The 55695-nt window shown below is 60.9% G+C and carries 55 protein-coding genes and 5 pseudogenes; 21 read left to right on the forward strand and 39 right to left on the reverse strand.

Annotation, left to right across the window (positions count from 1 at the left end):
* Window positions 1-205 precede the first annotated feature (205 nt).
* The gene (locus NKH22_RS29585; RefSeq protein ID WP_352912167.1) at window positions 206-898 is read left to right on the forward strand and encodes an SOS response-associated peptidase; all 693 of its coding nucleotides are present in this window, start codon (window positions 206-208) and stop codon (window positions 896-898) included.
* 202 nt (window positions 899-1100) lie between these two features.
* On the opposite strand, the pseudogene NKH22_RS29590 reads toward NKH22_RS29585, so the two are convergent.
* Both NKH22_RS29590 and NKH22_RS29595 read right to left on the reverse strand, forming a co-directional pair.
* A pseudogene (locus NKH22_RS29590) lies at window positions 1101-1786 on the reverse strand (plasmid partitioning protein RepB C-terminal domain-containing protein).
* Between the two features lie 149 nt (window positions 1787-1935).
* Window positions 1936-3540 (reverse strand): recombinase family protein, encoded by a 1605-nt coding sequence (locus NKH22_RS29595; RefSeq protein ID WP_352912168.1) that lies wholly within the window; start codon window positions 3538-3540, stop codon window positions 1936-1938.
* A 114-nt stretch (window positions 3541-3654) separates the two neighbouring features.
* Here NKH22_RS29595 and NKH22_RS29600 point away from each other — a divergent pair.
* Window positions 3655-3980: pseudogene (locus NKH22_RS29600) on the forward strand (type II toxin-antitoxin system HicB family antitoxin); the annotation flags it as partial.
* A gap of 184 nt (window positions 3981-4164) precedes the next feature.
* Window positions 4165-4482: a YMGG-like glycine zipper-containing protein gene (locus tag NKH22_RS29605; RefSeq protein ID WP_023690487.1), complete on the forward strand. Its 318-nt coding sequence runs from the start codon at window positions 4165-4167 to the stop codon at window positions 4480-4482.
* Window positions 4483-5399: 917 nt separating this feature from the next.
* Here the strand turns inward: NKH22_RS29605 and NKH22_RS29610 are convergent.
* The 5 genes from NKH22_RS29610 to NKH22_RS29630 all read right to left on the reverse strand — a co-directional run bounded on the left by NKH22_RS29610 (window position 5400) and on the right by NKH22_RS29630 (window position 11420).
* A complete protein-coding gene (locus NKH22_RS29610) occupies window positions 5400-6278 on the reverse strand; it encodes a YihY/virulence factor BrkB family protein (protein WP_286456777.1) in 879 nt (292 codons plus the stop codon).
* Window positions 6279-6403: 125 nt separating this feature from the next.
* Entirely contained in the window at window positions 6404-7588 is a 1185-nt protein-coding gene (locus NKH22_RS29615) for an acyltransferase family protein (protein ID WP_352912170.1), read from the reverse strand.
* Between the two features lie 233 nt (window positions 7589-7821).
* On the reverse strand, window positions 7822-9258 hold the full coding sequence (locus tag NKH22_RS29620) for a hypothetical protein (RefSeq protein ID WP_156941087.1): 1437 nt from the start codon (window positions 9256-9258) through the stop codon (window positions 7822-7824).
* Window positions 9224-10426 (reverse strand): MFS transporter, encoded by a 1203-nt coding sequence (locus NKH22_RS29625; RefSeq protein WP_023806978.1) that lies wholly within the window; start codon window positions 10424-10426, stop codon window positions 9224-9226. Before NKH22_RS29625 ends, NKH22_RS29620 begins: the two co-directional genes overlap by 35 nt.
* 106 nt (window positions 10427-10532) lie before the next feature.
* A complete protein-coding gene (locus NKH22_RS29630; protein ID WP_031203337.1) occupies window positions 10533-11420 on the reverse strand; it encodes a helix-turn-helix transcriptional regulator in 888 nt (295 codons plus the stop codon).
* A 278-nt stretch (window positions 11421-11698) separates the two neighbouring features.
* Here NKH22_RS29630 and NKH22_RS29635 point away from each other — a divergent pair, with 278 nt between their 5' ends.
* A complete protein-coding gene (locus tag NKH22_RS29635) occupies window positions 11699-12694 on the forward strand; it encodes a class I SAM-dependent methyltransferase (RefSeq protein WP_352498912.1) in 996 nt (331 codons plus the stop codon).
* An 11-nt stretch (window positions 12695-12705) separates the two neighbouring features.
* Window positions 12706-13665 carry a LysR family transcriptional regulator gene (locus NKH22_RS29640; RefSeq protein ID WP_084013102.1) on the forward strand — a complete coding sequence of 320 codons (960 nt, stop codon included), beginning with the start codon at window positions 12706-12708 and terminating at the stop codon, window positions 13663-13665.
* A 44-nt stretch (window positions 13666-13709) separates the two neighbouring features.
* Here NKH22_RS29640 and NKH22_RS29645 read toward each other — a convergent pair whose 3' ends face one another.
* The 28 genes from NKH22_RS29645 to NKH22_RS31595 all read right to left on the reverse strand — a co-directional run bounded on the left by NKH22_RS29645 (window position 13710) and on the right by NKH22_RS31595 (window position 36430).
* A complete protein-coding gene (locus tag NKH22_RS29645; RefSeq protein WP_023673788.1) occupies window positions 13710-13934 on the reverse strand; it encodes a DUF2274 domain-containing protein in 225 nt (74 codons plus the stop codon).
* Window positions 13922-15190, reverse strand: coding sequence for a TraB/TrbI/VirB10 family type IV secretion system protein (locus NKH22_RS29650; RefSeq protein ID WP_023673789.1), 1269 nt, complete (start codon window positions 15188-15190; stop codon window positions 13922-13924). The genes NKH22_RS29645 and NKH22_RS29650 overlap by 13 nt, the downstream gene beginning before the upstream one ends.
* Window positions 15187-16326, reverse strand: coding sequence for a P-type conjugative transfer protein TrbG (gene trbG / locus NKH22_RS29655; protein ID WP_023697519.1), 1140 nt, complete (start codon window positions 16324-16326; stop codon window positions 15187-15189). Before trbG ends, NKH22_RS29650 begins: the two co-directional genes overlap by 4 nt.
* The gene (trbF, locus tag NKH22_RS29660) at window positions 16323-17006 is read right to left on the reverse strand and encodes a conjugal transfer protein TrbF (RefSeq protein WP_023673791.1); all 684 of its coding nucleotides are present in this window, start codon (window positions 17004-17006) and stop codon (window positions 16323-16325) included. Before trbF ends, trbG begins: the two co-directional genes overlap by 4 nt.
* 2 nt (window positions 17007-17008) lie before the next feature.
* A complete protein-coding gene (gene trbL / locus NKH22_RS29665) occupies window positions 17009-18370 on the reverse strand; it encodes a P-type conjugative transfer protein TrbL (protein WP_023690476.1) in 1362 nt (453 codons plus the stop codon).
* A gap of 1 nt (window position 18371) precedes the next feature.
* Window positions 18372-18767 carry a putative entry exclusion protein TrbK-alt gene (gene trbK-alt / locus NKH22_RS29670; RefSeq protein ID WP_352912172.1) on the reverse strand — a complete coding sequence of 132 codons (396 nt, stop codon included), beginning with the start codon at window positions 18765-18767 and terminating at the stop codon, window positions 18372-18374.
* Between the two features lie 10 nt (window positions 18768-18777).
* Complete coding sequence (gene trbJ / locus NKH22_RS29675) at window positions 18778-19536, reverse strand: P-type conjugative transfer protein TrbJ (protein ID WP_352912174.1); 759 nt, start codon at window positions 19534-19536, stop codon at window positions 18778-18780.
* Window positions 19533-21986, reverse strand: coding sequence for a conjugal transfer protein TrbE (gene trbE, locus NKH22_RS29680; RefSeq protein ID WP_352912176.1), 2454 nt, complete (start codon window positions 21984-21986; stop codon window positions 19533-19535). The genes trbJ and trbE overlap by 4 nt, the downstream gene beginning before the upstream one ends.
* A gap of 14 nt (window positions 21987-22000) precedes the next feature.
* The gene (locus NKH22_RS29685; protein ID WP_023673515.1) at window positions 22001-22297 is read right to left on the reverse strand and encodes a VirB3 family type IV secretion system protein; all 297 of its coding nucleotides are present in this window, start codon (window positions 22295-22297) and stop codon (window positions 22001-22003) included.
* Window positions 22297-22629, reverse strand: coding sequence for a TrbC/VirB2 family type IV secretion system protein (locus NKH22_RS29690; RefSeq protein ID WP_023673516.1), 333 nt, complete (start codon window positions 22627-22629; stop codon window positions 22297-22299). Before NKH22_RS29690 ends, NKH22_RS29685 begins: the two co-directional genes overlap by 1 nt.
* Window positions 22626-23642 (reverse strand): P-type conjugative transfer ATPase TrbB, encoded by a 1017-nt coding sequence (gene trbB / locus NKH22_RS29695; RefSeq protein ID WP_023697514.1) that lies wholly within the window; start codon window positions 23640-23642, stop codon window positions 22626-22628. Before trbB ends, NKH22_RS29690 begins: the two co-directional genes overlap by 4 nt.
* Window positions 23643-23859: 217 nt before the next feature.
* Window positions 23860-24177, reverse strand: coding sequence for a helix-turn-helix domain-containing protein (locus NKH22_RS29700; protein ID WP_006338687.1), 318 nt, complete (start codon window positions 24175-24177; stop codon window positions 23860-23862).
* Window positions 24174-24521 (reverse strand): type II toxin-antitoxin system RelE/ParE family toxin, encoded by a 348-nt coding sequence (locus tag NKH22_RS29705; RefSeq protein ID WP_031203332.1) that lies wholly within the window; start codon window positions 24519-24521, stop codon window positions 24174-24176. Before NKH22_RS29705 ends, NKH22_RS29700 begins: the two co-directional genes overlap by 4 nt.
* Before the next feature lie 356 nt (window positions 24522-24877).
* Complete coding sequence (locus NKH22_RS29710) at window positions 24878-25333, reverse strand: ribbon-helix-helix domain-containing protein (RefSeq protein WP_023673519.1); 456 nt, start codon at window positions 25331-25333, stop codon at window positions 24878-24880.
* Between the two features lie 7 nt (window positions 25334-25340).
* The gene (locus NKH22_RS29715) at window positions 25341-27326 is read right to left on the reverse strand and encodes a conjugal transfer protein TraG (protein WP_023673520.1); all 1986 of its coding nucleotides are present in this window, start codon (window positions 27324-27326) and stop codon (window positions 25341-25343) included.
* A gap of 26 nt (window positions 27327-27352) precedes the next feature.
* Complete coding sequence (locus NKH22_RS29720; protein ID WP_023673521.1) at window positions 27353-29092, reverse strand: relaxase/mobilization nuclease domain-containing protein; 1740 nt, start codon at window positions 29090-29092, stop codon at window positions 27353-27355.
* A 243-nt stretch (window positions 29093-29335) separates the two neighbouring features.
* Complete coding sequence (locus tag NKH22_RS29725; RefSeq protein WP_352793890.1) at window positions 29336-30106, reverse strand: lytic transglycosylase domain-containing protein; 771 nt, start codon at window positions 30104-30106, stop codon at window positions 29336-29338.
* Between the two features lie 3 nt (window positions 30107-30109).
* Complete coding sequence (locus NKH22_RS29730) at window positions 30110-30445, reverse strand: DUF736 domain-containing protein (protein ID WP_352793892.1); 336 nt, start codon at window positions 30443-30445, stop codon at window positions 30110-30112.
* 70 nt (window positions 30446-30515) lie between these two features.
* The gene (locus tag NKH22_RS29735) at window positions 30516-31061 is read right to left on the reverse strand and encodes a S26 family signal peptidase (protein WP_352912178.1); all 546 of its coding nucleotides are present in this window, start codon (window positions 31059-31061) and stop codon (window positions 30516-30518) included.
* Window positions 31058-31579, reverse strand: coding sequence for a DUF2840 domain-containing protein (locus NKH22_RS29740; RefSeq protein WP_023673524.1), 522 nt, complete (start codon window positions 31577-31579; stop codon window positions 31058-31060). Before NKH22_RS29740 ends, NKH22_RS29735 begins: the two co-directional genes overlap by 4 nt.
* Window positions 31576-31818, reverse strand: a complete 243-nt coding sequence (locus NKH22_RS29745; RefSeq protein ID WP_156936056.1) for a hypothetical protein — start codon at window positions 31816-31818, stop codon at window positions 31576-31578. The genes NKH22_RS29740 and NKH22_RS29745 overlap by 4 nt, the downstream gene beginning before the upstream one ends.
* Entirely contained in the window at window positions 31815-32975 is a 1161-nt protein-coding gene (locus NKH22_RS29750) for a replication initiator protein A (protein WP_023690467.1), read from the reverse strand. Before NKH22_RS29750 ends, NKH22_RS29745 begins: the two co-directional genes overlap by 4 nt.
* A gap of 17 nt (window positions 32976-32992) precedes the next feature.
* Window positions 32993-33274 carry a helix-turn-helix transcriptional regulator gene (locus tag NKH22_RS29755; RefSeq protein ID WP_023690466.1) on the reverse strand — a complete coding sequence of 94 codons (282 nt, stop codon included), beginning with the start codon at window positions 33272-33274 and terminating at the stop codon, window positions 32993-32995.
* Window positions 33275-33414: 140 nt separating this feature from the next.
* Window positions 33415-33960 (reverse strand): DUF2285 domain-containing protein, encoded by a 546-nt coding sequence (locus NKH22_RS29760; RefSeq protein WP_352912180.1) that lies wholly within the window; start codon window positions 33958-33960, stop codon window positions 33415-33417.
* Window positions 33932-34288 carry a transcriptional regulator domain-containing protein gene (locus NKH22_RS29765; RefSeq protein WP_352912182.1) on the reverse strand — a complete coding sequence of 119 codons (357 nt, stop codon included), beginning with the start codon at window positions 34286-34288 and terminating at the stop codon, window positions 33932-33934. The genes NKH22_RS29760 and NKH22_RS29765 overlap by 29 nt, the downstream gene beginning before the upstream one ends.
* Window positions 34289-34315: 27 nt before the next feature.
* On the reverse strand, window positions 34316-34576 hold the full coding sequence (locus tag NKH22_RS29770) for a DNA -binding domain-containing protein (RefSeq protein WP_023715497.1): 261 nt from the start codon (window positions 34574-34576) through the stop codon (window positions 34316-34318).
* 176 nt (window positions 34577-34752) lie between these two features.
* The gene (locus NKH22_RS29775; RefSeq protein WP_023816712.1) at window positions 34753-35079 is read right to left on the reverse strand and encodes a DUF736 domain-containing protein; all 327 of its coding nucleotides are present in this window, start codon (window positions 35077-35079) and stop codon (window positions 34753-34755) included.
* Window positions 35080-35692: 613 nt separating this feature from the next.
* The gene (locus tag NKH22_RS31595; protein ID WP_502908616.1) at window positions 35693-36430 is read right to left on the reverse strand and encodes a hypothetical protein; all 738 of its coding nucleotides are present in this window, start codon (window positions 36428-36430) and stop codon (window positions 35693-35695) included.
* Between the two features lie 351 nt (window positions 36431-36781).
* On the opposite strand from NKH22_RS31595, the gene NKH22_RS29785 reads away from it, so the two are divergent.
* Window positions 36782-37060 carry a hypothetical protein gene (locus NKH22_RS29785; protein WP_023694917.1) on the forward strand — a complete coding sequence of 93 codons (279 nt, stop codon included), beginning with the start codon at window positions 36782-36784 and terminating at the stop codon, window positions 37058-37060.
* 53 nt (window positions 37061-37113) lie between these two features.
* On the opposite strand, the pseudogene NKH22_RS29790 reads toward NKH22_RS29785, so the two are convergent.
* Window positions 37114-37333: pseudogene (locus NKH22_RS29790) on the reverse strand (DUF768 domain-containing protein).
* A gap of 1444 nt (window positions 37334-38777) precedes the next feature.
* Between NKH22_RS29790 and NKH22_RS29795 the strand changes: the two are divergent.
* The 3 genes from NKH22_RS29795 to NKH22_RS29805 all read left to right on the forward strand — a co-directional run bounded on the left by NKH22_RS29795 (window position 38778) and on the right by NKH22_RS29805 (window position 39579).
* Entirely contained in the window at window positions 38778-38984 is a 207-nt protein-coding gene (locus NKH22_RS29795; protein ID WP_023690464.1) for a CsbD family protein, read from the forward strand.
* A gap of 70 nt (window positions 38985-39054) precedes the next feature.
* The gene (locus NKH22_RS29800; RefSeq protein ID WP_023697507.1) at window positions 39055-39234 is read left to right on the forward strand and encodes a hypothetical protein; all 180 of its coding nucleotides are present in this window, start codon (window positions 39055-39057) and stop codon (window positions 39232-39234) included.
* A gap of 54 nt (window positions 39235-39288) precedes the next feature.
* Window positions 39289-39579 carry a helix-turn-helix domain-containing protein gene (locus NKH22_RS29805; RefSeq protein ID WP_352912184.1) on the forward strand — a complete coding sequence of 97 codons (291 nt, stop codon included), beginning with the start codon at window positions 39289-39291 and terminating at the stop codon, window positions 39577-39579.
* 42 nt (window positions 39580-39621) lie between these two features.
* On the opposite strand, the gene NKH22_RS29810 is transcribed toward NKH22_RS29805, so the two are convergent.
* The gene (locus NKH22_RS29810) at window positions 39622-40029 is read right to left on the reverse strand and encodes a hypothetical protein (protein ID WP_156936055.1); all 408 of its coding nucleotides are present in this window, start codon (window positions 40027-40029) and stop codon (window positions 39622-39624) included.
* Between the two features lie 94 nt (window positions 40030-40123).
* Between NKH22_RS29810 and NKH22_RS29815 the strand changes: the two are divergent.
* Window positions 40124-41089, forward strand: a pseudogene (locus tag NKH22_RS29815) (IS630 family transposase).
* 6 nt (window positions 41090-41095) lie between these two features.
* Here NKH22_RS29815 and NKH22_RS29820 read toward each other — a convergent pair.
* Window positions 41096-42088, reverse strand: coding sequence for an IS481 family transposase (locus tag NKH22_RS29820; RefSeq protein ID WP_352912186.1), 993 nt, complete (start codon window positions 42086-42088; stop codon window positions 41096-41098).
* 227 nt (window positions 42089-42315) lie between these two features.
* Here NKH22_RS29820 and NKH22_RS29825 point away from each other — a divergent pair, with 227 nt between their 5' ends.
* Genes NKH22_RS29825 through NKH22_RS29875 form a run of 11 tightly spaced genes read left to right on the forward strand, consistent with a single transcriptional unit; the run spans window position 42316 to window position 54792 of the window.
* Window positions 42316-44544 (forward strand): methyl-accepting chemotaxis protein, encoded by a 2229-nt coding sequence (locus tag NKH22_RS29825; RefSeq protein WP_352628648.1) that lies wholly within the window; start codon window positions 42316-42318, stop codon window positions 44542-44544.
* Window positions 44537-46033 (forward strand): chemotaxis protein CheW, encoded by a 1497-nt coding sequence (locus NKH22_RS29830; RefSeq protein WP_084630992.1) that lies wholly within the window; start codon window positions 44537-44539, stop codon window positions 46031-46033. The genes NKH22_RS29825 and NKH22_RS29830 overlap by 8 nt, the downstream gene beginning before the upstream one ends.
* Window positions 46030-47115, forward strand: coding sequence for a chemotaxis-specific protein-glutamate methyltransferase CheB (gene cheB, locus NKH22_RS29835; RefSeq protein ID WP_023673733.1), 1086 nt, complete (start codon window positions 46030-46032; stop codon window positions 47113-47115). Before NKH22_RS29830 ends, cheB begins: the two co-directional genes overlap by 4 nt.
* Complete coding sequence (locus NKH22_RS29840; RefSeq protein WP_023673732.1) at window positions 47106-47729, forward strand: HEAT repeat domain-containing protein; 624 nt, start codon at window positions 47106-47108, stop codon at window positions 47727-47729. The genes cheB and NKH22_RS29840 overlap by 10 nt, the downstream gene beginning before the upstream one ends.
* Window positions 47726-48562 carry a CheR family methyltransferase gene (locus NKH22_RS29845; protein ID WP_023673731.1) on the forward strand — a complete coding sequence of 279 codons (837 nt, stop codon included), beginning with the start codon at window positions 47726-47728 and terminating at the stop codon, window positions 48560-48562. The genes NKH22_RS29840 and NKH22_RS29845 overlap by 4 nt, the downstream gene beginning before the upstream one ends.
* Entirely contained in the window at window positions 48559-48954 is a 396-nt protein-coding gene (locus NKH22_RS29850; protein ID WP_023673730.1) for a response regulator, read from the forward strand. Before NKH22_RS29845 ends, NKH22_RS29850 begins: the two co-directional genes overlap by 4 nt.
* On the forward strand, window positions 48947-51172 hold the full coding sequence (locus tag NKH22_RS29855) for a chemotaxis protein CheA (RefSeq protein WP_023673729.1): 2226 nt from the start codon (window positions 48947-48949) through the stop codon (window positions 51170-51172). Before NKH22_RS29850 ends, NKH22_RS29855 begins: the two co-directional genes overlap by 8 nt.
* Complete coding sequence (locus tag NKH22_RS29860; RefSeq protein ID WP_352912188.1) at window positions 51169-51423, forward strand: hypothetical protein; 255 nt, start codon at window positions 51169-51171, stop codon at window positions 51421-51423. The genes NKH22_RS29855 and NKH22_RS29860 overlap by 4 nt, the downstream gene beginning before the upstream one ends.
* 57 nt (window positions 51424-51480) lie before the next feature.
* On the forward strand, window positions 51481-51858 hold the full coding sequence (locus tag NKH22_RS29865; RefSeq protein WP_023707350.1) for a response regulator transcription factor: 378 nt from the start codon (window positions 51481-51483) through the stop codon (window positions 51856-51858).
* Entirely contained in the window at window positions 51855-52496 is a 642-nt protein-coding gene (locus NKH22_RS29870; protein WP_023673726.1) for a chemotaxis protein CheX, read from the forward strand. Before NKH22_RS29865 ends, NKH22_RS29870 begins: the two co-directional genes overlap by 4 nt.
* 4 nt (window positions 52497-52500) lie before the next feature.
* The gene (locus NKH22_RS29875) at window positions 52501-54792 is read left to right on the forward strand and encodes a PAS domain-containing hybrid sensor histidine kinase/response regulator (RefSeq protein WP_031204560.1); all 2292 of its coding nucleotides are present in this window, start codon (window positions 52501-52503) and stop codon (window positions 54790-54792) included.
* A 705-nt stretch (window positions 54793-55497) separates the two neighbouring features.
* Here NKH22_RS29875 and NKH22_RS29880 read toward each other — a convergent pair.
* Window positions 55498-55695: pseudogene (locus NKH22_RS29880) on the reverse strand (transposase); the annotation flags it as partial.

A 55695-nucleotide genomic window follows, 5' to 3' on the forward strand; every position in this document is an offset into this window, starting at 1 on the left:
CGCGAGCACAAGAAGCTCGCTCTGCGCCAAGCCGCATGACCAGCATCATGGCTGCCCCATTTTGCAGAACTTGACGCACACAACCGCAATCATCGGTCACCGCCGCCAAGATACGCGGCGTCTGGCGCCGCAGCGACGAGTATAGGAGAATTCCGACCTTGGCCCGCTCAGCGTGCCTGAACTCCTGCGCAACTGAGGCAGAGCGATGTGCGGACGTTACACCAAATATCTGTCGTGGTCGGAAATCCACCGGCTCTACCGCCTGACTGCGCCGGCGGAGACGGGCCGCAACGACGAGCCCCGGTACAACATCGCGCCGACTCAGGATGTCCCATTCGTCACTGCCGGTGAGGATGGCAACCATAAGCTCCGCGAAGGGCGCTGGTGGCTGGTCCCTTTCTGGGCAAAGGAAATGCCCAAGGCGGCTATGTTCAATGCGAGGATTGAGGGCATCGATACAGCGCCCGCCTTCCGCGACGCCTACAAGTCCAAGCGCTGCCTGATCCCTGCCGATGGCTTCTACGAGTGGACGATATCGCCAGCCGACGGCAAGAAAGACCCTTGGCACATCTACCAGCCAGGCCACGCGCCTTTCTCGTTCGCCGGGCTTTGGGCTTACAATTCCAATCTCGACATAACCAGCTGCACCATCATCACCGAGCCTGCCGGAGAACCGATGAAGCAGTTGCATGATCGGCAGCCTCTCATTCTCGACCCGGCCTACTATGACGCCTGGCTGGACCCGGCGACGCCCAAGGACAGCCTCAAGGACGTTCTCAGCCACGACATCGACGGTCAGCTGCAGTTCAACCGCGTTGGACGTGAGGTGAACACGAGCGCCGTCAACAAGTTGCCCAACGACCATCCCGGCCTGGTCGGGCCGATCAACCCGTTATGAGCGACGAACCGAGCCGGCTTGCCGAAGGGATGACAGCGATTCCGCGCGGCCGAGAGCCGATCGAAAATCGCTTTGCGAGCATTCTGGCTGCGGCAAGCTCGGCGGGTTTGGCTTTTCGAGGCCTGGACAGAAGTCACATTGGTTCTGTTGTTTGCATCCCGGCGACGGCGATCGGTTTCTATAGGAGTTGACGTCCGACCATCTAGCGCCCCTGTTCGAGGCATGGCATCGAGAAGCTGTGAAACTCTTCAAAATGCCCCGGAAAGGTCCGGGCGAGATACCGCACCACTCTGGAATTATCCATCAACCGGTCGAAAAAGCGGTTGGCTGCGACAAGCTCCAGGCCCACCTGGCCATGACGTTCCGCGGCGCTGAGACCGCAAGGCTTACCGCGCCGACATCGAGCACCATCGCGCCGCGCTGGTCTTCCGCTTGTGTGGTGATCGTTGAGAGATTAAAACCCTCGACCAGCAGGGCTTGCGGTGTCAGAGCGACGAGTAGTCTCGCGTAGGTGATCCTGACCCGGTCCATCGCCACCATCAGCCGGGCAATCTCCAATTGCCTGGCTGGCAGCACCTTCTGGAGCAACCCGAAGATTTTTGTTTTTACCGGCGCGTCCCGAAGCAGGTCGAGGACATCAGGGCAAATTCCGTTAACGGCTTTCCGGTTCTCGCCTGTCTCGGAAGCGGGTTTTCCGGGAGAGCAGAACATTTGCGGCTCGCGGGTCGCGCCACGCAACCTATGTGCCAGTAGGCTTGGCATTGTCCTGAAGCCCTCGGACACCAGCGTGGCGCAGAATTGCTTGTCGCGCATCATCAGGTGGAGCGCCGCTACTATCCGGTCTAGGCTCTGTTCAGACTTTGCCGCTTGCGTGACGAAATCGCGCATGCGTTTGCATTCCGTATCGTAGGTCGCCAAAAATTCGTGTGAACGAAGCCTCTTCTTGGACCCTAATGCGCCAGCAACAATATTGCTCGCATGTCTGTCGCCACCGTTTTCCAACGCACGGTAGGCGGCGTCCTTGGCTAAGCGCTTGACTACCAAGCCACGCCTCCGACAGGCTCTCGCTCTGCTAACCTGATAATCGGGTCGAGCGTGGGAAAAATATAGCTGTCCAGCGGTATCCCATTGATGGCATGCAGTTCCGATTTACCCGCGATCTCGTGGGCAGGCGCAATCAAATAGTCCCGAATGGTCAGGTCGCCCGGATTCATACGGATCAGGACGAAAATGTCGGGTAGTGGCCGTTTATCGGCCTTCGAAAACCAGCGTGGATAGCCGAAGCCGGAAACCCTGCATCGGGCCATTGTAATCGCCATCGTGATCTCCTCGTTTATCCGCAGGAGGTCCATCGCCATGTCATGGGCAGCAACCCCGCCCTGCCTATCAATCGCGCCCACAAGATCCCGGATAATCTGCAGCCTCATTGATTCCAGGTGCCGGTTCACGCCGATGAAGCGGTAGTTTTTGGATGGCTCGTATCCGATCAGTTCATAGGCTTTGACAATGGTTCCAAAACGCCGCTGGTAGCGTTGGGCCGGCGGGCATCCGGGATCCGCGTCGATCAGGGCCAACGACAAGGCGCCACGGCGAGCCAGTAGTGCCCTAAGAGCGGCCAGCATCTCGTTGTTGGTCATGTGGCGATAGATGGTCTTGAGCACGATCTGCGCCCGATCGAACAGTTTGCGGTCGACGATCGGCTCCAGGACGTTTTCCACCCGCACCCACTGTTCCGGGGGATTGCGGACTTGATGGCTTCTCAGCCGGGCCGAATGCTTGTTCCAGACGCTGTTGCCAATGTAATTTTCGTTGGTCAGCACCGAGTGCACGGATTCCCGCGTCCATGGTCGCCCCAAATCGCTGAGCACGCCGCGTTTGTTGAGCAGTCTTGCCATCTCCAGCTCTGTCTTGCGTGTTCTGACAAAGTGACTGAAGATCCACTTCACTGTCGCAATCTCGTCAGGCGGGCCGAGCACCAGAACTATTCGATCCGTCTGCTGGCTCTTGTATTCGTGGGATGAAAGGATGCATTTTGAGCGGCCGTGTTGATCGACAAGCAGGCGCCGCAGGCCAAAGCCGGCCTTCCCGCCCTGCCGGAAGCCCAGCCGGATCAACCTTGCCTGGCCGATGAAGACTTTTTGCGAGAGCATTCTGCTCTGCTCGGCAGCCATGCTCCGTTTGATTGCTTTGAGGACGTCTGACCCGATGCTGCCGTCGTTTGCGAATTGCTCGGCGCAAAATTCGATACGCACGCCGGCCATCTGGCATCGGTATTCGTAGGCTGCGCTTTCATCAATGTTCTGAAAACGCCCCCACCGGCTTACATCATAGACCACAACCGTCTCAAAATCGGCTCGCCCACTTTCGACATCGGCCAACAGCTTCTGAAGACCGGGGCGCCCTCCAAGGTTTAAACCGCTGCGACCGAGGTCCTCGTAAGTGGCGACAATGTCGTAAGCCATGATATCGGCATAGTCGCGAATGGCATCCGCTTGGTTGTCGATCGAGTAGGTCTGGTGTTCCGTCGACATGCGCACGTACTGCGCGGCGCGAACTCTAGGCACAGTCTGGTGCCCGCCATCTAACTTTGGCACTTTCCCCACACTCTCGACCGTTGCCCAGGCAATGTCTGCCTGGGGCATGCCCAACCTACTAGGCAGCTTCCTACGGTCCCATTAGGAATACCTCGACAGTTTGTGTCGAATGGCTCGATAGTCTGATCGAGCCTCGAAGCCGCTCCTTGGGGGAACCGACCCGTGCGTCACTATATCGGATTGATCCACAAGCAAGCGGACAGCGACTTCGGCGTATCCTTTCCCGATTTTCCGGGCGTGGTCACCGCCGGCACCAGCCTCGACGACGCCCGCGCCATGGCCGAAGAGGCCCTGGCCTTCCATCTCGAAGGCCTTGTCGAGGATGGCGAAGCCATTCCCGAGCCATCATCCCTGGAAGATGTCATGTCGAACAATGACAATCTCAGCCGGGTCGCCGTCCTGGTAGCGCTCAAAGCCGAACCACAAAGGTGGTGCGCGTCAACGTCACCATTCCCGAAGATGTCCTCGACCAGATAGATCGATATGCGATTCAAACCGAGGCGCTACCGACCTGTTCGCGAAAGCCGTTTCCGCTTTGGCAACCATTGTCTTCAAGGCCCGAGAAACCACGTCTCATTTCGTGAGCGGGCGTGCCGCCGTTTGGCCGCAATGCGCCAGCAACTGGCAACCATTCGCCCCGATCCGCGTTTGGGGCTCCAAAGGAGTTCCAAGATGATCATCAGACAAACCATTGCCGCCGTGCTCATGACTGCAGCACTTGCAGGCTGCGCGACCCAGACCGAACAGCAGCAGAGGGCAACCACAGGCGCACTCATTGGCGGCGGTGTCGGCGCCCTCGCCGGCCAGGCACTGGGCGGCAACACCGAAAGCACGGTCGTGGGTGCCGCCGGCGGCGCCTTGCTCGGCGCCGTCATCGGCCAGTCGACCACGCCGCAGCGCCGCGGCGAACAGCTTTGCCGTTACCAGGACCGCCGCGGCCGGATCTACACGGCGCCTTGCGATGATCGCTATTACAACAACGACTATTGATCCAGCCTCCCTGGAAGTGCGGCTCTCTGACGTTTGCTGCCGCTCTTCCAGGGACCCGGGATCCGTTCGGCGTTTCACAATATGAGAACGCCCGCTCAGTCCATTACACCCTCTGGCTGATGAGCTTGCGCTTGGTGCTTGCAAGGATCCCATTTCGCGGAAGCGACGTGAAGCGCTGGTTTCATGGCGCCAACAATGACATCGCATTGCCGCAGCTGAAAGTGCCGACAGCGACCATCGGCTGCGGCTGAAGAGCGGGGGTGACGGTCACGGTGCCAAACATCAAGGTCGCCAAGCGCGCCTTGGCCAAGCCGAATGGCTTGCGCTGCATGCATAAAATGTGGGATAATTTGTTTGGTGTAGATTCTCGCTCACACCATCCAAAGGCCTCCTTCGGAGGCCTTTTTCATGTCATGGTGGCTGGCAACTGAGTGCCACAACGATTAGGTGGCACTCCCTGCCTAGGCGAAGAGTTGCACTGCCGCCAAGGTCCTTCGACCGCTTTCACGTCGTAAGCTTGGAGAACAATCCCGATGCTCAACAGCATTGCGGGCTGGCTCGATGCTGCAACTGCAATTGCCATTGTTCGGCTCCTGATTGACCTCATGAACCTATACCGCTCCGCTGCCGCCAAGAAGGCGCCGGACGGCAGGCGCGCGAGATCAAAGCCGATACGCAAGCGCCGTCCGCGTCGCCGCTGAACCGCGTCTTCCCAACCAACTCAAACTGTGACCGCGATGGTTTGACCCACCAGCGACCCGTGCACTCATCATATGGCGTCGACCGTATCCAGCTCGCGTGCCCTGCTCGGTGATGCGGTCGGCGCCGACGGGTGATGATCGGGTGGCGTCGCGAAGGCAGCCAGCCGGCGCGCCGCGCGCCTAGTCGATTTCATCGTTAGTGGCGTATGTTGCAAGTCAAGCACTGTGAAGCACAGCGTCCAGATCGGACCTGCTGCCGTGTCGAATGGAATAGGCGCGAGTGATTTCCGCACCAAAAAGAAAAATTTCCGCCGAGTAGTAAGCCCACAGCAGGATGACAAGCAGCCCACCGGCGGCCCCATATGAGGCCGCGACCGCGCTGGAGCCTATATACCAACCGATAAGCGATTTCCCGAGCGTGAACAGGGCAGCGGTTACAACCGCGCCAATCCAGACATCCCGCCATTCCAGGGTTCGATCAGGCAAGATCTTGAAGATAGCGGCGAAAATAGCTGCTAGGAGGACAAAAGAAACGACCGCGTTGATAACGGCCAGGACAAGTGTCCCGAACGGCAGCTGTGCGTTGATGAGGTTGCCTAGGGCCGAAATCGCCGCGCTCGCGACTAGAGAGACGAGCAACATGAAGCCAAGTGCGGTGACCAGTCCCAGACTTACCGCACGTGCGCGCACCAGGCGCGACAACGAACTGCCCTGCGCTTCGACCTTCCATATCATGTTCAAGGACTGCTGTATTTCGCCGAAGACCCCGGAAGCGCTCACAAGCAAGGTGATGATGCCAATCACCGCCGCCCAGGTGCCGCCGGATGGCTTTTCGGATGCGCTCTTCAGTGCGGTTTGCAGGATATTTGCGCTTTCTGTACCCATCATCCCTGTGATTTGGGCGGACAATGCCGCTTGGGCTGCCTCGTGACCGAATGCGAGACCCGCAATTGCAACCACGATGAGCAGAATTGGCGCCAACGATGTTGTGGCATAAAAAGCGATTGCCGCGCCATGGCTGAGAGCATTGTCGTTGACGAACCCAACGACGGCTTCTCGCACCATTGCCCATGCATTTGTGATCCCGCGATGCATTTTTCGCCCCAGTCGAATTGGCGTTCACTAGCAATGCACCAGCACATGTGATGTTCCGGTTGCGGGCTACTAACGCCCTCAGGGGGAGCAGGCAACGTCAGTGGTTATGCGCCGCGCTTGGCGCCCTACTCCGCCGGGGTCTTCTCGAGCACCGGCGCAATTTTCCGGCCAAAGCGCTGGACAACGAAGCGGCCCGCCTTCTGGCCGGGGACCTCGATCAGAGTGTAGGTGATCCAGGACAGCAACGTCACCGTCGGCAGCACAACGGCAACGACGATGGCGAAGCGCAGCGGCGCCGACAGTTCGTGGCCGAACTCACTGATGACGAACGCCGCGACGGGCTGCAGCACCAGCAGATGGCTCAGGTAGATGCTGAAGGAAAGCTCGCCCATCAGGTGGAAGAACCGGTTGCTGAGCGTCACGGCGATCGCTCGCGCCAACATTCCCGCCCTTCCAGGCAGCATGCGGTAGAGAACCAGCGCAAAGAAGCCCGCCACAAGCGCTTCACGCACCAGAAGCTTGCCCAGCCCCTGGTCGCCGCCAAAGGGCAGCGCCGCCAAAAGCATGGCCAATGCCAGATAGAGGAACGGCCTCGGTCGGCTCTGATGCACGACTCCGGCCAGCAGCATCCCGCACAGGAATATCTGTATCTTCAGCGGCAGAAAGGACGGCATCGGAAAATGGATCGACAACAGCCGCATCGCAAACACGATGACGCAGCCGGCCGCCGCGACCACAAGGGCGCTCCTGATCCAGTCCAGCCTGCGCACCAGCAGCATGACGGCCGGGAACACGGCATAGAACTGCATCTCCAGCCCCAGGCTCCAGTCAGGCAGCGGCGTGCGATAGGCGAGGTTCGGCACCAGCCCAAACAGGAACGTGAGATGAGCGACGATGTTTTTCAGGCTGCCGTCGAGGTAGCGTTCCGGCGCCTGGTGCGATCTGGAGAGGAAATCGTCGATGATGATCCTGCAATCGTAGAGATAGGGGCCAAGCGCCAGCGCCAGGAAAAGCATGACATAGAACAGCGGCGCGATCCTGAAATAGCGGCGCGTCCAGAATTTGAGCCAGGTTGCCGATCTTTGCCAAGGCTCCTTTTCCTGGCGCAGCTGATAGTGGAACGCCATCAGGAAGCCGGACAGCATGATGAACAGGTCGACGCCGAGATCCGGCTCGCCGACGATCGGAATTTGCCAGCCGGTCAAAAGCATGCAGTGCCCGACCAGCACCCAGATCGCCGCAAGCGCGCGAAGCCCGTCCAGGCATTCGATGCGCGAAGACTTGATGATGCTGGTTTCGTAGCTAGCCATGTTGCACTGCAGCATGGCGCCTGAGGAGCGATTGTCAACCCGGTGAGAGATGACGAATTACGGCTACGATGGCGGATGCCGAATTGTGCCGATCTCCTCGCCAGACAATAGGCTGAACGGACAGGCACCTTTTCAGGAAACCGTCAGCGCGTCCCGAACGACCGAAATCAGGCGCGAAGCAACCGTTCGCAAACCGGCACACGCATGCCAGTTGCGGAAGCGCATAAAACATTTCAGGAAAAGGCCCATTCCGCATCGGACGGCGTGACCAACCCCTGCCGCAGTCGGCTGTGAAGTTCATTCCACGACGGGTCTGTCACGAAGCCTTTCATGCTTCCACAAGCCTCGGCGAAGGAAATGTCGCCCAAACGGCCGATGAGATCACTCATCGCGCCGTTCCTGCCCTTCAGGAATACCTCGAGCGGATCATCATCACACTCAATTACCCGATGTCCCCAAGCACCCGGTACGTCGTCGCTTGCGAGAGCCTGCTGAAGATCTTCATCCACGCCTGTGGCCTCGAGCGCCCGGGAGACGACATAGCGCATCAGGGGGTAATAGATCGGCTGATAGCTGCCTCCAAGCGCGCGCACGCCGGGCAGGATCGACAAAACCAGAAACATCAGCAGGAGATTCGGGACAAGGCTGCGATTTGCCAGCCGCTCAAGGATATCGGGGGCTGTGAAGCACGCCACCTTCATACCGGTCGCGGGATCGATGAGTTCTCCGGCGACCAGACGCAGCGGAAGGCGTTTGCCATTTTCATAGAACCAGAAGAAATCGGTACCGCGCGCGAGCCAGCCACTCCAGGGGCCGGACGCGATCGCGTCGAGGCCGGCAAGGATATTGGAGGCGAACTTCGGGTCTTCCAGCAGTCTCATGTGTAGCCAGGAATTTTCGTCCGACAGATGGTCGGCCACCAGGTCGGCGATGTCCTCGTCGTCGATCTGCAGGAAGGAAAAGTGGCCTCCGAACATTTTTGGCCAAAGCGTAAGATTGGCTGCCTTGATGGCATGCGCGGGCCGCTCGAATTGCGTCTTCGGCAGAAGGGCACGAAGCAGCGTGAGCGCGTCGCCCCCAGTGTTTGGTTCCGTCGGTAACAACTCGAACTTATAGGGTCCCCGCCCGGCTAGCAGGCTGTACCCGATCATCCGGCTTCGGCTCAGGCCAAAGACGTTGACCGGCTTCCCGTCAACGGTGAGCCAGCCTGGCCCCTTGCGTGGCTTTTCGACGAGATTCACCGTCGAAACGGCGTAGGAAACGTAGGTCGAACACCCGTGCGCCGAGAGACCAAGGAGGCTGAAGATATGCGTGTAATAGGCTTCTGGCTCCATGAGGAGAAACAAATGAGGGCCTGTCTGCAACACGCGGCGCCTTTCGAAATCCCTGCAGATTTCTGAGGCGGTATCGGCAGACAACCCGTTTCGTGTCGCTGCCTTCCTGATGATGTCGAGTAGTTTGGTGAAGGCTCGGAGCCGGATTTCTGGCATGGGAACCGAAGCCGGCGCCGTAAACAGGCGAAACGCATAATCGCGGATCGGCCGGGAATGGTATGGGCTCATCCAGGGGTAGAGTGCCGTCAGCGACCCCAGGACTGCCTGTTTCGCATCTACGCCTGCTGTTAGCTCTTCCACCTCACGATTCACCTTTTTCTTGCGTCTGAACGACACTGACGCTCAAACACGAAACACTGATGAGGAGCGCTACGCCAAAGCTGAAGAAAATCGTCGAAGGAAATGCTCGATTTCCTACTGCGGCGGCGATGCCGAACACGAGTAATCCGAGCACCACGGCCACACTATGCATGATGCCTTTTGCCCGGCCCAACAGATAATCCGACACACGCGTCTGCAATGTGACTTCAACGCTGACGCGTCCAAGATTGTATATAAATCCGAGCGCGGCAAAAAGGATCACTGTCCAGGGCGTGGGCAGAAATGCCAGCGCCATGAGTACCAGCGCCGTTAAGCCCAAAAGCATGAGATGGAGCGCATGAGTGCTCATCGATCTTTCAATCCGGAATAGAGAGACCGCACCGATCAGTGAGCCCGCCGACCATGCAGCCTCGAGGTAGCCGAAATCCACGGCAGTACCCTTCTGCTCCTGGACGAAGCTAGATCCCACGACGCTGACAAGCACCGCGCTTGTATAGAGAAGCGCGTAGACGACAATGAGACGACGCAGGCTCAGATCGATTTGGGCTGCCGAGATTTTGGCGGTGCGGACATCGAGCGAAACCGGTTGCAGCCGCATCAAGGCTAGGCAACCCGCTGAAAACAGGAAGAAAGCAGCAAGAACGGTGAATGGTAGGGCTGGGGAGCGCTCATGCAGCAAAGCCCCTGCAAGCAGAGCTGCGCCGAGATTGCCGACCTGCATGACGAAGAAGACGGCGGAATTCGAGGCTACAAGATCGCGGCCGTCAGCTATCACGGGGATCATTGATTGAGAGCTCGTAAGGGCGACACGGTCGCAAAACGAAAAGAGGGCCGCTGACAGACAGATGATCAGAAACACGTCCATGTAGAGGAGCGCGCAAGCGGTAGCCAGCATAACGAGAAAGCGGCTGAGGTCTGCCGCAACGTTCAAGCACCGCCTGTCAAATCGATCCGCCGCTACGCCGGCCAAAGGGCTCGCGATGAATTCGACAACGCTGACGATCGCAAGGAACGTCGCGACGCCGGCGGTTCCGTATCCGCGCTCGACGACAATCCAGGCGGAGGCGATGTAGAAGCCGTTTCGGGCAACGGCCGCCGATAGCGTGCTGGCCAGGAATCCGAGGCACGGATTGGACCGGCCGGCCCGCCCTTTGGCATGATGATTTCGAACCAGGTTTGACATGAGCGGCGTATCCGAGCTGACCGCCGATGGATACCTTCTTCCGCCAAGCCTGCTTTACTGTGATGTTGGGGTTTTCCGATACTTGCTGAGAACAACAAGCGGCGACCTAGATTCGCCACTTACGACGAAATTCCGTCGGGCCCGCACCGAAAGCCCGCTTAAAGGCGGTCGCGAAATGGCTGGAGCTGCCGAAACCACATTCCATCGCGATTTCCGTCGCCGACAGATTGGTCGATCGCAGCATGTCCGCGGACTGCTCCAACCGTCGCTGCGCAATGAATGCGTGCGGCGTCATGCCTGTCGACTGCTTGAAGGCCCTCCAGAAATGGAACCGGCTAACCCCAATTTCTTTTGCCAGATCGGCCAGCGTAGGTCTGCCGTCCGACAACGTCTCGATCATGTCCACTGCCCGCTTGAGATCGAACGATGACAAACCGCCTTTTGCCGGCTCCTGATGGACGCCGTTCAACCTTAACATTTGGCCGAGCAATTGCGTGGCCTGGCACTCCACCATGGTTGCGCTGATGGGGTCAGGCTGCTTGAGCTCCAAAGCAATCCTCTGCAACGCCAACTCTGCAGTGCCGTCCCGAAACCCGATCGAAGGCGGCAGCACTGCCGGGCGATGGCGAGCCATTCCCGCAAACACCTCGTCGGCGAACCCTTTTTCAATCGAGACCAGGAGATAGGAAGCGGTCGCTTCCCCCTCGTCCCATCCATTCCAATCACTGCCGGCCGGCATGAAGATTATCGAACCGGCCCGGCGCGGCAAAAAGGCAATCCGGCGCCCATCCACAATGTCTTCTCCGCGGGACGCCGTGCCCTTCAGGTTCATCAAGAACACATGGTTTGGCTGGAGGAGCCTTGTCTCCTGACGCTCAAGCCCGGTTCTTTTGACTACGTCCGCCCGCACGCTCCCCCAACTCTCATACTTGTGGGCAAGGGATTGGTGCCGTGAGCGGCGATTCTCGGTCGGGTCGAGGGCAAGAGTATTCACGTATCCACAGCCTCCTTACTGGCGAGTGGCCAGTCGTCGCATGATGTGGCGAACCATTGGTTGCTGAACAACGCGCAAATAACTCTGGATTGGTAGAAGATGTGACTTTAGCGAAAAAATGGCAAACGAGCGAAAGCCGTCTGTATCCGGCAGGCCTACGAGTTGGCTCAGCCAATACTTGAGCCAGGCGAAATATTAGACCCCACTTATCTTAGTGGCATTTCCCCTATCGACGTATCGGCATCTCACCAACGGAACGGTGCTGGAGGCATACTGCGATGCGTGGACTCGACGACTTTCTGGCTGAGTGCGACGCTGGCCCACGGATCAACCGACTAGCCGGCTTTTTCGCCGCGACCGCCGCTGGCAAGAGCGGGATGCCAATCCGCAAGCCCGTCGCGGACGCCCGCCTTCTGCCGAGCGATGAACTGCTGCACGGCTTGGTCAGCCTGCATGCGGCACGACAAGGTTTTTTCGACCAGCACTATCACGGCAGCATTCCCTACAGATTAGAGGAAGAGTGCCGGATGGCCTACGCAGTGCTGAAATACGCACGGCATCGTGGTGGTCCGCTTTCGCTATATAGCCTTGGAACAGCGGAAGGCACGATGGCGAGGACACTGTCGGAACTGTCCGATGGGCAGGTACGCTCACTGTCGTGCAGCCCGAACGCGGAGAATTACAAATGCTTCATGGCTTATGGCCAACCACCGCACGCCGACTTTTTCATTGGTCCCTTCCATCATTTGACAAAGGACGTCCTGGGCTCGGATCCGCGACTGGCAAATTTCGCCCACGGTTTCGATATCATTCTGGAAGATACGACCTTTCAGATGTACTCGCCGAACAGAGTGGGACAGATCGAGTTCGTGACACAGCACCTCAAGCCGGACGGAATCTTCGTCTTCGTCGAGAAGTTCCGGGCAACCGAGGAGCCGGACTACAGGCGTCGCGAATACCAGAAGGATTTCGGCTTCAAGGCGCGCTATTTTCCCCCAGACGAAATCGAGAAAAAGCAAACCCTCGTTCTGAATACGATGTTCGGCAATGAGGTGACTTTGGCAAAGATGGCTGACGCCATACGCGCGCATTTCAGCTACTGCGCCCTGACCTGGAACAGCGGAAATTTCTGTAGTCTCGCGGCGAGCAATAGCGAGGAAAACCTGAACCGATACCTTTCCCAGATGGCCGCTCCGGCCATTCCGCACGAGTACGTCTACGAAACCAGCTTGTATCCGACCCTGCCGGTTAGCGTCGCCGCCGCGCAGGAATAGGCTCCTGTGCCTTGAGACAGGTCAACAACACGTTGCGTCGTTTGGACCATGTCTTCGCGGCTGTCGACCATGGCAGCCTCAGGCAGGCCGCAAGAGTTCTCAGGGTGAGGGAATCCTGTGTCAGCCGCAACATCGTTGCTCTCGAACAATTGCTGGACATGCAGTTGTTTGACCGCGACGTCCATGGCGTTCGGCTGACCGAAGCAGGCCGGGCCTGGACTAACCTCGTCCGGGCTCATTATGAAGGGTTGCAAGATGCCATGGCCGGAGGTGGTCCTGGCGACCAGGATGCCAAAACAGTCAAGATAGGGTTGTGCGGTCAGATAGGACGGGCGTTCGTGGCGCGGCTTGTCGATCGATTTCGCGGCTTGCATCCGGACGTGAGCATCGCCATCGAGGACGTTCCCCATGATCAGTGTCTGGCGGCAATACGTCGCCGGCGCCTTGACATCGTGTTCACGCACGGGCTCGAGAACGGCGCCTTATGCCGCAGCGAGCTATTTGGACACGAGCGCTTGTTCATTCTCCTGCCCTGTTACCATCCGCTTGCTGAAAGGTCTGCGGTCACATGGGCAGATCTTGCAGATACCTGCCTGCTGGTTTCGGTCGGATCGCCGCTGGATCCGGTTTTGTTGGAAAAGATTGCCGCAGGTGGTGGCCCCGCTATTCAAATATGTCGCGCGAGCGAAGCGACGGTCATCCTCAAGGTGCAACTCGGTCAAGGCGTTACTCTGGCGGGCGAAGGTTTTGCCAGGACAGTCGCCATCGACGCTACAGTATGGAAACCCATCGACGGTCAGCACAGCATCAGTTCGATTAAGGCGGTGTGGCTGGAATCGAACCCAAAGCGTGCGCTTCTGCGCCTGGTTGGGACCGCAAGAAACCTGGTGGCCGCAACGCGACCCGGGCCTACCCCTGTCAATGGAGGAAGTTCGGGACGCCGCGGCGCGATTTCTGAAGTCACGCCATGACTGGGAGGTGCGACTGACCCGGTTTGACTTCAGTCGTCCAGCCTCTAACCACCCTCCGAACGCTTTGCCCTGGCAAAGCCTCGATCCGTCGCAATGAACCGCTCCAGCATCGCAACGATGAGGCGCGGCGCATCGGCGGGCCGTTGCCCCGCTTCGCGGCCGAGGATCTCGGCATAAGCCGTCAGATCACGGTGCAGTGCCGCAGGGAGTTCCACCATGACCTTGACAGGCTTGTCGTCAGCGATTGGCCCCAGTTTCAGCTTGGCCATTTCAGCCCCCCATAAGGTTCGAGCACGAGATCGCGTGTGACGATCACCCGCACCGGGAATCCCGGTCGGATGGTGAGCGTCGGCGCTATGTTGAGCTGCCGCTGGACGATCTGCTGGCCTGTCTGGCTGATGCTGTCGGAAGCACCCTGGCGAAGAGCGCGCATGATGTCGCTCTCCTGGCCCGATGAGCCTGCTTGCGCGCCGATGCTCAGAACCGTGGAAAGCGCTGCAGCCTTGAACAACTCGCCCCAGTGATAGTCGACGCCGTCCTCGAGACCGGCATAGCCCTCAGCGTCCGCGCCAGGCTCACGTTCCAGAACGATGGAGCGGCCGTCAGGAAAAATCAGCCTGGTCCATACCAGCAACACGCGACGCTGGCCGAAGCCGACCCCATTGTCATACTGGCCGATGAGGCGCGTCCCCTGCGGAATGAGACGGATATGTCCGGTGGGGCTGTCATAGACATTCTCCGTCACCTGCGCGGTAATCTGACCGGGCAGGTCTGAGCGAATGCCAGTGATGAGGGCAGCTGCGATGACGGCGCCCGCCTGCAGGACGTTTTTCGACGCCGGCGCCGCAACACGATCCGACGAGACGGTGCGCTTGTCAGGCGGCTGGTCGAGGAACGCAAGTTGGCGGTCTTGCGCCGAGGGCGTCGCTGACTGCGGCGCGAGGCCAAGGTTGGCGAGATCGGTTTGTGGCATGGTGTCTGTCGTGGCTCGAGCGACAGTCGCGTCACTAGCGGGCCGCGTTTGCGTGGACGCGAACAGACGCGCGGTCCTCGCCGCCTCCAGTTCCTGCTCCCGGCGCTGTTCCTCTGGATCCGGTCCGACCGAGCCCGACGACGGCGCTCCGTTCGCCGGGCCGCCATTCTGCGCGTTGAGGATCGGGCGGCCGAGATCGCCGGGAAGCGGTGGGCCAAGCTTTGGAACGCCCGTATAGTCCTTTGGCAGACCGGCGAGCCCATCGGGCGTCGAACGATTATCGGTTGAATAGAGCTCCTGACCCTGGCCTTGCTGACGGTTCTGAAGCGCGTAAATCAGCGCACCGCCGACAGCGAGGCTAGCGGCGAGCCCCAATCCGGCCAACGCCTTGCGGGACAGACGCGTCACGCGCGACGGCTCGGCGCGCAGCCGCATGGCCGCGGCCGGCTCACCTGTCAACGGCCGGGCGTCATCCTCGACCGGTGCCTCCGGCCGGGCGTCATTCGCCGGCCCCCGGCCTTCTTTCTTCCCGGGATCCATTTTGTCGCTCATGATGACGACCCTCCCCTGCCTGTTCGGAGGTTCGTCGCTGGCGGGGTCTCACCAGGGCCATGCATCCATGAAAATCGACTGCTCCTTACCCCATCGGTGCGGGAGACGCGGACGCGCCTCTGGTTCTTGCCGGCGCCGAGGCGCAACTCGGCGGCGGCAAACATCCGGTCGACGATCATGTAGTTGCCGCGCACGCGATAGTTGACCAGCTCGGACGTGTCGCCTTCCGGCCCTACCACGAAGAGTGGCGGCATCTCACCCTGGCCGATGCCCCGCGGGAACTCGATGAACACCTGCTTGCCATCGTCGAAGGCGCGCAGCGGCCGCCACGGTGCGCGATCGCCCGTCACCTCGTAGCGGAAATTGACGCGAGAAAGATCGATGCCTGTCGAGACCGGCTGTGCAGCCTCAGCTTGCTGGTTCTGCCTGCGCAAGGCGATGAGTTGGTCCTGCGGGTATTGCCAGGAAACCGACGCCATATAGGTCGACGGCGTCGAGCGCAGTTCCATGTGATAGGTACGCCGATCGGTATTGATGACGAGATTGGTGAGAAGGTCGGCGCGCGTCGGCTTGACGAGTATGTGGACCTGCTTGGCCGCGCCCGTACCGCTCTCGGTATCGCCGATGATCCAGCGCACGGTGTCGCCGGCGGCGACGGGACCGGAACCGACGAGCTGCTCGCCGGGCTGGAGCGCGATGTCGGTGATCTGCCCCGGCGAGGCATAGACCTGATAGAGCGCGCCATCGACGAATGGATAGACCTGCATCGAGTTGATGAAGCCGTTGCGGACAGGCTGGACGCGCGCGGCCGCATTGGCCAAGTTCACGCGCGCGGTCGGATCGGTCGGTTCCGGGTCGGGCTTTGCGGCCTTGCCGACCGGCTTCAACTGGCCTGGAAGCGGCAGCGGCTTCGACAGCTCCACCACCTTGACGGGCGGTGGCGGATCGACGGCATGCACGGCCGGGACCGGATCGTCATAGGAAATCTCCGGCGGCTTCTGCCTGGTGGCGCAGCCCGCAAGCGCCGAAGTGCAAAGCAAAAGCGCTGGAAGGGCCATTTTGCGGAAGGCCGGCATTGCGTGGATGAGGAAAACCGGACGCCCCCAGGGGGCGGCTTTGCAGAGTACGGGCATCATTGTCCAAGCTCCTTCGACCAGTTGATGGCGTTGATGTAGATTCCAAGCGGGTTCTTCCTCAGCGCATCAGCGTCGCGCGGGGGCTGGACGACAATGGTGAGGATGGCGGACCAGCGCTCCGTGGAAGCCAGTGAGCCGTCCTGATAGCGGCGTTCGACCCAGGCGATTCGGAAGCTCACCGGCGATGCGCGGATGACCGACGACACATCGACGGCGACCTGCTGCTTGCCGACCTTGGTGAACGGGTCATTGGCGCGCGCATAGTCGTTGAGAGCCAGCGCCCCGCCCTGCGTCGCGAAGTCGTAGGCGCGCAGCCAGTTCTGCCGCACGATGACCGGATCGGCGGGGATCGACCTCACCTGTTCGATGAAGTGCGCCAGGTAGAAGGCAATCTGCGGATCGTTCGGCTGATAGTCGCCGACCGCAGGTCCCACAGCCTGCGCCTGGCCGAGACGATCGACCTGCACCACCCAAGGCATGATCGAGCCTTTGGCGGATTGCCAGATGAGCGCGGCCGAGAACCCCGCGGCGAGCGCCAGGCAACCGAAGGCCATGGTGCGCCAGTTGCGCGCCTGCACGCGAGCCGAACCGATGCGCTCGTCCCAGAGCTGAGCAGCGCGTTGGTAGGGGGTCTCGGGTTGTGGGGACTTGCCGTAGTGCGTGGACGGTCGTTTGAACATGCTCAGTCACTTTCAGAGAGGTTGATCGAGGAGCCGCCGCCATGGCTGTCGCCACTGCGAACGGCGTGGGCGGCGGCCTGGACGCCATGGGTCATCTGTTGCGAGCGCTTCATGCGCTTCGCCCAGGCTGGCTGACTTTCGGTTGCGGAGGACGCGACGGGTGCGGAGCCGGCTTCGGGCGCGTTCGCGCCGATTGTGCCAGCCGTGGATGACCCGCCCGTCGTCTCGAAGGCAGCGCGAGCGCCCGACTGGTAGCTGTGCTTCATGCTGCCTGCCGCATTATTGGCCGCACGCTTGAGCGGTGAGATGGCACCTTGGGCGCCGGCTCTGATGACACCGCCGAGCCCGGATGCGACGCCAGAAAAGCCAGACTCTCCGGCCGCGCTGAGGCCGTAGGCTGTGGACGCCCTGCCCGCCATGGCGGCACCGCCACGGGCCGCCGCTGCAGCACCGCCACTGACAGCCGCGCCTCCAGACACGACTGCGCCGCCGGCCGCAGTGCCGACTGCTGCCATGCCTCCGACGGCGAGCCCAGCGCCGACCGCAGCACCCGCGCCGAGTTGCGGGCCGCCGGAGACGAGGCCGTTGGCAATGCCAGGTCCAAATATGCCAAGGCCGAGCAGCGACAACGCGGCCAGCACGATCGCCATGGCATCGTCGATCGACGGCGTGTTGCCGCTGAACCCCGCGGTGAACTCGGAAAAGAGCGTTGAGCCGATGCCGATGATGACGGCGAGCACCAGCACCTTGATGCCGGACGAGATGACGTTGCCAAGCACCCGCTCGGCCATGAAGGCGGATTTGCCGAACAGACCGAAGGGAATGAGCACGAAACCGGCGAGCGTCGTCAGCTTGAACTCGATCAGGGTGACGAAGAGCTGGATCGCCAGGATGAAGAAGGCCAGCAGCACCAGCGCCCAGGCGAAGAACATGCAGGCGATCTGGATGAAGTTCTCGAAGAAGGACCAATAGCCCATCAGGTTCGAGATCGAGTCCAGCAACGGCCGGCCGGCGTCGAGCCCGGTCTGCGCCACCTTGCCCGGGCGCATGAGATCGTTGACGGTAAAGCCCGTACCCGAGGCCTTCAGGCCAAGCCCGGCGAAGCTTTCAAAGACGATGCGGGCGAGATTGTTCCAGTTGGAGATGAGATAGGCAAAGACGCCGACGAACAGCGTCTTCTTGACGAGGCGCGCCATGATGTCGTCGTCCGCCCCCCAGGACCAGAAGAGCGCAGCCAACGTCACATCGATGACGATCAGGGTTGTGGCAATGAAGCCGACCTCCCCGCCGAGCAGGCCGAAGCCGCTGTCGATGTAGCGCGTGAAGACTTCGAGGAAATGGTCGATGACCCCCATGCCACCCATGTCAGCGAGCCTCCGGCCGGGGCGGCTCGACCTGCATCGCGGGACCGGTCACATCCGTCCCCTCCCCTTCTTTCCGGTCGGCTGACGCCGGCACATTCGGAAACAGCGTCGTCGGCGCTACCGCAACAGGCGCGGCTGCTAGGTCACGTTGACGGAGAAACCGGCGCCGGCTGTCTGCCCAGGCTTTCAGGCAGCCGGGATCGCGAGGGCCGGCCTCGCCGATCCCGGTACAGCGGCGCAATTCGGCCGCGAGCGGGTCTTGTGACGCGATGGAACGGTCCCGCGTCGCAAGGGCGTCAGGCTCATCGTCCTTGCCGCTCATTTCGATCGCGGCCACTGTCAAAGCGACCGCGATGAAGACGACTGCGCCGATGCGAGCGAGGATCTTGCCATCCATCGCGCCGGCCTCAGTTCGTGCCATAGAACATCTGCGCACTGCCGGGCTGGTAGCCCGAGCCCTGCGTCAGGAAGCGGCGGCGCTGCTCCCGGCCCTGGTCGGCGGCGGTGGCCTGTTCGGCCGATTGCAACGCCTGCGCCCGACCGTTCGCGGCGACGACCGCGGTGAGATCGGCGAGCTGCTGCGCCTGAAGCGCGAGGAGTTGGTTGCCGGCCTGTGTTGCCTGAAGCGCTCCGGTCGCACCCTGGCTCTGGCCCACCAGCGCCGACATCTCACTGCGATTGGTGTCGATGTTGCCGACGACGCCCGCCTGCACACGCATGGCATCCTGAAGGCCACCAACGGTGTTTCCCCACCGCGAGCGCGCGTCGGCGACGAGTTGCTGATCCGAAGCCGACAGCGAGACGTTGCCGTATTTCTGCTGGAAGGCCTGATCGATCTGCTGGACGTCATAGGCAACGTTCTGCGCCTGACCGAGCAGTTGCTGCGTACGCTGCACGGACTGCTGGAGCTGTTGCAGCGAGGAGAACGGCAGGCTGGCGAGATTGCGGGCCTGGTTGATGAGCATCTGCGCCTGGTTTTGAAGCGAGGTGATCTGGTTGGTGATCTGCTCGAGCGAGCGCGCCGCCGTCAGGACGTTTTGCGAATAGTTCGAGGGATCGAAAACGATCAAGGCGTGTGCCGGCGTCGCCAGGATGGGCGAGAAGGCGGCGGGTGCGGAAAGCAGGGCGGCAGCGAACCGCAGGGCAAGTGAACGGCGCAGTTTCATGGGGACTTCTCCTTGTTGGTGAGGGCGGGGCTGGTTAGGGCGGGAACGAGTTCAGCGGCCCAGCCGACGCCACGGTGGTTGAGCCAGGCAGCGAGGAACCCGTTGCGGCCATGCTCGGCGGCGATGCGGGCGATCGCGGCTTGGTCGGTCTTCGCGGGTACGGCGCAAAGCGCGAGTGCCACATCCGACAGACCCAGCTCGAACAGCCGGTTGCCGCGACGGGACTGGCAGTAGTAGTCGCGCTTCGGCATTGCCCGCGCGATGATCTCGATCTGCCGATCGTTGAGGCCGAAGCGGCGATAGATCGCGGTGATCTGCGGCTCGATGGCGCGCTCGTTCGGCAGCAGAAGCCGGGTCTGGCAGCTCTCGATGATAGCGGGCGCGATTGCCGAACCATCGATGTCGCTGAGCGACTGCGTGGCGAAGATGACGCTGGCGTTCTTCTTGCGCAGCGTCTTCAGCCACTCGCGGAGCTGGCCGGCAAAACCGTCATCGTCCAGGGCAAGCCAGCCTTCGTCGATGATGAGAAGCGTTGGCGAGCCATCGAGCCGGTCCTCGATGCGATGGAAGAGATAGGACAGGACCGCGGGCGCAGCACCCGTTCCGATCAGCCCTTCGGTTTCGAATGCCTGAACCGACGCCGATCCGAGATGCTCGCGCTCGGCATCGAGCAACCGGCCGTAGGAACCCCCGACGCAATAGGGGCGCAATGCCTGCTTGAGATCGTTTGATTGCAGAAGCACGACCAGGCCGGTGACGGTGCGCTCCTCGACAGGCGCGGACGCCAGGGAGCTCAACGCCGTCCAGATATGCTCCTTGACCTCAGGCGTGATCGCCACGTTCTCCCGCGTCAGGATCGACACGATCCAGTCGGCGGCCCAGGCGCGCTCGGGGACATGATGAATGCGGGCGAACGGCTGAAGGCTGACGCTGTCGATCGCCCCATCACTGAGATCGCCGCCGAGATCATGCCAGTCGCCGCCCATGGCGAGTGCGGCCGCGCGGATCGAGCCGCCGAAATCGAAGGCGAATACCTGTGACCCTGCATAGCGGCGGAACTGCAGCGCCATCAGTGCCAGCAGCACGGACTTGCCCGCGCCGGTCGGGCCGACGATCAGCGTGTGGCCGACGTCGCCGACGTGAAGCGAAAGCCGGAACGGGGTCGAGCCTTCGGTCTTGCCGAAGAGCAGAGGGGGCGCTGCAAAATGCTCGTCCCGTTCCGGCCCCGCCCACACCGCGGAAAGCGGGATGATGTGGGCGAGATTGAGGGTGGAGATGGGAGGTTGACGGACGTTGGCGTAGACGTGACCCGGCAGGCTGCCGAGCCAGGCGTCGACGGCGTTGATGGTTTCGATGATCGCCGCGAAATCGCGGCCCTGGATGACCTTTTCGACCAGGCGCAGTTTTTCGTCGGCGATGCCGGGATCATCGTCCCACACCGTCACTGTCGCGGTGACATAGGCCATGCCAGCATAGTCGGCGCCGAGTTCCTGCAGCGCCATGTCGGCGTCGGCGGCCTTGTTTGCGGCGTCGGTGTCCACGAGGACGGACGCCTCGTTGGTCATCACCTCCTTGAGGATCGCCGCGACCGACTTGCGCTTGGCGAACCATTGACGCCGGATCTTTGTCAGCAGCCTGGTGGCATCGGTCTTGTCGAGCAGGATCGCGCGTGTCGACCAGCGATACGGAAAGGCCAGCCGGTTCAGTTCGTCGAGCAGACCCGGCGTGGTCGCGGTCGGGAACCCCGTGACCGTGAGAATGCGCAGATGCGACGCGCCAAGCCGGGGCTCGAGCCCGCCGGTCAGCGGCTGATCGGCCAGCATGGCATCGAGATACATCGGCGTTTCGGGCACGCGGACACGGTGGCGATTGGTCGAGACGCAGCCATGCAGATAGGTCAGCGTCTCGGCGTCATCGAGCCAGCGGCACTCCGGCATGAAGGCTTCGACAAGGCGCAGGACGCGGTCGCTGCGATCGGCGAACCCGGTCAGCACCGCATTGGGGTCGAGGCCCCTCTTCTCGCGGCCTTCGTAGAGCAAGCTTTCCGCTCGCGCAGTATCTTCGGCGGGCGCGAGATAGGTGAGCGTCAGAAAGTAGCTGGACTCGAAATGCGCGCCAGCCTCCTCGAAGCCCGCCTTGCGCTCCGCGTCGACCAGCGTCGAGGCCGCATCCGGAAAGCTGCTGTCGGGATAACGGGTCGAGGCATGGCGCTGCGCCTCGACGAAGATCGCCCAACCGGAGCCGAGACGGCGGAAGGCATTGTTGAGGCGGCCGGCGACGGCAACCAGTTCGGCCGGAACGGCGCTGTCGAGATCGGGACCGCGAAAACGCGCGGTGCGCTGGAAGCTGCCGTCCTTGTTGAGGACGATTCCAGCGCCGACCAATGCCGCCCAGGGCAGGAAGTCGGCGAGCCGGCTGCTGCGGTTGCGATATTCGGCAAGGTTCATCATAGGTGCGACCTCGCTTAGACCGTGAGATGCGCGGGTATGCGCAGGTGCCGGCGAACGACGTCGGCGAAAAGCGGATCGCGCTTGGCCGCCCAGACTGCGGCAACATGGCCGATCGCCCAGATGGCGATGCCGACGAGCCACAGACGCAGCCCCAGCCCCACGGCGCCCGCGAGCGTCCCGTTCATGATCGCAATGGCGCGCGGGGCGCCACCGAGCAGGATCGGCTCCGTCAGCGCGCGGTGTACAAGGACCGTATAGCCGGGCACTGTATAATCCGGCATTGGGCCGCCCTGTTCGACAGCGCCCGCCATCAGACCAGCGCTCCGCCGCCGAACGAGAAGAACGACAGGAAGAAGCTCGACGCCGCGAAAGCGATGGACAGGCCGAACACGATCTGGATGAGCCGGCGGAAGCCGCCAGACGTGTCGCCGAAGGCGAGCGTCAGGCCGGTTACGATGATAATGATCACCGCCATGATCTTGGCGACCGGACCTTCGATCGATTGGAGGATCTGTTGCAGCGGCTGTTCCCACGGCATTGACGAGCCGGAGGCATAAGCGGGCGCGGCCATCACCAGGATGAGCGTGGCACCGGAGACGGTCATGGCGAGACGATGGCGCGCGAGGCGCAGGCGTTGGATCATGGAATTTCTCCTTCAGGGCTTTGGATGAGCAAGGTCGGGCTGTCGTCGCCCTCGAGGACGGCTGGCGCGACCCGGTAATCGCCGTCCGGGCTCAGGCCATCGACACGGGCGAGTTCGGACAGTCGGCGGGCTGAGCCGCGGCCGGAAAGGACGGCAACCAGGTCGATCGTCTCGGCGATCAGCGCGCGTGGAACCGTGACCACGGCTTCCTGGATCAGCTGCTCCATCCTTCGGAGCGCACCTATGGCGCTGCCGGCGTGGATCGTGCCAAGGCCGCCGGGGTGGCCGGTGCCCCAGGCCTTGAGCAGTTCGAGCGCCTCGGCCCCGCGCACCTCTCCGACTGGAATGCGGTCGGGGCGCAGGCGCAGCGATGAGCGAACAAGATCGGAGAGCGACGCGACACCGTCTTTCGTTCGCATCGCCACGAGATTCGGCGCTGCGCATTGCAGTTCCCGCGTATCCTCGATGATCACGACGCGATCGACGGTCTTGGCCACCTCGGCCAACAGCGCGTTGATCAGCGTGGTCTTGCCCGTGGAGGTGCCGCCTGCAATGAGGATGTTCGCGCGGTTGGCAACGCCCTGGCGCAGCGCGTCCACCTGCTGCGCCGACATGATTCCGGTCGCGACATAATCTTCGAGGGTGAAGATGGCGACGGCGGGCTTGCGGATCGCGAAGGCGGGCGCCGCGACGACGGGAGGAAGAAGCCCTTCGAACCGCTCCCCCGTCTCGGGCAGCTCGGCCGAGACACGTGGGGCGCCGGCATGGACTTCGGCACCGACATGATGAGCGACGAGGCGAACGATGCGCTCGCCGTCCGCTGCTGACAAACGCTCTCCTGTGTCGGACAACCCCTCGGACAGGCGGTCGATCCACAAACGTCCATCGGGATTAAGCATCACTTCGACGATGCCGGCGTCGTCGAGATAGCGCGCGATCGCAGGTCCGAGCGCTGTGCGCAGCATGCGTGCGCCGCGCGCCAGACCTTCTGAATTGTGAGGCGAAGCTGCCATCCTGTCCCCGTTTCGATCCGGGGGAACATGGACGGCCCCTGGACGGGGATGATTAAGAGAGCCGCATCTCGAGTGGTTTCAACACCTATATCGAGGCGTAGTGGCGTAGCGTGCAAATACAGGAGATTGGCGGTGCCGACCTGTGATCAAGGCCGGCGATCTTCAGGCAAGGGCGGCGCTCGCCGTCAATTGTGCGCTCGTCGGTAAAGCCGTCAGATCACGCGGCTTCAGCACGAGTTGACCGTCGAGGCTTGTGGCGAACCACCACGTCGACCTTGTAGTCGAGCCGGTCCAGACAGCGAACCAGCCTGTCTATTGAAAACTTACCCGTTCGCCCTGTGGCGATCGCGGAGACGTCGGGCTGTTTCATTCCGAGCAGTTCAGCCGACTTCGCCTGGGTCAGGCGCCGGCGCTTGATAATGGCGCGGATCTCGCGGGCCAGCTTGGCCTTGAGCAATTCCTCTTCGGGATTGTCAAAGCCGAGGTCCGCAAACACGTTGCCGCTGCTCACTTCGGCGGTGATGTCTTCCGTCATGACTTTGTTCCTTTCCCATAGTTTTCACGATAGTGCGCCTCGGCCGCCTTCAATCGTACTGTGACGAGATCGATTTCATGCTTGGGTGTCTCCCTGCCCCTCTTCGACTTCTTCTGGAAGCAATGAAGGACGTAGATCACGCCAGCGAAGCGGACGGTGTAGACGGCGCGGTAGGTATCTCCGTCGAAGTCGTCGACCACCTCGAGGATGCTGCGGCCCCCAAACCCTTTCAGGGCTTTGACAGCCGGGTGCTCCTCACCATTCTGGGCGTCGTTGATTGCGACACCCATCAACCGGCGAACATCGACCGGAAACTCGCGCAGGTCATCCTTCGACGATCCCATCCATACCGTGAGCTTTTGGTTTTTCATTCGCCCTTTGCCTTATAGCATACAGACTATAATTTTCAACGAAAAGATCCTGACACCGCCTAGCCACTGAGATAACTGGTTCGGCTCAGACGGCTGCTTTTTCTAGAAGCTCATAAAGGCGTGGTCCCTCATGCAATCACGGATCTTGAATTGCGGATTTCGCGCCCAACATGGTTCCCGTATCAGCGACCCTGCCCTGCGGCTGTCTAGCTCTTGTCTGCCAAACCCCCCGACAGGTTGGCAACGCGAGTTCCATGACAACATATCGTTACAATACTTTGATATGCTTGACATATCGATGCTTGCAAAATCTCGGTCCGCCAGTCCGTTCAGCGCGCGGGCGTGCCGGGCTGGTGTGTGTCCAGACCGCCATCGATGTCCTCGGAGATCTCCTGCCGAAGCTTTGGACCTCTCGCCAGGCGCCGGCCGAGCGCGGTGACGAAGGCATCATAGCGCTCGCCAGCCTTGGAGTGGGCTGCCTGTGCCGCGGGCTCGGGCAAAGCCGGCGTTGTCGCCAGCCAGAAGCGGACGAAAACAGCGAGCGTCTCCACGGCAATCGCGACATCGCGCTCCTGGCGCGTCATACGGCGGTCCAGCTGGTCAAGCCGCTTGGTGATCGCCGCCTCCTGCCGCTCGGCGGCATCGGGTGAGAGGAACGACTCGATTGCCGCCTCCGCGACGAGCGACCGTGAAAAATCACGGCGCGCCGCATGTTCGGCCAGCCTGCTCATGACCTTCGGATCGAGATAGACGGACAGGCGTTGCTTGCGAGGTGGCTTTACCATGGGAGCCTCACATATCCACGCCGTCGCCGGGGTCGAGCGACGCCTGCCGCGCAACGCCCTGCATCAGGCGCGTCAGTCGACGGTTGCGGGCAACCTCGTCCTCCACGTCATCCAGGTGATCGATCTCGAATTCGTTCTCGGTCGAAGGCTTCACGACCTGCTCGACGCGACTGAGCTCGGGTTGCCGACGACGCTCGGAATCAGTTGTGTCGTCATCCGTGGCCAACGGCGCCGACATGGCTTCAGCAATCTGCGGACGAGAAGGCAGAGGCAGGTTCGTCCAGTCGTCCGGCCTCCCCTCCTCCGCCGCCGCCCTCAGCAGCGGCGGCGGCAGGATACGTTCCCGGAAGCGAGCATCCTCATGATAGCGCGCCTTTTTGGCGCGGATCGGCGGAGCACCCGCGACCATGACGATCTCGTCGGTCGCCGGCAGCTGCATGACTTCACCCGGCGTGAGCAGCGGGCGAGCCGTCTCCGAGCGGGAGACCATGAGATGACCGAGCCACGGAGACAGCCGGTGGCCGGCATAGTTCCTCATGGCCCTCATCTCGGTCGCTGTTCCCAGCGCGTCGGACACGCGCTTGGCGGTGCGCTCGTCATTGGTGGCAAAGCTTACCCGGACATGACAGTTGTCGAGGATCGAGTTGTTGGCGCCGTACGCCCTCTCGATCTGGTTGAGGGATTGAGCGATCAGGAAGCTTTTCAGCCCGTAGCCGGCCATGAAGGCGAGCGCCGATTCGAAAAAATCGAGGCGGCCAAGCGCCGGGAACTCGTCGAGCATCAGGAGCAGCCGGTGCCCTTTCGCCCTGACCTGCAGATCTTCAGTCAAGCGGCGGCCGATCTGATTGAGGATCAGGCGAATGAGCGGCTTGGTCCGATTGATGTCGGACGGCGGCACGACGAGGTAGAGTGTCGTCGGATGCTCGTCGTCGATAAGGTCGCTGATGCGCCAGTCGCAGCGGCGCGTGACCTCTGCCACGACAGGATCGCGATAGAGGCCAAGAAATGACATGGCGGTGGACAGCACGCCGGAGCGTTCGTTGTCTGATTTGTTCAAGAGCTCTCGCGCGGCGCTGGCGATGACCGGGTGCGGACCAGCCTGCCCCAGATGCGCGGTTTTCATCATCGCTGACAGCGTCGATTCGATCGGACGCTTCGGATCGGAAAGGAAACCGGCGACGCCGGCGAGTGTCTTGTCCGGCTCGGCGTAGAGGACATGCAAGATCGCGCCGACCAGCAGGGCGTGGCTGGTCTTCTCCCAATGGTTTCGCCTCTCGAGCGAGCCTTCGGGATCGACCAGGATGTCGGCGATGTTTTGAACGTCGCGGACTTCCCATTCGCCGCGACGCACCTCGAGCAGCGGGTTGTAGGATGAGGATTTGGGATTGGTGGGATCGAACAGCAGGACCCGCCCATGCATGGCGCGGAAGCCCGCGGTGAGTTGCCAGTTTTCGCCCTTGATATCGTGAACGACGGCGGAGCTCGGCCAGGTCAGCAGCGACGGGACGACCAGGCCGACACCCTTGCCCGAACGTGTGGGCGCAAAGCACAGCACATGCTCCGGTCCATCGTGGCGCAGATAGGCGCCGTCAAAGCGCCCAAGCACCACCCCATCGGAGCCGAGAAGGCCCGTTGCCTTGACCTCCTGCTTGTCGGCCCAGCGGGCGGAGCCGTAGGTCTCGACCTTCTTGGCCTCTCGAGCCCGCCAGACCGACATGCCGATGGCGACGGCGACGCAGGCGAAACCGCCGAAAGCCGCGATAAAGGCTCCCTCTACGAAGATCGACGGCGCGTAGGCATCGAAGCCATACCACCACCAGAAGAATGACGGCGGAAGGTAGAACGGAAAGCCCAGGACACGGAACCATGGCCTGCCCAGCTCGGGCTGGAATGCCAGACGCCAGGCCACCCACTCCGTCGCGCCCCAGGTCGTGAACAGTACGATCATCAAGACGGCGAGGATCTGGCCCCAGAGAATTTTGGTGGCGGACATGCTGCAGTCCTTTCTTCAAATTGAGACTAGATGCCGAGGCCTCGCTTGCGGCCAAAACTCCAGTCGATGCCGTCGTCATTGCGAGCGACGCCAGAGACGTGGCGGCCAAGATGTTTTTCGAGAGACGGCGTCCAGGGCACCAGTTGGAACCCGAGCCCGTCATCGATCATGGCGAAGCGGCCCGACGCGAGCATGAAGCGCTGCCGGTAGGAACCGGTGACATATTCGCCGCCGCGGGCGCGGTTGAAAGGCTGGCCGGTTTCGGCCGAGAGCTTTTGGCCGAGCGCTTCCAGTTCGCGGCGACGCAGCGTGTCGACCAGGCCGCGGGTGAAGGTTGTGCGTTGGCCGTGCCGCTCACCGAGGCCCTGTTGGACGAGGTGGTCGGTACGGCGCTCCATTGCCTGCCGTACCCCGGCGCCGAAACCGGATTCCGACAGCGCAATCGGTTCGCGGGCAGTATTCTGACGGTCAAGCCAGGTGGCGCCGGCGGCGGTAACCTGCCGCTCAATATCGAGATCGGAACGGACAGCGAGTGCTGCGCGCCCATGTCCCTGCGCGTCATGGAACTTGCGCAGTTCGACGATCGAACCCGGAGCGCTGTCGCCGGCGGCATCGAGATCGGACAGCTTGATGTGATGGGTGCGGCCGTCGATGCCATCGACCACGGCGTAAGCGCTGCCCTTCAACTCGTCATCGAGACCGCGGTCGACCAGCCGCCCGACGATCGACGTGTCCAGGCGCTCCGCCGCGAGCACATAACTCGCCGACCCGCGCTCGATGCCCTGTTCTGTCAGGGCGCGGTGCATCCGTTTGATGATGTCACCGCGCTCGCCAAGCTCGCGCAGCGTCGCCTCGGCCTTGTCGTCGATCATCCATTGGCCCGGGCCGACCTGTTCGGCAAGGCCAAGGGTTTCGAGCTTGCGCACCCGCCCGACCTTCAGCACGTGATACTCATCGGGCTGGGCGCTCGCCGGGGACCCAAGATCGACAACGCCTGTGTCGCGGCCGTCGCGAACAAGCTGCCGGTCAAGCTGGGTCCAGCGTTCGGCTTCGACCTGGCGCTGCAGATTGCGATGGATGTCGAGATCGGTGCGCGGGCCGAGCTCCTGGGTAACAAGATCGGCCGCGCGGGCGCGCATCCCCTCCTTGATGTAATCGCGCGAGATCACGAGATCCTTCCCGTCATCAGTCTGGCCGCGCAGGATGATGTGAAGGTGCGGGTTGTCGGTGTTCCAGTGATCGACGCCAGCCCATTCCAGTTTCGTGCCGAGGTCCTTTTCGATCTGCCCCATCAGATCGCGGGCAAAGGATTTGAGGTCCGCCATGTCGACGGCACCTTCCGGCGAGACGATGAAGCGGAAGTGGTGCCGATCATCGCCGCACCGCTCGGCAAAAGCACCGCCATCCACCTCCCCGGTCTGCGGCCCGAACAGCCTGGCCTTCTCCCCGTCACGGGTGACGCCCTCGCGGCGCAGATAGGTGAGATGGGCGGCAAGCGGCGCGGCGCGCGCGTGATGGCGCACCAGCCGTGTCTTGATGATCACGGCGCGCGAGCGGCCGGTGAGGAGACGATTGGCGCGCACGCTCGCCGAGCGGCCACGCCCGAAGGTCGAGCGATTGCCCGGGCTGATCCGGCCGGAGCGAGAGATGCGGGCGCCGGCCTTCTGGGCGGCGGCAAGCGCCTGCGCGATGAAGGGTCTGGCGCGCTGGGCACTGGGCGAGCGGATGCGGCCGGGCCGGATGCGGAAACCATCCTCGTCAGTCATCGTGAAGATCCGCACATCGTCTCAAGGCACCGAAATCACAGGTGAAACGGTGTTCCGGCGAGGCGCGCGAAACCTTCGCACCTCGCGGAAATCCTGCATAACCTATTGAAACAGCAAAACCGATCGACGCCGCACCTCGCGGCCTTTTATCTCGCCATCTTCCGGTTGTTCTGCCCACCTTCCGCCTCCACCCACGCCATGGTGCGCTGGAGCTTGCGGTTGCGCGAAGACGCCCATGTGCGCTCATGGCTGTATCCCTTCGCCCGCTCGCGCCACGAAGAGGCCTTCGGACAGCGGCACGATGGCGGACACATCGCGCACGGTGGGCGCAGAGCTCGCGTCATTTGGTGGTCGCTCGGTTGGCACCCGAGCGACAGCTTGTTTGCGATCCGGCTGACCGACGAACAGCGAGCCGCGCTTCCAGGGAATGGCCTCGACAGACGTAACGGCGAAAGGGCGCATACCCTCGCTTTCACCGATCAGGGGCGCAAATGCGGCGACATAGGCGCGGGTCTCGGCCGGTAACGGACGCCCAGTGAGGTAGGCTTGGTAGCGTGCAGGTCCCGCATTGTAGGCGGCCAGAAATCCCGGAGAGCCGAAGCGATCGTGCAGTTCGCGCAGGTACGCCGTTCCAGCCAGGATGTTGTCCCGGGGATCGAATGGATCGCGGCCAAGCGACCAGCGGGCGCGCAGATAGTTCCATGTTCCGGGCATGATCTGCATCAAGCCGCGGGCGCCTGCGCTGGAGACGGCGCGCACATCACCCGCACTCTCCTTGCGCATGATGGCGCGGATCAGCGCGCGCGGGACGCCGAAGCGGTGCGAGGCTTCTGCGATATGCGCGCCGAACGGATCGCGTTGGGAAGACCGGGCAACGGCCAGGTCCTGCGCCTCTGCCGCCGGCATGACGGTCGCGACGGACAGGCCGCAAAGGAGGAGCAGAGCCATGCGCCAGGCAGCGCGAAGCGGCCCGGGCGCACCGCGATGGCTCGTCGACGGACGGCGAGCGCGCATCGTTCAATCCTTCTCGCTGCGGTCGCGCGGCCGCGCCCAGTGCAGCGACCAGGACGTCTGGTCGTCTCCATTGCGAAAGAGGTTCGCGCGTATCGGCTGCGCGAAGGTCGGGTCGTCGAGCTGGATCGAGACATAGTCTCCGGCCTTTTCGCTGGAGCGTTTCCAGCCGGCGCCGATCTCGGGGCCGTCCTCGCTTGAGGCGTGAACGCGGTAGTCAGGCGCATTCTCCGTTTCGCTCGCCTCTGCCGCCACAATGGCGATATCTAGGTTGAGACTGAGCGTGTGGATGCGTCCGCTATAGCCAGTCTTCTGGCGTGTGAATTCCCCGATCTGTTGCATGTCAGACTCCTGTTTTCGAGTGGTGCGGTGATGAAGACTGGCGGCACGACGCGCGCCGCCGGTCGCGCGCTCACCGCGTGGGCGCGCGCCATTCGAAGCGGCCGTTGCCGTCCTCGTCGGTCCACAGCGGGACGGCGCGGCCGATGATCCGTCTGGTGGAGAGGAGGCCGAAGTAGCGGCCGTCGAAGCTGTCGCGGACATGCCGGTTCATCAGGAAGACTTCGCCGCTCGCGATGCGGCGGCAACCCTGCCAGACCGGCAGGTCACGGCCGGCCCGGTCACGCGTCAACGCCATCCCCGCCTCGATACCATCGACAGTGATGGTGAGGTTCAAGCGACAGACCCATTGCCCGGCAACGCCAAGGATGCGCTTCAGGAGTGGCACGCCCCTCGGCAGATAGCCGCGATCGGCGAGGAACGCCGCGAGCGGCTCGGGCGCGTCGACGGCCACAAGATCGGCGACCTCGAAGGGTCCGTCGAAGTCGATCGTGTAGAAGCCGATCGGTGCGCTGGCTGACGCATTCCAGATGAGCTTCGCGGGCATCGAAGTGAGGCCGGGATAACCGACGCCCATGGTTGCGATAACGCTGGCTAAGATGATCCCGGCGCGCGTCACGGCTCAGTCCTCTTGCGCAGCAGGAAGGCACGATGTTGGTCGAGTGTGTAGCTGCGCGGCGCATTGCCGGCGGTTATCCGGTTGTGGATGTGCCGCCAATGATCAGGCGACACCAACTCAGGCTCGATGCCGAGGCGCTGGATGGCGTCAATCGCCTGCAGCACGCGTTCGACCTTGGGCCAGCTCTCGACCTTCAGCAGGATGTCGCCGCCGGGTCGCACGAAGGGCAGTGTCTGATAGGCTTCGCCAGACGCGACCGCACGCACGATGTCGATGCGTGAGATGATCGTTCCGAAGTCGTTCGCCGCCCATCGCACGAAGGCGAAGACCACGCCGGGACGATAGGACAGGATCCGCCGGCGACGATCGACGATCTGTTCCTGGGCGGGCGTGCCGAACCGTATCCAGTTCTCGATCCTCTTCTCGACCCAGGTCAGTTCGACATGGACGAGATTATCGGCAGCGTGGTGCGTGGCCGGGAATGCGCCGCGCGTGCGGGGAGCCGCAATGCCAGTCATTTCGGTTCTCCTGATGTGGTGGGAATTTCGCGCGCGAGCCTCGCGCGCAGCGTTTCGGCGACGATGACGTCGTTCTCGAAAGCGGCGATGCGTGCGCGCTCCTGAGTCGTCATGTCGGTGGTGGGGCGCACGACGAAGGTCGCGAACTGATTTCCCTTGCAGGCCAATTCACCGGCGAGATGCAGCGTCAAAGTTGCCTTCCCGACACGGCTCTTTCGATTTAGGGGTGCGGCGCTCATCGGGCGGCTCCCGAGCGCGGATCAAGCGGCGGAGTCGGCCCTTCGGAAGCGCTGGTTGCCGTGATGCGACCGCCAGAAACCGTCGACGTGTTGGGGGTGTTGTTGGTGGTTACGCTGAGTGCGTGGCTGGCTCGCCGTACGAGCCTCTGCCCATCTTGCGCGCGCGCTTCAAAGTTAGAATCTGGGTTAGAGTCTAAGTTAAGGGCGCGATTTCGGCTTTGCTTTCCCAGGGTTAGGCGCCGTTTCGGTTCCTGATAGCACGAGCCTGCGGTTCCCGATGGCACGATAGGTCCGGTTCCCGATAGCACGAGGCCGTCCACAGGCCTTCCACAGGAGCCGATCCGCTCGAAGGCAAGCAGAACCCGGCCGCCAATCTCCACTTCCAGCGCAAGGGTGTAGCCGGGCAGCGGCTGGCGGCGGATGATGTCGCGCAGCTCGAAGGCAAAGCGCTTGTGGGGCGACAGGCTGCCGGATTTCTGGTGAAGGTGACGGAAGTCGAAGCGCCAGCCGTCGGGCTGGCGTCCGCCATGCTTGCGCACCAGCCGATAGAGCCAGCGCTCCAGCCCGCCAGTCAGGTCGAAATAAGCGCGGTCGATCGTCAGCACGAGCGCGTCATCGAGGACTGCCTGGTAGAACCAGTCGGGGACGATCAACTCGATCCCCGCGGGTTTGCCATGGCGATCGATGCGCTCCTGCCACTCATTGATCCATGAGAAGCGGTGACGCCGGCCTTCGGCGGGCTGACGAATCGTCGTCGAGACGGTGGTCGACTGCAGCCGGTCAAGCCCCGCCTTCAGGCGCTGATAGTCGCGCAGGCTCTTGCCGCGGCCGACGAAGGTGAGAATCTCATAGGGTGTGGCGGCCATCAGGCGCGAGGTGCGAAGGCCCGCGTCGCGCGCCTCGACGATCTGGCTTGCGGCCCAGATCAGGATGTCGGCGTCCCAGATGGTCGCCATGCCATGATCGGGCACGGCTTCGACCCGGATCGTGACGTTGCCGGCCGCAAAATCGATCGGGGTGATGCGATGCGTCTTGGAAAGGGAGAAGAACGGATAGGCCATGAGATCCTGCGCGTCTCGTGGGGCGAAGTCGCCAGGCAGCGCCCGGAACAGGTCGAGCTGCCCGCGCTCCGAAAGGGATTGGTTTCGAGCCACCATTGGAAATCCGCGCGCGGTCAGCGTGCGTATCGTCCGCCGTGCGTCGGCGGCGTCGGCGTGTGACGCTTGGCCGGCAGGACCGACCCCCGCGGATCGGATGTAGACGTGACAGCGCCGCGTTCGGCCCACGCCTGAAGATCGTCGACGGCATAGACGACACGGCCGCCGAGCTTGCGGTAGGAAGGACCAGTGCCATAGGTCCGGTGCTTTTCGAGCGTGCGGGCGGACAGGCTGAGGAAATCCGCGGCCTCCTTAGTGCGCAGGAAGCGCGGCGGCAAAACGGCGATATCGGGTCGCATGGGTCGAACCTCCGTGGGGTCTTGGGCAGCCGCTGGCGTTCAGCGGTGGGCGGAGACCACGGTGGCGGAGAGTAAGCTTCGTCAGGGATGGGGAAGTTGAGGGGGGCTAAAACTCCACCCCTTTTGCGCGGCCAGACCCGCTAGGATCGGCGGCGATGACGCAGGATTTGCAAATAGCCACCGCCGATCATGGCGGTGGCACCTTCGACCAGGCCGATCACCGCGTCGCGCAGTGCGGAAGTTTTCCAGGGATCGGCAGCGACGCGCTTAGACCCGTAAAGGGCGACGGCAATGTCGCGGTAGCTCGCGCCATTCGAATGGCCGTCAGCGGCCTGCATCATCAGACGAAAGCGGCGGCGCTGCTGCGGGGTCATCCGCGTGTCCGAAGGTTTGGGGCGCCCCTGCAACGAACGCCAGAAACGGGTGAGTGCTTCGATCCGTCCCAATGTTTCTGCGTCCAAGGGGATCAGCGCCGCCAGGTGGCCGTGCGGGTCACTGCCGGGCAGAAGGAGAAGTTGGGTCGCGACACCTGCACTGTGGACAGTGTGACGTCCTTCCGGGCTGTCATGGAGCACGCCCAGGGCGGTCAACGGCGCCGATCGCAAGGAAGACAGGAATTCCGGCGCCGGCACGAGAGAAACCACAGCTGGATCGACGTCAGGCGACCACAGAATGTCTTGCGCCAAGGCGGACAAATCCGGCCTGGCCGGGAAATCGTAACCCCCACAGCCGCTGTGTCTCAGGCTGGAAGGGTGCTTTTTCGGCTCTTGTAGTCAGGAGCGCTTGGTAGTGCCGTTGATAGGGTTCGTGACGCCGCAGACACTCCCAGGCGAGCCCCTCGATGGGCAACGTATCGAAATAATCATAGCTGTCATTGTCTCGCCAATGCGACGTATCCGGCCTCATCCAAAGAGCTCCTCGCAAACACCGCATAGCCCCCGCCTGCAAACTATTCGGGGTTGTAGCGATGGGGGTAAGCCCCCCGCCGGGCAGCGGGTGATGCCGTGCCGGCATCACCCGGGAACCGCAGGCGCTGTGGTGCTAGTTGCCGGGCCGACGCAAGAGATGACGGTAGCCTGCACGCGCCATCCAGCGCGCTCGCGCCAGATGGCTGTCATGGATGCGCCGGGCGCGTTGCGGCTCCTTCGTCAGATCAATGCCGAAGAGAATTTCGACCACCTCGCGCCAGTCCGCGCCGTCATCGGCGGCGTCAAGCAGGCGCATATAGAGCTTGACGTGTTCCCGATCGTATTCGGTGAGTTCGTCACTGGTCGGCGCGGTTTCGTCAAACGGCTCGATCATCGCTTGCCTCGTCTTCCCAGAGTGAAAGCCTGCATTTTACAGAACAATTCTGCCAACGGAGGCCGGTTGATCAGCATCAGGCGATGCGGGTTCGGCATCGCTCTCGGCTTGAGTGAACCGAACCGGACCGTCCGCGGAAGAGGCCCCGGCCTTCCGGCCGGGGCCTGCGCGGGTCCTCAGTCGCTCCGCCGCGCGTTCGGGCGGGACCAGATGAGCGAGAAACCCTCACCTTCCTCGTCGTCGAAGAGGTTGGCGTAGATCGGGGCGTTGAAGCTTGGATCGTCGAGCTTGAGGCCCAGGTAGTCGCGGCCCTCGTTGGAGGTCTTCGACCATGCGGCGCCGATCTCGGCGCGGCCGACCAGCACCCGGTGGCTAGGAGCGTTCTCGCCAGTGGCGCGAGTGTCTGGCACGATGCGCACGTTCTTGGCCTGGACGCTGAGGGTGACGATTTCACCGGTGAATTCGTTCGAGGCGGACTTCTTGAAGGTGCCGATGGTAGCCATTGTAAGTCTCCGTTTTCTGTTCCCGAGCCCGCACCATGCGGCCTCGATGGCGATCACTTGGCCCGAGGCGACCGACGACGCATCGCTTGCGACCGGAGCAACGCGGAGGACGGCGCAGGAACGACTTTCTTGTCTCGCGAGGAATGGCGGCGCTCGGGGTCCCCATGCGCTTGCGGCATGGGGTGGGAGCCGGCAGGGGAAGAAAGTCGAGATGCGCCGTTGCGGCCTGGGCGGTCGAGGCTTCAGCCGTCGTTCGGCCAGATCAGCCCATTGAAGAGGCCGTTTGGAGCGCTCTTGGGACAGATTGGGAACGGAGACGTTGGCGTGCAACGCGCCTCCGGCAGATCGCTACAGGCTTCACCGGCATCGCCCACGCATTCCAGGCACAGATTCCGCGCACCTGCAACGCCGCCGCCACCGCCTGCGCTGCCGTCCTGCCACCGACTGGTCGGTCTGCGATGGGCATCGACCAAAGAAAGTCCAAGTCCCAGACGGGGCCGCGCCGGCACGTGGCCGTTGCTCGATCCTGGCATGGAACCCGATTGCTCCAACCACCGATAATGAGGAGGCTAGGCCTTCGTCGGTCTGGTCCACCTGCGCCGCCCGCGGGGGTCTAGGCTCGAACCACGTCCCTGCCGGATTGGTCGGCTGACGTCATGCCCGCGACCCGCAGATATGCCGTGACGCCGACGGCGGTCGCGCCAATGACGGAGAAGACGACCTGCCAGGTTTCCGAAGGCATCATGTGCTTCGCGATGCCATGGGTGGCATGGTAGCCGGCAACCATCGCAGGCGCGACGAAGACAAGCGTGATCGCCAGCTTCGCCCACATGGAGCTGATAACGCCGAGGAGGATTTGGCCGACGCCGAGCGTCAACCCGGCTGCCAGGATGCCGACGAGGATCGCGCCAAGCCAGCCGGCGCCGGTGTTGAATGCCCACGTACCTGCGCTGACCCCTGCGAACAACGGAAGGGCGAAGATAGCAAGCGTGAAGAGCAACCAGCACAGGATGCCGATGGCCGCGATACAAACGAACATGCCGAGGATGATCATGGTGGTGTCTCCGAGAATAGCTCTGGCGATTGCGCCTTCCACCACCACCGCAACGCCGCGCAGAGCATAGCAACGAAAAGCACCGGCGAGATGCCAAAGCTCTGTTTCGCCAGCGGCAATGTTAGCCCCGTCCTGGGGCGAACGGTCGATTTCGCCGACGATGGCGGTGTCGTCGCCGTCATACTCGTTCGCCGGCACGACCGAGAGAGTGCCGTCGCCGGCACGAAAGATGACGATGGCGACCATGAGGGTGGCGGCGAGGCTGAAGGCGAAGGCATGCGCGTCGGCGAGGGACATCGATCCGGCTCCTGTTTGAAGCGGAGGACCCTCCCCCGCTGACAGGCGCCCGATGTGTTCGGCGGATGGCCGCAATCACCGCGAAGGCGAAGCCGGAGCGGCGGCACGCTTCGCGTAGTCCGACCCCTTGCGGGTTGATGGCGTCAGGCCGTCGGCTGGACCAAGGATCAGCGCAATGGATCGCGGGGGTGGGGTCATCTTCAAGTCAGGAGCAGCGGCGTCGTTAGCGCGACGCTTATGTTCCATGAGAGTCTGAGCAAGCCGCCGCGCGATGTGGCGGGCGTCGAGCGATAAACCGGACGGCCATGAACGCGCTGGGTCCCGTTGGAAGCCGCCACGCTGAAAATGAGGATGAAGCTGGGCGATGACGCTGTGCAGTTGCGGTGGCAGGCCCAATCCAGCTCTCTCGGCGTAACGAGCGGCCTTGCCGAGATCGTGCCCGATATGGCGGCGATTCCAGCGATCGTCGGTCGCTGTTCTGAGAAGATGCGACTTCAGGAGCAATTCAATGGCGATGGCGATGGCGTGAAGGGCCGCATTGCGCCTGCCCAGATCCGCCGCCCGGTCAGCGCCATCGAGGCACACTGCGGCATTGCGCAAGAAGGTGTCGGCCAGCGCGATGTCCGGTGAAGCTATCGGGAAAGGATAAGAGCGACGGCTTGAAGAATGCCGTGCCTCCCCTGCTAATTTATAGGGGGGGTAAGTTCCGAAGGCGCATCGACCAGCGTCCGATATAGGCTGTCAACTTCTTCGTCGATCTCTTCGCGCCTGATCCCGAGCGCCTTAGCGTCGGCGTACAATTTGTGTGTGTACTCACTTATCGAAACCGTGTCGGCCTTCGCCTTTTCGGGGAGATTGTTGCCGATCCCAGCGATCGAGGAAATTGATACCGCGTGTACTCATGGAGCCTTAAGCTCCATTAAGCGCTTAGGTTCCGGCTGTTCGGTGGCGAGGTCATAGACTAGGCTGTTCGCAGCCGCCGAAGTAGCTTTTGACCTTCAATCAGGCCGCACGTCGGCCCAATCACTATGAATTGGCTTCGCACCAAAAATCCATGTGTGAGATGTAAGGCAAGAACCCCATCGGAGTCCGTGAGTTCGACCTGGAGGATGATACCACCCCCGAACAGGCGTCATCGATCATACAGAAAGATGACGCACGACAGTCGCCAGTGATCGGGACCGACGAGACCGCGAAACAGATAGTCGCTCTGCTTCAGCGCGTCTCTCGCTGATTTCGTCAAGTTGCTCGCTTCGGGGGAGCTTCCAATCCTAGACGAGAAGACTGATCGCCAGCGAAAGCGACGGCATCTGCTTCATATTCGAATGCTCGGGAATACGTTTCACCGTTCCTCCCTATGATGCGAACAACCCACTCGCCCAACGAATGGCGGATCTCTAAGAAGAGGGAAGACGAAGGCGGCGGCCGGTACGTGACGCTGTGCAATGCCCTCGGGAGGCCTGTCCCGCCAAAATCGGCACCATCGGAGGAATGAACTTCACGCATGCACTGACTCCCGAGACCGCGAGTCAATTAGCGCGTGCTTAATTAGTTCCAGAACGTTTTAACGAATCGTTGACCGCGCCGTCCCATTATAGGACGGCGCGGTCAAACCCCAACCTTGGCTGCGCAGGCGGCTTCGGCATTGAGTTCCACCCCGAACTGTCGGAGCCGCCACCCACATTTCACAATTTACCAGCAATGGTTGAATCAACCGTTACTGCACGTGCTTTCAATGGCGCTTCCCTGATCGTTAGACTTTGACGGAACAAACAGGGGATTCACAGGTTCGGCGTTCGAGACTCGACCGATGGAAGCGATCTTCGATGACATCGCCAACGCCCTCAGAGCGCCCCGCCAAGACGTGTGGCGCCCTGTCCGGCGCCTTCGCCATCGATATGGTCGGCGAACTCAACTCCCCACGTACGCCGCGTCCTGGCTGCGTCAAGGAAGCTCTTGGAACAGATGGCCGAACGCGAAGACCCCCCGCCGCCAAGTTGAGGCGGCTTCTATGGAAATCCGCTCATCTGACGCCAGAGCAGCGCTGGCAGGTCCATCAACCGGCTACCCTCAGAAGCAGTGCGACACCGACTCCATAAGGGATGAACACAGCCGCCAACGCGACCCAGATGCCCGGATCGGCGAGCACGTGCATTTCCTTGCGAAGCTGTTCCAGACCAACGGCAAAAGGCCGGCTGTGTTCCCAAACCGGAAAAGGCCGGCGCACACATGCGGTCGACGGGCATTAGGTTCCATTGCTAGATCACAAGCAAGCGCGCTTACCTGCAGCGGAACCTGACAGCCATACGACCGTTATTCGAAAGGACAACGAAAGGAGATCGCCATCATGGACTGGAATCGCGTCGAAGGAAATTGGAAGCAATTCAAAGGTAAGGTCAAGGAGCAGTGGGGCAAGCTCACTGATGATGATCTCGACCGCATAGCCGGCAACCGCGATCAGCTCGAAGGTACGATCCAGGAACGCTACGGCATTGAGAAGGATCGCGTGCGGCGAGACGTCGACGACTGGTATGGTCGACAAGACTCGTATTAGGACGGTGCGCCGTTCGGATCGACCTTGTCGGCTTCCAGCCGCGTTGATCTCCACAATGGAGATTGTAGAAATGTCCATCCACAAAGAAGACTATCGAACGAACAAGGCTGACTACCTGATAGCGAAAAGGCCAGATCTGGTTGAGAAGACCAAGCCGAAAAAGAAGACGTTGCGGCGTGACGATCAGCGTTCCGCAAAGTTATTGGAAAACCCCGCCGCGTTACCCGAGAGGCCGGCATCACGCCGTTAGAAATCGCAGAAGGTCAAGAGGAACATTTAAGCGATATTGAATGTTCGACTGTTTATGGACAGCCGAACCGTACTCTCAGCAGATCAATCCAGAGCAGCACGAGCCCTACTGAACTGGTCGCGTGTGCGACTTGCCGCAAAGGCAGATCTTAGCGAAATGGCCATCAGCGATCTTGAGAACGGATTCAGGAGCCCGCGTCCCCACAACATCGCGGCGATCCGCAAAGCGTTTGAAGACGCCGGAATCGTCTTCACCGTCGAAGGCACTCCATCGCTCGCCCGCTCAGAAGGTGGCAGCGGCCTCGCCACCGACAATAGACAGTGGCGCCGGCGGCAGAGAAAATAATAAGGGCGAAAAGCCTACTCAGGAGCGTCTTAGGCTCGGAACTCATACCGGAAGGCTCGCAATGCGGAGCGCTGATTTACGGCTTTGAAGATTGCCGATCTCGTCGACCAAGGTCAGGCCGCTCAATCTGCGATCGAACTCTATGGGCTTGAAGCGCCGACCGCCGTGGCGCACTGCGCTTTGGAGGCACATTTCGACGGCCGACCAAATGACTTCCGCTTTTGGTGCGATGTCTTTCACCAACTGAGAAGACCAAACTGACGGAACTTTTGCCGCGGAATCGTGTTCGTTCGAGCATGACCAGAATAGCAGCCCTTGGCCCACGCATCCCCGGCAAACCACATTCGCCGGCAGACGGACAAGACCGTTTCGACCTTTGGCCCGATATGCGGCCAGCAGGTTGACCGCCGCGACTTCCGTCAAGTGATGTGGCACGAGCAACCAGATCACGAGCCGCTTGAATGGACGCTTAGAGCAGTTCAGATTTTGACTGAATCTGCGGGATTCCCGTGAGAGTGGTTTTGTGATTCAAGATGCTGGCTGGATCGGAGGCCAGCATCAGATGACGGCTCCCCTTTCGAACGATCTACGTGAGCGTGTTGTTGGCGCGATCGAGGCTGGCGAGAGCTGCCGCTCGGTGGCGGCTCGTTTTGGCGTGGCGGTTTCGTCGGCGGTGAAGTGGTCGCAGCGCTATCGGGCGAATGGGTCTGTGGCACCGGGTAAGATGGGCGGCCACCGCAAGCGTGTTCTGGAGCCGCACCGGGCGTTCATCGTGGAACGGATCAACCAGACGTCGCATCTGTCGCTGCATGGCTGAAGGACGAACTTGCGGCGCGCGGTGTGAAGGTCTCGCACGACACGGTATGGCATTTCCTGCGGCGCGAAGGATTGCGGTTCAAAAAAAACGCTATTCGCCCTTGAGCAAGCTCGCGCCGATGTTGCCCGCCGACGACAACGCTGGCGTTCCTGGCAGGCGGGTCTCGATCCGGAACGGCTGGTGTTCATCGACGAAACCTGGATCAAGACCAACATGGCACCGCTGCGCGGCTGGGGACCATGCGGCAAACGCCTGCGCGGCTTTGCTCCGCACGGCCACTGGCGCACGCTGACCTTCCTCGGCGCCCTGCGGCTCGACCGTCTTGCTGCCCCTTGCGTCTTCGATGGACCGATCAACGGCGAGAGCTTCCGGGCCTATGTCGAGCAGCAGCTCGTGCCAGTGCTCCAGCCCGGCGACATCGTCGTCATGGATAATCTTGGCTCCCACAAGTCGGCCGCCATCCGGCAGATGATCCGCGCCGCAGGCGCCAGGCTTTGGTATCTGCCGCCATACTCGCCCGACCTCAACCCAATCGAGCAAGCCTTCGCCAAGATCAAACACTGGATGCGAGCCGCCCAGAAGCGAACCATCGACGACACCTGGCGACACATCGGCCACCTCGTATCAACCATCCAACCCAATGAATGCAGAAACTACTTCGCAAACGCTGGATACGCTTCTGTCAAAATCTGAAACGCTCTAGGTGTTTAGTCCCAAGGTTTGATGGGTTGGATCGAGCCTGAATCGTTCGGGCTCTTTTGTCCAGATTCTGCAGATGTATTCAAAGGGCGTGAGGCCCTTGAGGGTCTTCAGTCGACGGCCGAAATTATAGGCTAAGACGAAATCGGCGAGATGCTGGCGCAGTTGGTCATGGCTCTCGTAGTAGAAGCGTTTGACGGTCGCATCCTTGATCGTGCGGTTCATGCGTTCGACCTGGCCGTTGGCCCATGGGTGCCTTGGCTTTGTCGTTCGGTGGTCGATATCGGCCTTGGCGCAAGTATGTTCGAAGGCGTGCGCCCATATGATTTCTCCCGCCGCCATGGCTTCCTTGATCAGCGGAACGGCCGAGCCGCCGGCACCTGGGGTCGTGAACTGAATGCCGTTGTCGGTAAGCACTGTGTGGATCTTGTAAGGGACAGCATCAAGAAGATGGCGCAGGAAATCGGCGGAGACCGCTGTCGTTGCCTTCTCGTGCAGCTCGACGAAAGCGAACTTCGAGGTCCGATCTATGGCCACGAACATATGCAGCTTGCCCTGCTCGGTTCGGACCTCGGCGACGTCGATATGGAAGTAGCCGATTGGATAGGCCTTGAACTTCTTCCTTGCCGGCTTGTCGCCCTCGACATCCGGCAACCTGCCTATCCCGTGACGCTGCAGGCAGCGATGCAAGGATGACCGCGACAGATGCGGGATCGTCGGTTGGAGAGCATAGAGGCAATCGTCCAGTGGCAGCAGCGTATAACGCCGAAAGGCGACGATGACCGCCTCTTCCTCAGTCGATAGCACTGTCGACTTCGGATCTCTGGGACCAGTCGGAAGATCGGCGGCCGACGTCCGGTTCCTCCACTTCCTAACCGTCTTCTGATTGATGCCGTAGCGCTTCGCCAGCGCCCTCAGGCTCTCTTGACTATGCTGTATCGCTCGACGGATCGCCTCTGTCGTCGTGGCGCTCCCATGAAGAACCTGGCCCATAGCGCATCCTTTGATTCGGACGAAAAGTATGCGCCATCAAAGCCTGGGATCAAACATCTAGGAGCGCGCGAAATGCCCCATGTCGAGGAAATGGCCGGCGAGACCGTGACGGCCACCCACCCACATTTCGCCTAGAAGCGGCGCCCTTGAACCTCATATTCAGCGGCTTCCAGGGTTGCAAGGCCGGGCGCCTTCGGTTCCAAAATGGGTGGCGTCCGGGTATGGGTATGGGTTCCGTTTCGATTAAATTCCCGAGTTGCCGCATCTGCGGCCAAAACAAACTGGTCGCGGTTTTTATCTCAGTTGCGCGGTGGGCCCTCGATGATCTCTCATTTTGGAAGAAAGCGAACCTACCGCAATGGCATCGTTCATCGAACAGCGGACCGCTTATATGCGGCCAGTGGCACCTGCCTTGCGATAGTGGCCGACCGCAATCCAGCAGGATTGCACGTGGCCAGGCTATCTGCGGTGGCGCGCTTACCGGCGATAAGATAGAAATCAGGCAAACGCCGCTACCGCGAAATAGGATTTCATCCAATATGTCGCTCGTTAAGACGTCAAGGATCGCGAAACGCACTGGACCAGACAAGGGTTTGCATCCCGAAAAAGCAGATTTGCCGGCCAGATCACGCCAAAGCATCAAATCAGACCTACCTCACGGACAAATAGCCGAACGGTTTGCCGCCGCCACTGAGGAGCTGGCCAGCGGCATCACCGAGGCATCGGCCGCCGGTGAAGAATTACGGCGATCGATGGAACAGATCGCCGCGGGTGCGGAGGAAGCATCAGGCGCGGCTGAAGAACAACTGCGCACAATCAGCGACTCCACGCAAACGCTGGCCGTGGGACGACGCTTAGCCGAGGATTCGCAAAGGCGATCGGAATCGGTGCAGGGCTTGCTTGCCGATGTGACGAATCAGGTGATGAATGCGGTCAGTGCGATTGAACGAAATGCCGCTCGCCAGGAAAGCTCGGCACAATTGATTGCCGTTATCGAAGAACGCGCTGAAGAAGTCGGAGCTATAGGCCGCACGGTCAGCCGCATCTCGGACCAGACGAATCTGTTTGCCCTAAACGCCGCCATCGAAGCCGCTCGCGCCGGCGATCATGGCCGCGGATTTGCCGTAGTCGCTGAAGAAGTAAGGTCGCTGGCGCAGATATCCGACACCAGCGCACGTGAAGTTCAGGCGCTATCCACCAGCATCCAAAAAGATGTCAGCGCGGTTGCAGCCGGAGTCGCTGCTGCCGCTCACGCTGCGGCATCCGAAGCAAAGGCCTCAAACGTCGTGCTGCGAAACCTTCGCGCCATGCGGGAAACCGCGGGCGAGATCGCGCTCGGCAGCCGCGCCATCTCGCTGGCTTCGGTTGAAGCCGAAAAAGCCGCCACCGAGGCGCAAAAAGGTGCCGAGCAAGTTGCCAGTGCCGCGGAGCAGCAGTCGGCTGCAGCTGCGGAATCGCAGGCAGCGATCCAACAGCAGACGCAGGCGCTTGTTGAAGGCCAAACGGCAGCGCACGCGCTGGCACGCTTGGCTAATCTATTGCGCGGCGGAGACGCAGGAAAAGCCGCCGAGCAGGCGTCCTCGGCAGCCGAACAGCTGTCGGCGAATATTCAGGAGCTCTCGGGGGCCGCCGGTCAGATTCTGGCTGCGGTCGAGCAGATCAACCGTGGCGCCCAGCAGCAGGCGGCGGCCACCCACGAAAGTTCGGCCTCACTGAGCCAGATCGAGCAAAGTGCTGCCCTTGCAAAAGAAAATGCAGTTGCAGCCGAGGAGCGTGTTGCAGCGATGGAACAGTCGCTGAGGGAAACTTACGCGGCGGTCGAAAGCCTTATTAACGGATTGACGGGTTCCCTCCAGGACACGACAGCGAGCGTATCTGCGTTGCTTAGTTTGGAGGTAACTGGCCGCAAGATCGAGAAGATCGTCGATGCGATCACATTAGTCGCGGTTCAGACCAGCATGCTTGCCGTCAGTGGAGCGGTCGAAGCAGCCAGGGCGGGCGACTATGGCAGCGGCTTCTCCTTGGTGTCCAAAGACATTCGCGGGCTGGCGCGCGAAGCATCGCAATCCTTGGATAAAGTGAAGGATACGGTTCGCGGAATGATCGAGCAGATATCTTCGCTGCGTGGCGATCTCGAGCGGATCTGCGGCCTGTCGGAAGTCGAGATTCAGAATAGTCGCGCCACTTTAGCGGTATTTGAGAAGACCAAAGAAGAGCTGGCGCAGCTCGTCGAGGCGAGCAAAGCGATCAATTCTGGCGCTACCGACATACTCGTTGCGGCGAGCCAGGCTTCAGCTGGCGCGAAGCAGATTGCAACAGCCGCAGAGGAAGCCGGTGCAGCGTCTAGAGAGGCATCGACCGCTTCCCAAGAGCAAGCGCGAGGAGCTGAGGACCTGGCTGCGGCGATTGAGGAGATTGCCTCCCTCGCTGAAGAGCTCAAGTCACAAAATGTCTGAGCAAGGCGCGCCAGCGGCGCTATCCAAACGGTTCTTGGCGGTTCGCTGCTCCGAGCATACTTACGCGGTTCCGGTCGATCGGGTGGCCGAGATCGTCAGGGTACCCGTAATGGCAAAGGTGCCGCAAGCCCCAGCGGCTTTGTGCGGATTAGCGAACTTGCGTGGGTCAATTGTGCCAATTGCGGACTTGAGCCGCTTGCTGCGACTTGCTTCTGAAGCTCTGTCGGATTCGGCGCGAGCCGTGGTCATCGACGCACCCGCGCCGTATGCGCTGCTTGTCAACACTGTCGAAGGGATCGTCAACGTACAGGCAAGCAGCATCGAGCAGCGTCATTCACTCAAGGGCGCCGCGGTGAGCAGCGGCGATGACAGTGTCTTCTCAAATGATGGCGAGGCGGTGAGGATTCTCAACGTTGATACCCTGCTCGAAGGGGCGTTTACCCCCCAAGCCCGGGATCGTGTGACCGGCCGCAGCCGCACGTTGGTTCCTGATATGAGCGCGATAGGCGCTGTAGGTCGAGAAATGCTCGCAACGTTCGTAGTCGATGGGCAGGATTACGCATTTCCATTTGCCGAGGTGCAGGAGGTCTTCAATATCCCCCGAGGCCTGACTTCTCTGCCGGGCGCGGATGCGCAGGTCCCTGGTTTGATATCGTTCCGCGACGGACTGCTGCCAATTTTGTCCCTAAGAGCACTGTTTGGCCTCGCTAACGAGCTTCAGGGAAATGAGAAGGTCATCGTCGCGTATGTCCGCGGCACCGCGGTCGGCGTCGTTGTCGACGCTGTCAAGCAGAGCATCGCCATCGATCCTCTGAGGCTGGAACCCGTGCCGCCAATTATGGCCGCCAGAATTGGCGGCGAGGCTAAGGTCAAGGCAATCTATCGGAGCGAGGCGGATAGCCGGCTGCTGTCGGTCTTGCACCCGGATTTGTTGCTCAGCGAGGAAACCATGCGTGGTCTGGGTCATGTGCAAGCTCCGGCCCGAGACGGCTCCGCACCGACAGAAGGTTCAAAGCGCGACGAGATCAAGCTGCTCGCCTTCCAACTTGGCGCCGGCGAATTCGCCTTGCCCATTGAGGTCGTCGAGGAAGTTGCACTGGTGCCGGAGCGTGTGACGCGGGTTCCAAAGACGCCCAAATTTCTTGAAGGGGTCATCAATCTGCGCGGCGAGGTGCTGCCTGTCATCGATCAGCGGAAGCGCTTCGACATGCCGCCGTTTGAGAATCGTGGCCGGACGCGTCTGATTGTGGTCAAATCCGGTTCCCACCGCGCCGGGATCATCGTCGACAGCGTCTCGGAAGTCCTGGGCGTCGATGCATCAGCGCTCGCTCGGGCGCCGGATCTGGCGGGAGAAACTACGCGCCTGATCCAGTCGATCGTCAGCCTGGATGAAGGCGTTCGCATCCTCATGCTGCTTGATCCAACCGAACTGCTCACGCGTGCCGAGCGCACCTTTCTGGACTCTTTTCAAACCAAGCTGCAGACTTGATCAAGGTTCTGATCATCGACGACTCTGCCCTCGTTCGAAAGCTGCTTGCCGGAATGCTGTCGGACGCATCCGAATTCCAAGTTGAAACCGCTCGAAATGGCGCCGAAGGACTGGAGCGCCTGCACGCCTTCCGCCCCAATGTGGTCACGCTCGATGTCCACATGCCGCAGATGAACGGCTTTATGTGCCTTGATCGTATCATGCTGGAAAGGCCGACCCCGGTCGTCATGGTATCGTCAGTGACATCACAGAGCGCCGATGAGACCCTGCAAGCGCTTCGCCTCGGCGCATTCGATTTCGTTGCGAAGCCTTCGGGAACATTGTCCTTACGCGTTGATCAGATGAAAGACGATCTGCTCGACAAGATTCGAACCGCCGCCGTCACCGGCATCAAACCCACGCTGCGATTGCAGGAACGTATACGCCACCGTATAGGGCAGACGCTGCCGACAAGTCCTTATCCCGCCCCAATAGCGTCAAAAAAACCCATCGTAAAAACTGGGGTAAATGGGCTGGTGCTCATCGGCGTTTCGACAGGAGGGCCGCCAGCACTGGAGGCTGTTGTCGGAGCGCTGCCAGCATCGTTCTCCTGGCCAATTTTGATTGCTCAGCACATGCCAGAATCCTTCACGGGCGCACTGGCCAAACGTTTGAACAGCCTGAGCGCCATCGAGATCGTGGAGGTTACCCGCCCTACGGAAGTCGTGCCTGGTGTCGCTTACATTGCGCGGGGTGGGGCGGACATGATTTTATCGCGCCGAGGAGGCGTCGTATTTGCCATGAATGTCCCGTCCCAGGTCGACTATCCCTGGCATCCAAGCGCCGACCGGCTTGTTCGAAGTGCCATGGAACAAATACCTCCCAGCGACCTTATCGGTATTCTCATGACCGGAATGGGCAATGACGGCGCCAGTGCTATGAAACTCCTGCACGAGCGAGGCGGAACGACGATCGCTGAAGCGGAAGAAACCGCAGTGGTTTGGGGGATGCCCGGGGAATTGGTCAAGGGCGGTGGTGCAGATTGGATTCTGCCGCTACCCGAGATAGCCCGGCAATTGATGAAGGTTGTGCCTTGCCTCTGATCCGCAAAGAGCTTCCCAACCAAGCCGGGATCCGCGACGCATCGCCCACGGATGCATTTTCTTCGTTGACGAGTCGGAACAGTGAGGAAAGGCGAGCGGCGGCTCGCGAGTTTATTGTCACCTCTGACAACGCCGGTGTGATCTCCAGCGCAATTCAGAGTGAAGCGGTTGATGGCGTGCTGCAGGCTTTGTTTACAGCCCTTATGCGATCAGCCAATGCGGCAAGCGTCGACGTTGCTCTGCAATACCTACGATCCGACGATGCCCGCTTGCGCACCGGGGCACTAGACGCCTTGCGCGCATTGCAAGATCAGCTCCTGCCGCGGTTGACTGGACTGCTCAGTGACCCGGAGCCCGACGTTCGCATCCTCGCCTGCGAACTCGTTCGCGCGCAGCAGCCTTCAACGGTGATTGATTTGCTGGTTCCCCTCCTGGCTAATGATTGCAATGGCAACGTTTGCGGTGCCGCGATCGACGTCATGGCGGAGGTGGCGGCGCCTGACCACGTTGCCTTGTTACTCCAGTGCGCCGCGCGTTTTCCCTCGGATCCCTTTTTGGATTTCGCCGCCAAAACCGCGGCCCTCCGGATCGGGGCGCGGAACGCCCCTCAGTGATCGAGATCACGGACGAAGAGATCCGTCGACTGGGAGACTTCCTCTATCGACGCACCGGCATGGTCTATTCGGTATCCAAGCGCTATTACATAGAGCGCCGGATCGCTGATCGTGCAAACGCAACCGCCTCTCCTTCTTTCGAAAGGTATTTCGCAAAACTTCGTATTGATGCCGAGGGTGAGATCGAGAAGTTCATCAACGCCTTTACCGTCAATGAGACTTATTTCAACCGGGAAGATCATCAATTTCGGTGTCTCACGAAGGATTTGCTGCGTGAAAGAATCGCAGCCGGCTATGGGAAAGACCAGTTGCGTTTGTGGTCGGTACCTTGCGCGACTGGGGAAGAACCCTATTCGATTGCGATGTGGCTCTTGGACAAGTGGCCGCTGGTCGACGCCTACAGCATCGAGATTTGCGGCTCAGATATCGATACCGAAGCGCTTGCCGCGGCCAAGCGCGGCTTTTATGACAAGCGCGCACTGATGCGCTTGCCGGGCCAGGTCATCGACCGCTACTTTCACCAAGAAGCCGACGATCGGTGGCGGCTTGTCGAAGAGTTGAGGGAGTCGGTGCAATTTTCCAGTGTCAATCTAATAGAATCTAACGAGACCAGGCACCACGGCCAATTCGATGTCATTTTTTGCCGAAACGTCCTCATCTACTTCGACGACGCTTCGCGTCGCATTGCTGCAGACAACCTCTATGAAAGCCTTTTACCCGGCGGCTACATTTGCCTTGGCCACACAGAGTCGATGAGCCGTATCTCTCCGCTGTTCGAAATCCGTCGGTTCGAAGATGGTATTGTCTATCAGAAACCAGAGGTCGGGCGGTGAGCAAACCTACGCTCCATCGCGTCCTGGTGGTCGATGACGCAGCTCTCGTGCGCCTGTACTATCGAAGCGTGCTGGAGCCAGCGGGCTATGAGGTGTTCGAGGCTTTGAACGGGGTGGAAGCCTTGGAGCAACTGCTTGGGTTCGAGATCGTCGACCTTCTGATCGTGGACATCAACATGCCGGTCATGGATGGCCTCAGCTTCTTAAGGATGCTTCGGCAACGAGGCGAACCGTTTGCGTCCACCCCCGTGCTCATCACCAGTACGGAAGCCGGGCTCCATGACCTGCGGGCTGCCCAAATTGCCGGAGCGAACTTCTACGCCGCCAAGCCCGTCGCTGGGCAGGACCTGTTGGAGCTCGTTGCCTTGCTTGCTGGATCAACCCATGATTGAACTTCTTGAGCAGTTCCTGGTGGAGTGCCGCGAGTCTGTGCAGCAGGCAACACTGGATCTTCTGGCGCTCGAAGGTGATTCAGGCGATCACACTAGGCTGGACAGTGCTTTTCGGTCGTTTCACACCCTCAAGGGCGGGGCCGGTATCGTCGATTTTCCAGATATGGCGAGGGGTCTGCACGCGGCTGAGGAACTGCTCGATTCCGGCCGGTCCGGTACGAGGACGTTAAGCACTGCGGATATCGGCAACTGTCTCTGGGCATTGGATCAAGTCACCGGCTGGCTCGATAGCATTGAGGTAAAGGGAACTGTCCCGGAGGATGCAGGGTCGACCGCGGATGAGATGGTCCGCCGCTTGCAAGCGGCGCTATGGGAAGAACCTCCGGGAAAGAGCCCGCCCGCCTTGTTGGCGGCGGGGTGGTTGACATCTCTTTTGAAGGCCAACCATGATGTCGCAGCCCGAGCCTCAACCGGGTTGTTGTTCCAGCCCGACCCACAGTGCTTCTTTCGCGGCGAAGATCCCCTTGCGTTGGTCGCCGGCCTGCCTGGCCTGTTAGCTCTTCATGTGGAACAGGTTCATGTCTGGCCTTCGTTGAGGGAAGGTGATCCATTCGAGTGCAACCTGCTCTTCACAGCGTTGTCCTCTGCTCCGCAGGACGCTTTGTTGCGCTATACCCAAGCGATAAGCTCGGACTCTTCGAGCGTCCTCGAGATCCGCGAGCTTTCTTCTGCCGTCCCCGATCAGCGCGCAGGACTTAGCCGGATGGCGCGGCTGGTGCTCGAAGCGCAGTCCCAACTCCTTTCCCAGGTCGCGACCACAGGTCTGGCCGGCCGAGTAGGCGCCGCGCGGCGCGTGGTGATGAATATCCTGGCTCGGAGCGTCCGGCACAAGGATACGCTGGAACGCTACGATGGTAGTGTGCCGGACGCGGACGATCCAGAGGGACGACAAGCACTCATCCTCCTGATCGACCGGGTTTTGGGAGACGAGGCCCAAGTCCTCGAATTCTCCGTGAACCGGGATTCCCGCCTCGCCATCCCGAACTCAAATGCTGCCCGATCACTGCGGGTGAGCGTCGAACGCATTGATGCCTTAGTGAATTTGGCCGGCGAACTGTCGGTTGCCAAGAATGCCCTAACGCATGCCGCAACGCTAGCCCGGAGTGGAACTCCATCGGCGGATTTGGCGGCCGTGTTGGAGGAACAACAATCCCGACTGGAGAGGTTGGTCGATGAGTTGCAGCGTTCTGTCTTGAGCATCCGTGTCTTGCCCATGCGACAGGTGTTCCAAAGGTTTCAGCGCTTGGTGCGAGACCTTGCGACCGAAACGGGTAAGTCAGTGGTTCTCGTGACAGAAGGGGAGAACACCGAAGCAGACAAGACCATCGTCGAGGCTCTTGGAGAGCCGATTATGCATGTTCTTCGCAATGCAATCGACCATGGTGTCGAACCGGCGGACGAGCGCATCAGGACAGGGAAGCCACCGCATGCCACGATCTGCCTGCGTGCAGCGAAAGTCGGCGACAGCATTGTCGTTGAGGTGGAAGACGATGGTCGAGGTGTGGATTTCGCGAGAGTTCGACGGGTTGCGGCAGAACGCGGCCTGACGACCGGGTTCGCCTCGCTTTCCGATGACGATGCATTGGAATTGCTGTTCAATCCGGGGTTCTCGACAGCCGCAACTGTCAACACGGTCTCCGGTCGTGGGGTTGGGATGGACGCGGTGCGATCGGCGATCGAGGCGCTCGGCGGATCGGTTGGCATTGAGACGAAGCCCGGAAGCGGGACGATCGCAAAATTCACCCTGCCCTACTCCATCCTGATGACGCACCTGGTCACCGTGGAAGTAGTCAAACAAGTTTTTGGCGTTCCGCTTGAGAAAGTTATCGAAACCCGTCGACTTTCGCGCGGTGATGTCTCGATGGTTGGCGCCGCGCGCGTGTTCGGGCATCGCGGCCATACCATCCCGCTCGTTAGTCTTGCGGCGACGCTTGGCGAAACGCCGTCGGAAACGATCGCCGACGATTTCCAAGTCGTAGTCGTCCTGGTCGGGAACGACATGTGCGGGATAGAGGTCGATGATGTCGGGGAGACAATGGATATACTGATGAGACCCATCGAGGGGGTGCTCGCGGGTGTAGAAGGCGTTGCAGGCGTCACAATTTTGGGTGATGGCCGCGTCATGCTTGTTCTCGATGTGGAGGCTTTGGTGAAATGACCGTCATTTCCGACCCAAGCGGTGGACCGATCCAGCTTGAGGGCGACTGCACTTTAGAAGACAGCGAAACCCTGCTGGCAATGCTGGTTGAGTCAGGCAACATCTTAGTTGACTGGCGGAAGTGCACCAAGATCCATGCTGCCGTTCTGCAAGTCCTGATGGCGGCCCGCGTGAGGGTCATTGGGCCGTCGGGCTCGCCATTTCTCGAAAGCTATTTTCATCGCGGCTTCCGGGCAGTGCATGGCGGCTAGTTCACAATTATTGCATTTTATGCGATATCCCTAACCCCAGCTGAAATGAAGGTCGTAATGAACGTTTTGATCGTCGACGACAGCAAGCTTGCGAGAATGGCCTTGGTCAAGATTCTCGCCAAGAACTATCCGACATGGGTGCGTAAAGAGGCCGGCAACGCTGATGAGGCGCTTCAACTGGCGAGTGAGTTCGCGGCTGATATCGTGTTGATGGATTACAATATGCCCGGCCGCGATGGGCTTGCCTTGGCGGCGGACTTTCGTGCCCAGGATCCGTCAATGCGATTGGCACTGATTTCCGCTAATCAGCAGCACGAGATAGTCGAAGGTGCAAAGGCGCTGGGCGCTTCCTTCCTGACCAAGCCAGTGAATGGCCCGGACCTGGTTGCGTTTCTCGGCAAACCCGACACTCCCATTGGTCAGGACGATCAATGATGACTCCGGCCGACCTTGTCTTGGAAGAACTCGAGAAGGATGCCCTCACTGAACTGGTGAACATCGCCGTCAGCCGAGCCGCCAAGAATCTCCGCGAGATGGTTGGACGACAGGTGTTCCTGTCCGTCCCAAGAATCAACCTCGTCGGCAGGCAGCAAGCCATCGATATCTTGGACGAACGCGAGATGGACCGTCTGGTTGCCGTTCACCAGGTTTTCGAAGGTGATATCACTGGTCGCGCGTTGCTTATTTTCCCAGAGGAGCGAAGTCTCGAACTTGTGCGTGCTGTAGCCGGTCCGGACCATTCATTGGAAGACATCATCGACCTTGAACAGGAAGCACTCGCAGAGACGGGCAACATCATTCTCAATAGTTGCCTGGCCACCATCGCCAACCTGTTGCGCCGTAGTCTTCGCGTCTCCTTGCCTGAGGTCATTCGAGGCACTGGAACCGACTTCTTCAATCTGGCGCCGCCGCCCCTACCCGGCGAGGTCGTACTGTTTCTCTACATAAACTTCACCGTCAAGGACAATGACATCACGGGCTACATTGCCATGCTGATGGACATGCCTTCCCTAGCGGTTTTAAAGGGCCTCTTGTGCGAGTTTATCGAGCGGATCGGTGGGAACGATAAATAGTGCCATGTTGAACACTTCTCACGATAATTCGACGCCGATATTAGATGCACTCGATTGCGGTATAATCGTGCTCGGTTCTCAAAGGCAAGTGACCGCCTGGAATGCCTGGATCGCCGCAGCCAGCAATATACGGACGACCGAGGCGATCGGAAAATCAATGGAGGAGCTTTTTCCCGGCCGGCCGCTCGGCCCAATCCTCGTTGCGTTAAACGAGGCTTTGGAAGCCGGGGCCTCCAGCCTGCTGACCCCTACACTCCACCCAGCCCTGCTTGCGTTGCGGACGCGAGCGGGCCAGCCGCTGATCCATAGCATTTCCATCCGACCAATCGGGGCGATAGGTGCGTATGAATGCCTTATTCAGATTTCGGATGTGACGGGGGCGATGCGGCGGGAAGCCGTGCTGCGCCAACGGCAGAATGCCCGTTATGATGCGGTCATGGAAAGCGCCGCGGAAGCCATTCTTACCCTGGATGACACTGGGGCAATCCAGGGAGCCAATTCGGCGGCCGAGGTGCTCTTTGAAATCGACAAGGCATCGCTTGCCGGTCAGCCGAGCGCCGGTCTGTTCGTGGAAGGCGACCGGTGGTCGCAATTGCACGACGCCAGTCGCTCAGGGCAGCAAATAGTTCATCGAGAGGTTTCCGTGAAGCGGCGCAACGGGTCGACGCGCCATCTCGAAGCTTCGATTAGCCGTTGGTCAGGTGGCGCCAAGCAATTCACCACCGCCTTTTTGCGCGATGTAACAGATCGCCTGTCCTCACAACTGAAGCTGAAGACCCTGAATGAGACGTTGGAGCAACGGGTAGCTGACGCAACCGGTGAGCGCGATATGATCTGGCGCGTCAGCCAGGATCTTTTCGTCGTAACGGATTTCGGCCTCAAGTGCCAAAGTGTGAATCCGGCCTGGACCGAGCATCTCGGCTTGGACGAAAGCGAGGTCGAGGGTAAGACTTTCGAGGATTTCGTTCATCCTGAAGATGTTGCGGCTGTGACACGGCTCTCACTATCGGATAGCCGGGTTGCGGTTCGCGACCTCGACTTACGCATGCGTGCCAATGATGGCAGGTTCATCTGGTACAGTTGGCAATTTATGCCGCGAAACAACCAATATTACGCCGCCGGGCGCGACATCAACGTCCGCAGGAATTTGGAGGATCAGCTGCGCCAAAGCCAGAAAATGGAGGCGGTGGGGCAACTCACGGGCGGTATCGCGCACGACTTCAACAACATGCTGGGAGTTGTCATCTCAGGACTCAACTTGATCCAGCGGCGCGTCGACCGCGGCGAGCCCGGCGTGCACCAACTGATCGCAGCCGCGACCGAGGGTGCCCACAAAGCTGCCATGCTGACGCAAAGGCTACTGGCTTTTTCCCGGCAGCAGCCGCTTTCCCCTGAATCCCTCGACGTCGGCCGGATGGTGCAGGATATGTCGGAGCTTTTGCGCCGGACGCTGGGCGAGCACGTAACACTCAATACGGTCGTGCAATCCGATGACGGTGCAGTGCTCGCTGATCCCAGCCAACTCGAAAATGTCCTCGTAAATCTGGCGGTCAACGCTCGCGATGCCATGCCGGAGGGCGGAACCCTGACAATCGAAACCTCTGCACTCCTGGTCGACCAGTCGGTTGCTGCAGATCATGGCATTTCCCCCGGCCCCTACGTCCTTATTGCGGTGAGGGACACGGGCTCGGGTATGAGCGCGGAGGTTCTGGAAAGAGCCTTCGAGCCGTTTTTTACCACCAAAGGTGTCGGCAAGGGAACCGGCCTTGGGCTGAGTCAGGTGTTTGGCTTCGTCAAGCAGTCCGGTGGCTATGTCAAAATCGATTCAAAACTGGGGGTGGGGACTACCATCAGCATCTGGTTGCCAAGGCACAATGGTCCCGCCGATGGAGCACGGCGGGCGAACAGCCAAGACGTTGCCAATGGCAAGCCAGAGGAATTGATCCTCGTCGTCGAGGACGAGGCGAGTGTAAGACAACTGACAATGCAAATGCTCGAGGATCTCGACTATTCGGTGATTTCTGCTGAGAATGGGGTTGAAGGCCTGCGCATTCTTGAGGATCGAGGAGACGTTTCCTTGCTGCTGACGGATGTTGTCATGCCCGGAATGAACGGTCGGGAATTTGCGGATGCTGCCGTTGAATTGCGGCCTGACTTGAGGGTGCTCTTTACGTCCGGTTACGCACGTGATGCCATAGTTCGCAATGGGATCATCGATCCAAACGTTCAACTCCTGCAGAAACCCGCTACCCTCCAAGCTCTCGCCCAGAAAGTCAGATTGGTTCTGGATAACTAGCCATTCGGCAACCGCCGTTCCGGTTTTCAGGCAAGAGGGTAGCGCGCTCGACTTGTCATATTAGACGCAAAGCGGTCATTGAGCTCTATTGAGAGCTTCGGGTCACCACGAGCGTCCGCGGTGATGCCGCCGACATTTCTCCTCGGGTCTCTACCGACGTGGTCGCGGGTGCAACAATCTGTTGCACAACTCTGCTATCTGTCCCGCCAATGCCTGACCCTCAACTTGCTCACCCCTGAATAAGTCATCGCTCGCTGTCACGGCCAGGTAAGCGACGGGACTCTTCGAACGGGCGCGTTGCATGCGGATCAGGCCATCGTTCCTCAAGATCAGCAAAGCAATCATCTATCCCAGCGGCGAGTGGATCGCTGGGACAAATCGATCGTGGTCGTCTGCAAACAAAGACGCGAACTGCCGCGGGAGAAGAAGACGGCACGGCCAGAGTAAGCAGAGAGGCGGTTCATTCGCCCGAGAGGCGTGGGTTAGAGAAATATGCGTGCGAATCCGTGCTCGATCGGGGCGTCACAGTTTTCATACATAACTAACCCGCTCGATACCCTTTGCGAACGCAGCGTCACGTCTAATCAGAATGGCTTTGAAGAGCGTGACTTGAGCATCTCTGTCGCGGGTGTTTTGGGGGTTAAATCCGCCCTTCCCTACGGTTGTGTGCGTCAAGTTCTGCAAAATGGGCGATCATGAAACTGGTCATGCGGCTTGGCGTAGAGCGAGCTTCTTGTGCTCGCGCAGATCATCCATGTTGATATAGCGGTTGGCCTCCATCCAGTTTTCATTGGTTTCGACGGCCAGCTGACCAGGCGCAGGCGCAGGCAGCTTTCGGCGTTCGGGAAGATGCGCACGACATAGGTGCGCCGGCGGATTTCCTCGTTGAGCCGTTCAAGCATG

Source organism: Mesorhizobium sp. M1252 (assembly GCF_040318265.1).
Taxonomy (GTDB): domain Bacteria; phylum Pseudomonadota; class Alphaproteobacteria; order Rhizobiales; family Rhizobiaceae; genus Mesorhizobium.

What these genes read in the sequence shown, in the direction of transcription:
- NKH22_RS29715 (WP_023673520.1), bottom strand. Translation starts at nt 27,326, where the DNA reads ATGTCCGCCACCAAAATTCTCTGGGGCCAGATCCTCGCCGTCTTGATG.
- NKH22_RS29755 (WP_023690466.1), bottom strand. Translation starts at nt 33,274, where the DNA reads ATGCGACCCGATATCGCCGTTTTGCCGCCGCGCTTCCTGCGCACTAAG.
- NKH22_RS29825 (WP_352628648.1), top strand. Translation starts at nt 42,316, where the DNA reads ATGGGTTCCGTTTCGATTAAATTCCCGAGTTGCCGCATCTGCGGCCAA.
- NKH22_RS29610 (WP_286456777.1), bottom strand. Translation starts at nt 6,278, where the DNA reads ATGCATCGCGGGATCACAAATGCATGGGCAATGGTGCGAGAAGCCGTC.
- NKH22_RS29750 (WP_023690467.1), bottom strand. Translation starts at nt 32,975, where the DNA reads ATGGTGGCTCGAAACCAATCCCTTTCGGAGCGCGGGCAGCTCGACCTG.
- NKH22_RS29595 (WP_352912168.1), bottom strand. Translation starts at nt 3,540, where the DNA reads ATGCCCCAGGCAGACATTGCCTGGGCAACGGTCGAGAGTGTGGGGAAA.
- NKH22_RS29745 (WP_156936056.1), bottom strand. Translation starts at nt 31,818, where the DNA reads ATGAGCGCCGCACCCCTAAATCGAAAGAGCCGTGTCGGGAAGGCAACT.
- NKH22_RS29770 (WP_023715497.1), bottom strand. Translation starts at nt 34,576, where the DNA reads ATGATCGAGCCGTTTGACGAAACCGCGCCGACCAGTGACGAACTCACC.
- NKH22_RS29855 (WP_023673729.1), top strand. Translation starts at nt 48,947, where the DNA reads ATGATTGAACTTCTTGAGCAGTTCCTGGTGGAGTGCCGCGAGTCTGTG.
- NKH22_RS29870 (WP_023673726.1), top strand. Translation starts at nt 51,855, where the DNA reads ATGATGACTCCGGCCGACCTTGTCTTGGAAGAACTCGAGAAGGATGCC.
- NKH22_RS29685 (WP_023673515.1), bottom strand. Translation starts at nt 22,297, where the DNA reads ATGGCGGGCGCTGTCGAACAGGGCGGCCCAATGCCGGATTATACAGTG.
- NKH22_RS29875 (WP_031204560.1), top strand. Translation starts at nt 52,501, where the DNA reads ATGTTGAACACTTCTCACGATAATTCGACGCCGATATTAGATGCACTC.
- trbF (WP_023673791.1), bottom strand. Translation starts at nt 17,006, where the DNA reads ATGTTCAAACGACCGTCCACGCACTACGGCAAGTCCCCACAACCCGAG.
- NKH22_RS29705 (WP_031203332.1), bottom strand. Translation starts at nt 24,521, where the DNA reads ATGGGATCGTCGAAGGATGACCTGCGCGAGTTTCCGGTCGATGTTCGC.
- NKH22_RS29625 (WP_023806978.1), bottom strand. Translation starts at nt 10,426, where the DNA reads ATGTCAAACCTGGTTCGAAATCATCATGCCAAAGGGCGGGCCGGCCGG.
- NKH22_RS29700 (WP_006338687.1), bottom strand. Translation starts at nt 24,177, where the DNA reads ATGACGGAAGACATCACCGCCGAAGTGAGCAGCGGCAACGTGTTTGCG.
- NKH22_RS29725 (WP_352793890.1), bottom strand. Translation starts at nt 30,106, where the DNA reads ATGCGCGCTCGCCGTCCGTCGACGAGCCATCGCGGTGCGCCCGGGCCG.
- NKH22_RS29690 (WP_023673516.1), bottom strand. Translation starts at nt 22,629, where the DNA reads ATGATCCAACGCCTGCGCCTCGCGCGCCATCGTCTCGCCATGACCGTC.
- trbB (WP_023697514.1), bottom strand. Translation starts at nt 23,642, where the DNA reads ATGGCAGCTTCGCCTCACAATTCAGAAGGTCTGGCGCGCGGCGCACGC.
- trbE (WP_352912176.1), bottom strand. Translation starts at nt 21,986, where the DNA reads ATGATGAACCTTGCCGAATATCGCAACCGCAGCAGCCGGCTCGCCGAC.
- trbG (WP_023697519.1), bottom strand. Translation starts at nt 16,326, where the DNA reads ATGATGCCCGTACTCTGCAAAGCCGCCCCCTGGGGGCGTCCGGTTTTC.
- NKH22_RS31595 (WP_502908616.1), bottom strand. Translation starts at nt 36,430, where the DNA reads ATGTCCCTCGCCGACGCGCATGCCTTCGCCTTCAGCCTCGCCGCCACC.
- trbK-alt (WP_352912172.1), bottom strand. Translation starts at nt 18,767, where the DNA reads ATGGATGGCAAGATCCTCGCTCGCATCGGCGCAGTCGTCTTCATCGCG.
- NKH22_RS29635 (WP_352498912.1), top strand. Translation starts at nt 11,699, where the DNA reads ATGCGTGGACTCGACGACTTTCTGGCTGAGTGCGACGCTGGCCCACGG.
- trbJ (WP_352912174.1), bottom strand. Translation starts at nt 19,536, where the DNA reads ATGAAACTGCGCCGTTCACTTGCCCTGCGGTTCGCTGCCGCCCTGCTT.
- NKH22_RS29710 (WP_023673519.1), bottom strand. Translation starts at nt 25,333, where the DNA reads ATGGTAAAGCCACCTCGCAAGCAACGCCTGTCCGTCTATCTCGATCCG.
- NKH22_RS29740 (WP_023673524.1), bottom strand. Translation starts at nt 31,579, where the DNA reads ATGACTGGCATTGCGGCTCCCCGCACGCGCGGCGCATTCCCGGCCACG.
- NKH22_RS29830 (WP_084630992.1), top strand. Translation starts at nt 44,537, where the DNA reads ATGTCTGAGCAAGGCGCGCCAGCGGCGCTATCCAAACGGTTCTTGGCG.
- NKH22_RS29860 (WP_352912188.1), top strand. Translation starts at nt 51,169, where the DNA reads ATGACCGTCATTTCCGACCCAAGCGGTGGACCGATCCAGCTTGAGGGC.
- NKH22_RS29865 (WP_023707350.1), top strand. Translation starts at nt 51,481, where the DNA reads ATGAACGTTTTGATCGTCGACGACAGCAAGCTTGCGAGAATGGCCTTG.
- NKH22_RS29720 (WP_023673521.1), bottom strand. Translation starts at nt 29,092, where the DNA reads ATGACTGACGAGGATGGTTTCCGCATCCGGCCCGGCCGCATCCGCTCG.
- NKH22_RS29765 (WP_352912182.1), bottom strand. Translation starts at nt 34,288, where the DNA reads ATGCCGGCACGGCATCACCCGCTGCCCGGCGGGGGGCTTACCCCCATC.
- trbL (WP_023690476.1), bottom strand. Translation starts at nt 18,370, where the DNA reads ATGGGTGGCATGGGGGTCATCGACCATTTCCTCGAAGTCTTCACGCGC.
- NKH22_RS29650 (WP_023673789.1), bottom strand. Translation starts at nt 15,190, where the DNA reads ATGAGCGACAAAATGGATCCCGGGAAGAAAGAAGGCCGGGGGCCGGCG.
- NKH22_RS29775 (WP_023816712.1), bottom strand. Translation starts at nt 35,079, where the DNA reads ATGGCTACCATCGGCACCTTCAAGAAGTCCGCCTCGAACGAATTCACC.
- NKH22_RS29820 (WP_352912186.1), bottom strand. Translation starts at nt 42,088, where the DNA reads ATGGGCCAGGTTCTTCATGGGAGCGCCACGACGACAGAGGCGATCCGT.
- NKH22_RS29605 (WP_023690487.1), top strand. Translation starts at nt 4,165, where the DNA reads ATGATCATCAGACAAACCATTGCCGCCGTGCTCATGACTGCAGCACTT.
- NKH22_RS29730 (WP_352793892.1), bottom strand. Translation starts at nt 30,445, where the DNA reads ATGCAACAGATCGGGGAATTCACACGCCAGAAGACTGGCTATAGCGGA.
- NKH22_RS29805 (WP_352912184.1), top strand. Translation starts at nt 39,289, where the DNA reads ATGGACAGCCGAACCGTACTCTCAGCAGATCAATCCAGAGCAGCACGA.
- NKH22_RS29585 (WP_352912167.1), top strand. Translation starts at nt 206, where the DNA reads ATGTGCGGACGTTACACCAAATATCTGTCGTGGTCGGAAATCCACCGG.
- NKH22_RS29615 (WP_352912170.1), bottom strand. Translation starts at nt 7,588, where the DNA reads ATGGCTAGCTACGAAACCAGCATCATCAAGTCTTCGCGCATCGAATGC.
- NKH22_RS29785 (WP_023694917.1), top strand. Translation starts at nt 36,782, where the DNA reads ATGAAGCTGGGCGATGACGCTGTGCAGTTGCGGTGGCAGGCCCAATCC.
- NKH22_RS29800 (WP_023697507.1), top strand. Translation starts at nt 39,055, where the DNA reads ATGTCCATCCACAAAGAAGACTATCGAACGAACAAGGCTGACTACCTG.
- NKH22_RS29645 (WP_023673788.1), bottom strand. Translation starts at nt 13,934, where the DNA reads ATGGCCAAGCTGAAACTGGGGCCAATCGCTGACGACAAGCCTGTCAAG.
- NKH22_RS29795 (WP_023690464.1), top strand. Translation starts at nt 38,778, where the DNA reads ATGGACTGGAATCGCGTCGAAGGAAATTGGAAGCAATTCAAAGGTAAG.